The organism is Pseudomonas sp. PDM02 (assembly GCF_014852285.1).
Classification (GTDB): domain Bacteria; phylum Pseudomonadota; class Gammaproteobacteria; order Pseudomonadales; family Pseudomonadaceae; genus Aquipseudomonas; species Aquipseudomonas migulae.
Map to the genome: position 1 here is coordinate 746,658 of NZ_JACVBL010000001.1, position 52,840 is coordinate 799,497.

The 52,840-nt window shown below is 60.6% G+C and carries 47 protein-coding genes (1 of these 47 running past the window's edge); 32 read left to right on the plus strand and 15 right to left on the minus strand.

Going from position 1 to position 52,840, the window contains the following annotated elements; genetic code table 11:
* Positions 1-1,352: the 3' portion of a fatty acid--CoA ligase gene (locus tag IB245_RS03340; protein WP_192226505.1), read on the plus strand. It extends 292 nt beyond the left edge of the window; the window shows 1,352 of its 1,644 coding nt (coding positions 293-1,644); its start codon lies beyond the left edge, outside the window; it ends in the stop codon at positions 1,350-1,352.
* 157 nt (positions 1,353-1,509) lie between these two features.
* Here the strand turns inward: IB245_RS03340 and IB245_RS03345 are convergent, their stop codons facing one another.
* Positions 1,510-1,719 carry a hypothetical protein gene (locus tag IB245_RS03345; protein ID WP_008032820.1) on the minus strand — a complete coding sequence of 70 codons (210 nt, stop codon included), beginning with the start codon at positions 1,717-1,719 and terminating at the stop codon, positions 1,510-1,512.
* 233 nt (positions 1,720-1,952) lie between these two features.
* Between IB245_RS03345 and IB245_RS03350 the strand changes: the two genes are divergently transcribed.
* Both IB245_RS03350 and IB245_RS03355 read left to right on the plus strand, forming a co-directional pair.
* Positions 1,953-2,147: a hypothetical protein gene (locus tag IB245_RS03350; protein ID WP_008032821.1), complete on the plus strand. Its 195-nt coding sequence runs from the start codon at positions 1,953-1,955 to the stop codon at positions 2,145-2,147.
* 971 nt (positions 2,148-3,118) lie between these two features.
* Positions 3,119-3,334, plus strand: a complete 216-nt coding sequence (locus tag IB245_RS03355) for a TOBE domain-containing protein (protein ID WP_008032823.1) — start codon at positions 3,119-3,121, stop codon at positions 3,332-3,334.
* 8 nt (positions 3,335-3,342) lie between these two features.
* Here IB245_RS03355 and IB245_RS03360 read toward each other — a convergent pair whose 3' ends face one another.
* Entirely contained in the window at positions 3,343-4,212 is an 870-nt protein-coding gene (locus IB245_RS03360) for a LysR substrate-binding domain-containing protein (RefSeq protein ID WP_008032824.1), read from the minus strand.
* A gap of 254 nt (positions 4,213-4,466) precedes the next feature.
* On the opposite strand from IB245_RS03360, the gene IB245_RS03365 reads away from it, so the two are divergent.
* The 10 genes from IB245_RS03365 (at position 4,467) to metC (ending at position 15,223) form a co-directional block, all read left to right on the plus strand.
* On the plus strand, positions 4,467-5,309 hold the full coding sequence (locus IB245_RS03365; protein ID WP_192226507.1) for a transporter substrate-binding domain-containing protein: 843 nt from the start codon (positions 4,467-4,469) through the stop codon (positions 5,307-5,309).
* Between the two features lie 61 nt (positions 5,310-5,370).
* The gene (locus IB245_RS03370; protein ID WP_192226508.1) at positions 5,371-6,222 is read left to right on the plus strand and encodes a transporter substrate-binding domain-containing protein; all 852 of its coding nucleotides are present in this window, start codon (positions 5,371-5,373) and stop codon (positions 6,220-6,222) included.
* Positions 6,219-7,637: an FAD-binding oxidoreductase gene (locus IB245_RS03375; protein WP_192226509.1), complete on the plus strand. Its 1,419-nt coding sequence runs from the start codon at positions 6,219-6,221 to the stop codon at positions 7,635-7,637. The genes IB245_RS03370 and IB245_RS03375 overlap by 4 nt, the downstream gene beginning before the upstream one ends.
* Positions 7,634-8,845, plus strand: a complete 1,212-nt coding sequence (locus IB245_RS03380) for an aminotransferase class I/II-fold pyridoxal phosphate-dependent enzyme (RefSeq protein ID WP_192226511.1) — start codon at positions 7,634-7,636, stop codon at positions 8,843-8,845. Before IB245_RS03375 ends, IB245_RS03380 begins: the two co-directional genes overlap by 4 nt.
* Positions 8,842-9,576, plus strand: a complete 735-nt coding sequence (locus IB245_RS03385) for an amino acid ABC transporter permease (RefSeq protein WP_192226513.1) — start codon at positions 8,842-8,844, stop codon at positions 9,574-9,576. Before IB245_RS03380 ends, IB245_RS03385 begins: the two co-directional genes overlap by 4 nt.
* Complete coding sequence (locus tag IB245_RS03390; protein WP_192226515.1) at positions 9,566-10,354, plus strand: amino acid ABC transporter permease; 789 nt, start codon at positions 9,566-9,568, stop codon at positions 10,352-10,354. Before IB245_RS03385 ends, IB245_RS03390 begins: the two co-directional genes overlap by 11 nt.
* Complete coding sequence (locus IB245_RS03395; protein ID WP_008041176.1) at positions 10,341-11,177, plus strand: amino acid ABC transporter ATP-binding protein; 837 nt, start codon at positions 10,341-10,343, stop codon at positions 11,175-11,177. The genes IB245_RS03390 and IB245_RS03395 overlap by 14 nt, the downstream gene beginning before the upstream one ends.
* A gap of 17 nt (positions 11,178-11,194) precedes the next feature.
* On the plus strand, positions 11,195-11,791 hold the full coding sequence (locus IB245_RS03400; RefSeq protein ID WP_008032837.1) for a hypothetical protein: 597 nt from the start codon (positions 11,195-11,197) through the stop codon (positions 11,789-11,791).
* Positions 11,788-12,444, plus strand: coding sequence for a glutathione binding-like protein (locus IB245_RS03405; protein ID WP_192226517.1), 657 nt, complete (start codon positions 11,788-11,790; stop codon positions 12,442-12,444). The genes IB245_RS03400 and IB245_RS03405 overlap by 4 nt, the downstream gene beginning before the upstream one ends.
* Positions 12,445-12,466: 22 nt before the next feature.
* The gene (metC, locus tag IB245_RS03410) at positions 12,467-15,223 is read left to right on the plus strand and encodes a cystathionine beta-lyase (RefSeq protein WP_192226519.1); all 2,757 of its coding nucleotides are present in this window, start codon (positions 12,467-12,469) and stop codon (positions 15,221-15,223) included.
* Here metC and rtcR read toward each other — a convergent pair.
* Entirely contained in the window at positions 15,215-16,813 is a 1,599-nt protein-coding gene (rtcR, locus tag IB245_RS03415) for an RNA repair transcriptional activator RtcR (protein WP_192226521.1), read from the minus strand. The genes metC and rtcR overlap by 9 nt on opposite strands.
* 203 nt (positions 16,814-17,016) lie before the next feature.
* Between rtcR and IB245_RS03420 the strand changes: the two genes are divergently transcribed.
* From IB245_RS03420 to rtcA, 4 genes are all read left to right on the plus strand, one after another.
* Positions 17,017-18,567 (plus strand): RNA-binding protein, encoded by a 1,551-nt coding sequence (locus IB245_RS03420; protein WP_192226523.1) that lies wholly within the window; start codon positions 17,017-17,019, stop codon positions 18,565-18,567.
* Positions 18,568-18,934: 367 nt separating this feature from the next.
* Entirely contained in the window at positions 18,935-20,161 is a 1,227-nt protein-coding gene (locus tag IB245_RS03425; RefSeq protein ID WP_192226525.1) for an RtcB family protein, read from the plus strand.
* 5 nt (positions 20,162-20,166) lie between these two features.
* Positions 20,167-20,955 (plus strand): nucleotidyltransferase domain-containing protein, encoded by a 789-nt coding sequence (locus tag IB245_RS03430; RefSeq protein ID WP_192226527.1) that lies wholly within the window; start codon positions 20,167-20,169, stop codon positions 20,953-20,955.
* Between the two features lie 8 nt (positions 20,956-20,963).
* Positions 20,964-21,983 (plus strand): RNA 3'-terminal phosphate cyclase, encoded by a 1,020-nt coding sequence (rtcA, locus tag IB245_RS03435; protein WP_192226529.1) that lies wholly within the window; start codon positions 20,964-20,966, stop codon positions 21,981-21,983.
* 13 nt (positions 21,984-21,996) lie between these two features.
* On the opposite strand, the gene IB245_RS03440 is transcribed toward rtcA, so the two are convergent.
* The 5 genes from IB245_RS03440 to IB245_RS03460 form a co-directional block, all read right to left on the minus strand.
* On the minus strand, positions 21,997-22,425 hold the full coding sequence (locus tag IB245_RS03440) for a hypothetical protein (RefSeq protein WP_192226531.1): 429 nt from the start codon (positions 22,423-22,425) through the stop codon (positions 21,997-21,999).
* Positions 22,426-22,544: 119 nt separating this feature from the next.
* Positions 22,545-22,958 (minus strand): VOC family protein, encoded by a 414-nt coding sequence (locus IB245_RS03445; protein WP_192226533.1) that lies wholly within the window; start codon positions 22,956-22,958, stop codon positions 22,545-22,547.
* A gap of 188 nt (positions 22,959-23,146) precedes the next feature.
* The gene (locus tag IB245_RS03450; protein ID WP_192226535.1) at positions 23,147-23,818 is read right to left on the minus strand and encodes a hypothetical protein; all 672 of its coding nucleotides are present in this window, start codon (positions 23,816-23,818) and stop codon (positions 23,147-23,149) included.
* A 38-nt stretch (positions 23,819-23,856) separates the two neighbouring features.
* The gene (locus tag IB245_RS03455; RefSeq protein WP_008032848.1) at positions 23,857-24,459 is read right to left on the minus strand and encodes a TetR/AcrR family transcriptional regulator; all 603 of its coding nucleotides are present in this window, start codon (positions 24,457-24,459) and stop codon (positions 23,857-23,859) included.
* Positions 24,446-25,297 carry a 3-hydroxybutyryl-CoA dehydrogenase gene (locus IB245_RS03460; protein ID WP_008032849.1) on the minus strand — a complete coding sequence of 284 codons (852 nt, stop codon included), beginning with the start codon at positions 25,295-25,297 and terminating at the stop codon, positions 24,446-24,448. The genes IB245_RS03455 and IB245_RS03460 overlap by 14 nt, the downstream gene beginning before the upstream one ends.
* Positions 25,298-25,463: 166 nt before the next feature.
* On the opposite strand from IB245_RS03460, the gene IB245_RS03465 reads away from it, so the two are divergent.
* From IB245_RS03465 to IB245_RS03475, 3 genes are all read left to right on the plus strand, one after another.
* Complete coding sequence (locus IB245_RS03465; protein WP_192226537.1) at positions 25,464-26,492, plus strand: AraC family transcriptional regulator; 1,029 nt, start codon at positions 25,464-25,466, stop codon at positions 26,490-26,492.
* Between the two features lie 170 nt (positions 26,493-26,662).
* On the plus strand, positions 26,663-27,253 hold the full coding sequence (locus IB245_RS03470) for a DUF6338 family protein (RefSeq protein ID WP_192226539.1): 591 nt from the start codon (positions 26,663-26,665) through the stop codon (positions 27,251-27,253).
* 167 nt (positions 27,254-27,420) lie between these two features.
* Positions 27,421-29,235, plus strand: a complete 1,815-nt coding sequence (locus IB245_RS03475) for an ABC transporter ATP-binding protein (RefSeq protein ID WP_192226541.1) — start codon at positions 27,421-27,423, stop codon at positions 29,233-29,235.
* Between the two features lie 3 nt (positions 29,236-29,238).
* Here the strand turns inward: IB245_RS03475 and IB245_RS03480 are convergent, their stop codons facing one another.
* From IB245_RS03480 to IB245_RS03490, 3 genes are all read right to left on the minus strand, one after another.
* Complete coding sequence (locus IB245_RS03480; protein ID WP_192226543.1) at positions 29,239-30,195, minus strand: alpha/beta hydrolase; 957 nt, start codon at positions 30,193-30,195, stop codon at positions 29,239-29,241.
* Positions 30,196-30,400: 205 nt separating this feature from the next.
* Entirely contained in the window at positions 30,401-31,399 is a 999-nt protein-coding gene (locus IB245_RS03485) for an NAD(P)H-quinone oxidoreductase (protein ID WP_192226545.1), read from the minus strand.
* 57 nt (positions 31,400-31,456) lie between these two features.
* Positions 31,457-32,668 (minus strand): YbfB/YjiJ family MFS transporter, encoded by a 1,212-nt coding sequence (locus IB245_RS03490; protein WP_192226547.1) that lies wholly within the window; start codon positions 32,666-32,668, stop codon positions 31,457-31,459.
* Positions 32,669-32,780: 112 nt separating this feature from the next.
* On the opposite strand from IB245_RS03490, the gene IB245_RS03495 reads away from it, so the two are divergent.
* Positions 32,781-33,656, plus strand: a complete 876-nt coding sequence (locus tag IB245_RS03495) for a LysR family transcriptional regulator (RefSeq protein WP_008041161.1) — start codon at positions 32,781-32,783, stop codon at positions 33,654-33,656.
* 117 nt (positions 33,657-33,773) lie between these two features.
* On the opposite strand, the gene IB245_RS03500 is transcribed toward IB245_RS03495, so the two are convergent.
* Positions 33,774-34,496 carry a pirin family protein gene (locus IB245_RS03500; RefSeq protein ID WP_192226549.1) on the minus strand — a complete coding sequence of 241 codons (723 nt, stop codon included), beginning with the start codon at positions 34,494-34,496 and terminating at the stop codon, positions 33,774-33,776.
* 326 nt (positions 34,497-34,822) lie between these two features.
* On the opposite strand from IB245_RS03500, the gene IB245_RS03505 reads away from it, so the two are divergent.
* Together IB245_RS03505 and IB245_RS03510 are read left to right on the plus strand one after the other, a co-directional pair.
* Positions 34,823-35,773 (plus strand): GlxA family transcriptional regulator, encoded by a 951-nt coding sequence (locus tag IB245_RS03505; RefSeq protein ID WP_192226551.1) that lies wholly within the window; start codon positions 34,823-34,825, stop codon positions 35,771-35,773.
* Positions 35,774-35,949: 176 nt separating this feature from the next.
* Entirely contained in the window at positions 35,950-37,434 is a 1,485-nt protein-coding gene (locus IB245_RS03510) for an ATP-binding protein (protein WP_192226593.1), read from the plus strand.
* On the opposite strand, the gene IB245_RS03515 is transcribed toward IB245_RS03510, so the two are convergent.
* The gene (locus IB245_RS03515) at positions 37,399-40,203 is read right to left on the minus strand and encodes an ATP-binding protein (RefSeq protein ID WP_192226553.1); all 2,805 of its coding nucleotides are present in this window, start codon (positions 40,201-40,203) and stop codon (positions 37,399-37,401) included. The two genes, IB245_RS03510 and IB245_RS03515, sit on opposite strands and share 36 nt — an antisense overlap.
* A gap of 407 nt (positions 40,204-40,610) precedes the next feature.
* Here IB245_RS03515 and IB245_RS03520 point away from each other — a divergent pair, with 407 nt between their 5' ends.
* The 3 genes from IB245_RS03520 to IB245_RS03530 all read left to right on the plus strand — a co-directional run bounded on the left by IB245_RS03520 (position 40,611) and on the right by IB245_RS03530 (position 43,557).
* Positions 40,611-41,186: a flavodoxin family protein gene (locus tag IB245_RS03520; RefSeq protein WP_008032866.1), complete on the plus strand. Its 576-nt coding sequence runs from the start codon at positions 40,611-40,613 to the stop codon at positions 41,184-41,186.
* 31 nt (positions 41,187-41,217) lie between these two features.
* Positions 41,218-42,042, plus strand: coding sequence for an alpha/beta fold hydrolase (locus tag IB245_RS03525; protein WP_008032867.1), 825 nt, complete (start codon positions 41,218-41,220; stop codon positions 42,040-42,042).
* Positions 42,043-42,114: 72 nt separating this feature from the next.
* Complete coding sequence (locus IB245_RS03530; RefSeq protein WP_192226555.1) at positions 42,115-43,557, plus strand: catalase; 1,443 nt, start codon at positions 42,115-42,117, stop codon at positions 43,555-43,557.
* Positions 43,558-43,945: 388 nt separating this feature from the next.
* Here the strand turns inward: IB245_RS03530 and IB245_RS03535 are convergent, their stop codons facing one another.
* A complete protein-coding gene (locus IB245_RS03535) occupies positions 43,946-44,362 on the minus strand; it encodes a helix-turn-helix domain-containing protein (protein WP_008041154.1) in 417 nt (138 codons plus the stop codon).
* Between the two features lie 209 nt (positions 44,363-44,571).
* Here IB245_RS03535 and IB245_RS03540 point away from each other — a divergent pair, with 209 nt between their 5' ends.
* From IB245_RS03540 to ycaC, 6 genes are all read left to right on the plus strand, one after another.
* Positions 44,572-45,555, plus strand: coding sequence for an MBL fold metallo-hydrolase (locus tag IB245_RS03540; RefSeq protein WP_008041153.1), 984 nt, complete (start codon positions 44,572-44,574; stop codon positions 45,553-45,555).
* Between the two features lie 31 nt (positions 45,556-45,586).
* Positions 45,587-46,507, plus strand: a complete 921-nt coding sequence (locus IB245_RS03545) for a LysR substrate-binding domain-containing protein (protein ID WP_192226557.1) — start codon at positions 45,587-45,589, stop codon at positions 46,505-46,507.
* Between the two features lie 909 nt (positions 46,508-47,416).
* Positions 47,417-47,833: a DoxX family protein gene (locus IB245_RS03550; RefSeq protein WP_008043253.1), complete on the plus strand. Its 417-nt coding sequence runs from the start codon at positions 47,417-47,419 to the stop codon at positions 47,831-47,833.
* Positions 47,826-48,416 carry an antibiotic biosynthesis monooxygenase gene (locus IB245_RS03555; protein ID WP_192226560.1) on the plus strand — a complete coding sequence of 197 codons (591 nt, stop codon included), beginning with the start codon at positions 47,826-47,828 and terminating at the stop codon, positions 48,414-48,416. Before IB245_RS03550 ends, IB245_RS03555 begins: the two co-directional genes overlap by 8 nt.
* Entirely contained in the window at positions 48,413-50,251 is a 1,839-nt protein-coding gene (locus tag IB245_RS03560; protein WP_008043255.1) for an amidohydrolase, read from the plus strand. The genes IB245_RS03555 and IB245_RS03560 overlap by 4 nt, the downstream gene beginning before the upstream one ends.
* A 67-nt stretch (positions 50,252-50,318) precedes the next feature.
* Entirely contained in the window at positions 50,319-50,945 is a 627-nt protein-coding gene (ycaC, locus tag IB245_RS03565) for an isochorismate family cysteine hydrolase YcaC (RefSeq protein ID WP_008032694.1), read from the plus strand.
* Positions 50,946-51,112: 167 nt separating this feature from the next.
* On the opposite strand, the gene IB245_RS03570 is transcribed toward ycaC, so the two are convergent.
* Positions 51,113-52,546, minus strand: coding sequence for a mechanosensitive ion channel family protein (locus IB245_RS03570; RefSeq protein ID WP_192226562.1), 1,434 nt, complete (start codon positions 52,544-52,546; stop codon positions 51,113-51,115).
* Positions 52,547-52,840 lie beyond the last annotated feature (294 nt).

A 52,840-nucleotide genomic window follows, 5' to 3' on the forward strand; every position in this document is an offset into this window, starting at 1 on the left:
TGAACATCCGTCTTTCGCCGGATCAGGTGCTCTTCACCATGAACCATGCCGAGGACGACCTGGTGCTTGTGCATGACGATTTCCTGCCTCTGGTTGAACAGATTCAGGGGCAGCTCAACACCGTCAAAGGTTACTTGCAGCTTACGGACGACACAGCCACTCCCACGTCGCTGCCGGTGCTGGGGGAATATGAAAACCTGTTGGCCGGGGCCGCAGACCAGTACGACTTTGCCGATTTCGATGAAAACTCGGTGGCGACCCTTTTCTACACCACGGGCACTACTGGCGACCCTAAAGGCGTGTATTTCACCCACCGCCAATTGGTCTTGCACACCTTGAATGCCGTGGGCACTTTGGGCGTCTACCAGGGGTTGCCGCTGCTGCGCTCCGATGATGTCTACATGCCGATCACACCGATGTTTCACGTGCATGCCTGGGGTGTGCCCTATGTCGCCACCCTGATGGGCATCAAGCAGGTGTACCCCGGCCGCTACGAGCCCAACAGCCTGGTCAGGCTGTATCGAGAGGAGAAGGTCACGTTCTCCCACTGTGTGCCGACCATTCTGCAAATGATCCTGAACTGCGAGGAAGCGCAACGGACTCGTTTTGATGGCTGGAAAATGCTCCTGGGCGGCAGCGCGCTGACCTTGGGCATCGCCAGTGAAGCGAGTGCCAAAGGTATTCAGGTACACAGTGGTTACGGCATGTCGGAAACCTGCCCGTTGCTGTGCCTGACTTACCTGCGTGACGAAGACCTCGCACAATCCACGCAAGCCCAACTGGTGACCCGCATCAAGACTGGAACAACGGTGCCGATGGTCGACCTGAAAATCATCGATGCCAATGGCAATGACGTTGCCCATGACGGAGAGTCCCTGGGCGAGATCGTGGTGCGCGCGCCTTGGCTGACCCAAGGCTATTTGAAGGAGCCCGAAAAGGGGGCAGAACTTTGGCACAACGGCTGGCTGCACACCGGCGACATGGCCTCCATTGACCCTTTGGGAGGGGTGGAAATCAAAGATCGAATCAAGGATGTGATCAAGACGGGTGGGGAGTGGATCAGCTCCCTGGAACTGGAAAGCCTGATCAGCGAACACCCGGCCGTCATGTCGGTCGCGGTCGTGGGCATTGTGGACGAGCAATGGGGTGAACGGCCGATGGCGCTGGTGGTGTGCGAGCCTGGGCAATACCTCGACCGCAAGATGCTGGAGGTGCACCTGCAAGGGTTTGTCGAGCGTGGCCGGATCAATAAATGGGCGATCCCCAAGCGGTTCAGGTTCGTCGCCGAGATCCCTAAAACCAGCGTCGGGAAGATTAACAAAAAGCTCATCCGGGAAAGCGAATCGAGCTGAAAGGCGCGGCGGATGCTACGTCAACCCTGACCACTGATCGCGAGGTCCGCTGTTTCATATCCGTCAAAGGGGATCATGCATCCAGATGCTTGATCCCTTTTTTCGTTTCAGGTCTGCGTAAACGTCGCGGCGATGTCGTCGGGTCTGTCGAAATAACTCAGGGCAAGTAGCCCGCAGCCTGGACGAGGTGATTGTCCTGCCCGGCAACGATGAGGTGCATTGGCACATGGGGTTGCTCATCAACAACGGAAGTGACCTCAAACCCACCCACTACCAGCGGCTGTCGCTCACACATTTCGGTCGACTCTCCCGCCAGTTTTTTCGCCATTTTCGCGTGGTTCGCTGCGATTTCGTTGAGAGTTGACACGTTACATCTCCGGGTAAAAGACCCAGCGCATGGCTGGCGTCCAAAATATTGATTTGATGGTTGTCGCGTCAGAATTACGTCGTTTCCGGGCGATTACGACCGGCGATTGCAATCCCTGCGCCAGAGGCTGTGGCAATTCTTTGTCGCGTCTACATTAGCGACGAATGGTGACATTTGGATGTGCTTGAATCGGGCGTAAACTGGCAGTGCTACTTCATCAGGAGGAGCCGGAGATGATTGCCGACCGAATGACCGCACAGACGTCCGCGGACAAAGCTGTCTGGGATCAATATTTTTGCGCTGCGCTGATTGCGGAAAGCAATCTGACGGCGCCGGTTGTAGGAGGGGCCACTCATGAGGACAGGCAGAATCTGTTGATTGAAAGAGCCAAGGCGCTCGCCGACAAAATGATGGATACGCGCCAGTGAATGGAAACACGTGCCTGTTCAATACCTCGGCCCAACCTCTTCAGGTTGGGCTTTTTCATGCCTGTCTCAACCCGACGTAAACCCAGTCCCGAACACCCCCGCGATTTTGTAGGAGCCAGGCTTGCCGGCGAAGGCGCCCGTGAAATCGCCATCGCCAGCAAGCCGGCTCCTACAGGTGTGGCGAGAACCCCCAATCCCGAATCCCCCGCGATGTTGTAGGAGCCAGGCTTGCCGGCGAAGGCGTCCGCCAGATCGCCATCGCCAGCAAGCCGGGCTCCTACAGGTTTGGCGAGAACCTCCAATCCCGAATCCCCCGCGATGTTGTAGGAGCCAGGCTTGCCGGCGAAGGCGTCCGTGAAATCGCCATCGCCAGCAAGCTGGCTCCTACAGGTTTGGCGAGAACCCCCAATCTCGAACACACCCCCGATCCGTAGGAGCCGGCTTGCTGGCGATAGCGCCCGCAAGACCGCCATCGCCGGCAAGCCGGGCTCCTACAGGTTTGGCGTGAACCCCAATCCCGAATCCTCCCGCGATTTTGTAGGAGCCAGGCTTGCTGGCGATAGCGCCCGCAAGATCGCCATCGCCAGCAAGCCGGCTCCTACAGGTTTGGCGTGAACCCCCAATCCCGAGCACACCCGAGATCCGTAGGAGCCGGCTTGCTGGCGATAGCGCCCGCCAGATCGCCATCGCCAGCAAGCCGGGCTCCTACAGGTTTGGCGTGAACCTCAGTCCCGAATCCTCCCGCGGTTTTGTAGGAGCCGTCTTGCCGGCGATGGCGTCCGTGAGATCGCCATCGCCAGCAAGCTGGCTCCTACAGGGTTGGCGTGCGCTGCAAATGCGGGCGAGGTCTTATATTTCTAAAAGATATAAATAGATAATTATATATTCCTTTTAATGTTGTTCCGCGAAGTGCACTTTGGGCGCCTGCACATCCGTTCGGATGCGTTCGACATCACACAGGAAGCCGCATCATGACCATCAAAGCGATCAACGTTCGCAACCAGTTCAAGGGCGTCATCAAGGAAATCGTCGAAGGCGAAGTGGTCTCGGAAATCGATGTGCAAACCGCATCCGGGATCGTCACCTCGGTGATTACCACCCGCTCGGTGCGCGATCTCGAATTGAGGGTGGGTAGCGAAGTCATCGCGTTCGTCAAATCCACCGAGGTCTCGATTGCCAAGCTCTGAATCGACGTTCAAGAAAACGACAGGCCCTGGCTCGCGCGGATCAGGTCATAGGCCTTGCGCGCGATCAGGTTGGCGGTGTTAGGCCGGATCCACAGGTAGTAAGTGACGTCCGGCAGTCGCGGCAATCCATCATTTTCACCCAGCACACGCATGTCCGGGCCGAGCATTTCCATGCTTCGGGGGGTGACCCCCAGCCCCGCGCGCGTCGCCGCTTTAATGCCGATCAGGTTCGACGCCAGGTACGCCTGCCGCCAGGGAATGTTCGCGCGTTCCAGCGCTTCCAGCGCATAGCGTCGATAGATGCTTGGCTCATCCACGAGAATCAGCGGCAAGGGTTCGCCGGGGTTGTGCAGGTATTGCGCCGAGCAAATCCACCACACCGGCGAGGTGCGCAAGGCAAAGCCTTCGAGGTTCGGGTCTTCGCGAGTGGAAATCACCATGTCGACCTTGCCCCGGTGCAGGTCTTCCATCAGGAACGGGCTGCGACCGACGTCGATTTCCAGACGCAAGCGCGGCGCCGAGCGAGCGATGTGGCTGAGGATCGGCGGCAGGATCGTGTCAGCGATGTCATGGGGCGAGCCGATGCGCAACACGCCGCTCAAGCTGCTTTCACGCAGGGAACTCAAGGCTTCGTCGTTGAGCGAGAGCATTTGCCGTGCGTGGCGCAGCAACTGCAGCCCGGCTTCTGTCAGTTGTTTTTGCCGTCCGCGTTTCTCGAACAGATTCACCCCGACCTGTTGCTCCAGGCGTTGCATGTGTTGGGTGACCGACGATTGCGTGCGGTCCAGTTGCGCGCCGGCCTCGGCAAAACTGTGGTGATCCACCACCGCGATGAAAGTGCGCAGCAATTCGAGATCAAGCGTGGGCAGGGTCGACATGGGCGTTTCCAGGGCTGTTTTTACATCACGAGTTTAAACATAAGCATTAAGACTCGTTATGTGTTTTTTCTGGGTTGTTCAGTGTTAAAGGGGTTTTAAGCAACAAATACAGGGGTTGTGGCCGTTCTGTCTTTCAGCGCTAAACGCCAAGTTATAACGATATTAGATATTTGAATTTCCGTTACACCAACGCTCTACCTAGGATCCCCCACATCAGGTCGGGGGACGCCGATCATCCATGAGGGGGAAAAACCATGTTGTTCGAGCGCACACCTGTAAAACGAATATTGCCTGTGATGTTGGGCGCCCTGGTCTCACTGGCCGCCAGCACGGCTGCCCAGGCTGACGCGACGCTGGACAAGATCGAGCTGCGTCATGCGCTGGCGGTCGGCGTGCTGTTGTCGGGCGGCCCGTTTGGCGGGATTGATCCGGCCACCCAGAAGCCGCGCGGCTTGAACGTCGAGCTCGCTCAGGAACTGGGTCGCCAGTTGGACGCTGAAGTGGAGCTGGTCCCAGTCTTGCCGGCCAACCGCGTGCAGTTTTTGCAGCAGGGCAAAGTCGATTTGCTGATCGCCAACATGGAATGGACGGCGGAGCGCGGTGAGATTCTCGGTTTTGTGCCGACGCCGTTTTACCGGGTCGGCGGCACCGCTGCGGTGCTCAAGGACAGCAAGATCAGCCGTTGGGAAGACCTCAAGGGGCAGCCGGTCTGCACTTCGCAAGGCAGCAGCTACGTCAAGCCGCTCACCGAGTTGGGCGTCGAGATCAAAGCCTTCAAGAGCTCGTCGGAATCCTTGCTGGCGTTGCGTGGCAACAACTGCGTCGCCGCCGTGCACGACGCCACGCTGGTCAATCCGTTGATCGCCGACAGTGCTGAATGGAAAGACTACCGAGCGATCTCCCCGGAACTGAACCCGGCGCCCTCGGTGATCTGGACCCGTCGTGGTGAAAGCGACACCCAGGCCAGGATCGACCCGATCGTCAAGGAACTGCACCGCAGCGGCTGGCTGATCGAGGCGCAGACCCGCAACCACATCACGCCCGCGTCACCGGCGCTGGTCGAGTTGCAAAAGAAGTTTCAGGCCAACGGCGCCTGATTCAACTCATCGTCTTCACTACGCCGGCGCATTGCGCGACGGCTGTTCAAGGTAGTCGCGCATGAATCGCTATTTTTCCGTAAAAAACCTGTCCTCGCTGTGCCTGGCCGGCGCTGTCGTGTTGGGCACGAGCCTGGCTCAAGCCGATGCCACGCTGGACAAGATCGAGCAGCGCCACGCCATCAGTGTCGGGGTGATTCTCAGCGGGCCGCCGTTCGGCACCATCGACCCGAAGACGGGCGAGCACCTGGGCTACAACGTCGAACTGGCCAAAGGCGTTGCCAAGGCCTTGGGTGTCGAAGCCAACACCGTCTCGGTCCTTGCGCCGAACCGCGTGCAGTTTTTGCAGCAGGGCAAGGTCGACATCCTGATCGCCAACATGCAGTTCACCGACGAGCGCGCCGAGATCCTCGATTACGTGCCCACGCCTTATGAAGAGGTGGGCGGCGCGGCGTTGATTCGCAAAGGCTCGGGCATTACCCAATGGGCCGACCTCAAGGGCAAGCCGGTGTGCGTGTCCCAGGGCAGCAACTTCATCAAGCCGTTGCAGGAAACCTACGGCGCCGAGATCAAGGCGTTCCGCAGCCAGTCCGAGTCGTTGTTGTCGCTGCGCGGCAATGGCTGCGTGGCGGCGGTGCATGTCAGCCCGACCATGCATGCGTTGTTGAGCGATGCCGAGTGGGCCGGTTATGAAATCCCGCTGCCGGGTGATTTGATCCCCTCCAACTCGGTGATCTGGTTGCGCAAAGGCGAGCACGATACCCAGGCGAAACTCGATGCCATCGTGCGCGACTGGCACCGCAGTGGCTGGCTGATCGAACTGGGCGAACGCACCGGCATGGCGCCGTCTCAGGCCCTGCGCGACTTGCACGAAAAATATCGCAATGCCGCGCCGCTGGCGGTGCTTCCGTGAGTCTGTTCGCAGACTTGCAGCAACTGCTCGGCGCCAGCCATGTGCAGAGCAAAGAAGAGGCCGCGCCGTACCTGACCGATAAACAGGGCCGTTACGTCGGCCAGGTCATTGCCGCCGTGCACCCGGCCAATACCGAAGAGGTCGCGGCAGTGGTCCGCGCCTGCGTGGCCGCCGATACACCCGTGGTGGTGCAGGGCGGCAACACTGGCCTGATGGGCGGCGCCACCCCGGACGCCAGCGGCCGTGCGGTGTTGCTGTTGCTGGATCGCCTGAACCGGGTGCGCGTCGTGGACACCGACAACGACACGCTGACCGTCGAAGCCGGCTGCATTCTGCAAAACGTCCAGGACGTCGCCCGTGAGGCCGGTCGCCTGTTTCCCTTGAGCCTGGGCGCCGAAGGCAGTTGCACGATTGGCGGTAACCTCGGCACCAACGCCGGCGGCACCGCCGTGTTGCGCTATGGCAATACCCGCGAACTGACGCTGGGACTGGAAGTGGTGACCGCCGAGGGTGAAATCTGGAATGGCTTGCGCGGTCTGCGCAAGGACAACACCGGTTATGACCTGCGCGATCTGTACATCGGCAGTGAAGGCACCCTCGGCATTATCACCGCCGCCACGCTGAAACTGTTCCCGCTGCCCAAGGCACAAGCCACGGCGTTGCTGGCCTTCGACTCGCTGGCGCAGGCGGTGCAATTCCTGTCCCATGCCCGCGCCGGGTTTGGCGCCAGCCTCACCGCTTTCGAACTGCTCAGTGCCGATTGCCTGGCGCTGCTGCGCGAGCAATTTCCCGAGGGGCCGCAACCTTTTCTCGGTGTCAGCCAACCCTGGTTCGCGTTGCTGGAACTCTCGGATAACCACAGCGAAACTCACGCCCGCGAAGCCTTTGAAGTGGTGCTCGGCGATGCGTTCGAAAAAGACTTGCTGGCCAATGCGCTGATCGCCGAAAGCCTCGCGCAAAGTGAAGCGCTTTGGCTGTTGCGCGAGAATATGAGCGAGGCGCAGAAACGTGCCGGCCGCAACATGAAGCACGACATCTCGGTGCCGATTTCCCAGGTCGTGGCGTTCGTCAGCCACACCGATGCGCTGTTGCAGGCGCACTTTCCCGGTGTCCGGCATTTCACCTTCGGCCATCTGGGCGACGGCAACCTGCATTACAACGTCGCTCATCCGCTGGATTCGACGGTGGATGCCCACATGGCGAACTACGCGGCGCTCAGCCTGCTGGTTCACGACAGCGCCCATGCCCACGGCGGCTCGATCAGCGCCGAGCACGGCATCGGCCAACGCAAGCTGGGCCTGCTGGATCGCTACAAAAGCCCGGTGGAGCTGGATCTGATGCGGCGCATCAAGCAAGCGCTGGACCCGAAAAACCTGCTCAATCCGGGCAAGGTCGTGGAGGTTGCCCAGCCATGACGCTAAGACTTTCCAGGCGTGTGCAGCGTGTGTCCTTGTCGGCCAACGCCGCCGCCAAGTCCCGTGCTACCGAATTGCGCGAAGCCGGTCGTGACATTCTCGACCTGACCACCGGCGAGCCGGATTTCGACACGCCTGAACACATCAAGCAGGCGGCGTATGTCGCCATCGCCGCCGGTGCCACCAAGTACACGCCGACGCCGGGCGTGAAGGCTTTGCGACTTGCCGTGCAACGCAAGCTCCAGCGCGAAAACGCCCTGGAGTATTCACTGCCCTCCATCGTGATTGCCAACGGTGCCAAGCAAATCATCTTCAACGCCTTTGCCGCGACCCTCGACGAGGGCGATGAAGTGCTGGTGCCCACGCCGTACTGGCCGTCGTTTCCGGACAGCGTGCGTTTCAACGGTGGCGAGCCGGTGTTTATCGAGTGCGGGCTGGAGCAGGGCTGCAAGCTGACAGCCGCGCAACTGGAGCAACACATCGGCGAGTGCACGCGCTGGTTGATCCTCAACGGCCCCGGCAATCCCAGCGGCGCGGTTTACAGCGCAGCCGAGTTGCAAGCGCTCGCCGAGGTGCTGCGCCGTCATCCGCAGGTGTTGATCCTGCTGGATGAACTCTATGAGCACATTCGTTTCGACGGTCAGCCGCCGCAGAGCCTGCTCAATGTCGCGCCGGATCTGCAAGCGCGCTGCCTGTTGGTCGGCGGTGTGTCCAAGACCTACGCGATGACGGGTTGGCGCATCGGTTTCGGTGCCGGGCCACAGCTGCTGACCAGCGCAATGGCGGTCGTGCAGTCGCAATCGACTTCCGGGGCTTCCTCGGTGGGGCAAGCGGCTGCATTGGCGGCCTTTGACGGAGGGCTGGATTTCCTGCCCGAGCACGTTGCGGCTTATCAACTGAGAAGGGATGTGTTGGTGAGCACGTTGCGCGACGTAGACGGTCTCGAAGTGCTTGAGCCTCAGGGCGGTTTCTTCGTGTTTGTGCGCTGCGCCGGTTTGCTGGGGCGTTATCGTCCTGACGGCGTGCGCCTGAACAGCGACGCCGACGTCGTCGCCTATTTGCTGGAGGAAGGGGTGGCTGGCGTAGCGGGCAGTGCCTATGGCCTGTCGCCGTGGTTCCGCCTGTCCATCGCCACCGCGACCGACAGCGTGGCTGAAGCCGGACGCCGCATTGCCCGGGCCTGCGCGCAACTGCGGGGTACGGCATGAGTCACTGGCTGGAGCTTTTCGTCCACTGGAGCGCCGGGGTCGGTCTGAACTACAGCTTTCTGCTGGACGCCTACCAGCGCGGCACCCTGGTGCAGGGCGCGCTGACCACGGTGTTGTTGTGCCTGTTCACCATCGTCGGCAGTTTGCTCGCCGGCGTGGGATTGGCGGCGATGCTGACGTCGGGCAAGCCGTGGCTGGCGAAACCGGCGCGGGTGTTCGTCGAAGTCACCCGCAACACGCCGACGCTGGTGCAGCTGTATTGCGCCTTCCTGGTGCTGAACATGTTGCTGACCCAGGCGGTCGGCGCGGCGAACCCGCTGACGCCGTTCGCCTGGGTGGTGATCGTGATCTCGCTGCACAAGGGCGCATTCCATGCCGAAGCCTTGCGTGCCGGCATCGAGGCGGTGCCGGGCGTGACGCTGGAAGCGGCCAGTTCCCTGGCGTTCAACGCTCGGCAGTTGTTGTGGAACGTGCAACTGCCGCTGGCCTTGCGCTTCGCCTTGCCATCGCTGATCAACAACCTGATCGACCTGGTGAAAATGACCGCCGTCGCCTCGGCGATTGCCGTGGGCGATATCACCTACGCGTCGATCATGATCTGGACCCAGAGCGATAACGTGCTGGAGCTGATGATCCTGATTCTGAGCTTTTTCGGTCTGCTGAGTTTTATCGTCAATTGTGTGGGGCGCTACCTCGAAGCGCGCCTGAGGATGCCCGGCTATGGCCATTGAATCGTCCGTCACCGCGCCGGTGGCCTGGCCACGGCGGCACGTCGGCAAATTGTTGCTGCTGATCTGCGTTGTGCTCGGGTTGCTGTGGTTGGCCCCGCAAAGCCCGGTGCTGAAGGCGCTGCTGCAATGGTCGCCAGCCCTGGCCGTGGGTTTCGGGCAAAACATTCTGATCAGTCTGGTCGCCATCGCGCTGGGGTCGGTGCTGGGGTTGCTGGTGGGCGCACTGGCGTTGTCGCCGCTGCGTCTGCTGCGTTTCCCGGCACGGATCTGGGTGCAGATTTTCCGCAACGCGCCGTGGCTGGTGCTGATCTATTTCACCACCTATGTGTTCCCGTTTGAGATCAAGATCGGCAGCGCCTACATCTCGTTCCCCGACTGGGTCAAGGTGACCATTGGCCTGGCCTTGCCGGCAAGTGCCAACGTCGCGGAAATCTTCCGTGGCGCCATTGCTTCGATTCCGAGCACGCAGTGGGAAGCGGCCCGTTCGCTGGCGTTCACGCGTGGGCAGATTTTTCGCTCGATCATCCTGCCGCAGTGCTTCAAACGCATGTTGCCGCCGTGGATGAACCTGTATGCGGTGATCACCATGGGCACGGCGCTGGCCTCGCTGGTGGGTGTACATGACGTGATCGACACCGCGCAGATCGCCAGCAACACCGTAAACATGACCGGCTTCACCGTGGTGATTTACCTGAGCCTGCTGGTGCTGTTCTTCGCTTATTGCTACCCGATATCCCGTCTCACCCAACGCCTGGAGCGACGTTATGCCTTCTACTGAAACCGTCGCCGAGCCTCTGGTCAGCCTGCGCGATTTGCACCTGTCGTTCGCCAGCAACCCGGTGCTCAAAGGCATCGACCTCGACGTTCATCGTGGGCAGGCGGTGTCGATCATCGGCCCCTCCGGTTCCGGCAAATCGACCATCCTGCGCTGCATCACCGGGTTGTTGCAGCCCCAACGCGGCAGCATCCGCGTCGGCACCACCGAGGTGCACACGCTGGCGCAGGAAGCCCAGCGCATCGAGTTGCGCAAGCGCGTGGGGTTTGTCTTTCAGCAGTACAACCTGTTCCCGCATTTGTCGGTGCTGGAGAACCTGGTGATTGCGCCGCGCAAGGTGTTGGGGCGCAGCCGCATAGAGGCCGAAAAAGAAGCGCGTGCCTTGCTGGCGAAAGTGCGCATGGAGCACAAGGCCGATGCCTATCCGGGGCAACTGTCCGGCGGCCAGCAACAACGTGTGGCGATAGCCCGGGCGCTGGCGATGCGCCCGGAATTGATCCTGTTCGATGAAGTGACCTCGGCCCTTGACCCGGAAACCGTCGGCGAAGTGCTGACGGTGATTCGCGAGCTGACCGAAGAGGGTATGACCTGCGTGCTGGTCACCCATGAAATGCGCTTCGCTGAAGAGATCAGCGACATCGTCTACTTCACCGAAAACGGCGTGATCGTCGAGCACGGCAGCGCCGCACAGATTTTCCAGCACCCGAGCAGCGAGCGCACCCAGGAATTCCTGCGCCATGCCTTGGGTGATCCGGGACGCCGTCCCGCCGTTGCCAACGATCCGTATCTGCTGACCAACCTGGGTCGCTACAGCCTGTCCGTCTAATACCGAGGAGCCTGTCCATGAGTACCGAAAACCGTGCCGCCGTCATTGAGGATTTCCTGAAGAAAATCCGCGTCATTAACCAACGCGGCGTCGACCGCGCCGCGCTGGTGGAGATCGTCTCCCTGCTGGAAGCCTTGGCCGAGCGCCGCGATCTGTTCAATTTCGACGCGTTTCCCGCGCCAGTGCCGGGGCAGGGCAGCACCGCGTTTCGCTATCGTCTGAATGACGACGGCGACACGCCGACGCTGTACCTGAACTCGTTGTTGCCGGGCAAAAGCACGCTCCCGCACAACCACGAAACCTGGGCGATCATCAGCGCCGTCGAAGGCCAGGAGATCAACTACGTTTATGGTCGTGATGACGAAGGCCGCGAGCCGGGTTTCACCACCCTGCACCTGCAAAAAGAAGTGATCGTACAGCCCGGCACGTCGATTTCGTTTCTCGGTGAAGACCTGCACGGCATTCGCGTTGAAGGCGAGAGTGCGACCTTGCATTTCCATCTCTACGGCTTGCCGCTGGAGTCGCTCAACGGCCGTTATGGCGTCGAAGCGGACGGGCGCATTCTCAATTACAACGCCTCGCAAATGGCGCCGTCGATCAAGGCCTACGCATGATCGATTTGTACTACTGGCCGACCGGCAACGGCTTGAAGATCGGCATCCTGCTTGAAGAACTCGGACTGGATTACCGAGTGGTGCCGATCAACATCCGCGAGGGCGAGCAGAGGCAGGCGGCGTTCCAGCGGATCAGCGCCAATGGGCGGATCCCGGCGATTGTCGACCATGCACCCGAGGGTTTGAGCGAGCCGCTGAACCTGTTCGAATCCGGCGCCATTCTCAATTACCTGGCCGACAAGGCCGGGCGTTTTCTGCCCGCTGCCGGCAGCGTCGAGCGGCAGAAAGTCCAGGAATGGCTGTTCTGGCAGGTGGGGCATATCACGCCGTACCTGAGTCAGTTGCAGGTGTTCAAGGAGAAGGCGCCGCAACCGATTCCGTTCGCTCTCGACCTGCTCAATGCCGAAGCGACGCGGCTGTATCGGGTGCTGGAAACGCGTCTGGCTGACGTGCCGTATGTGGCGGGCGAGTACTCCATTGCCGACATGGCGATTTTCCCGTGGATCCAGCCGCAACGTCAGGGCCAGGACCTGGCGGACTTCCCGCACATCCACGCCTGGCGCGAACGGCTCAAGGCACGGCCGGCGATTCAACGTGCGTATGCGAAGGGCTGCGACGTGGCGGCCAATGAGCGCTCTCTGGCGCTTCAATAATTACTTTTCAAGCGGGACTTCCATGAGCCAGACCGTAACCCCAGGGCAATTGCAGCAGTGGCTGTTCGACGGGCAGGAAATTGCCCTGTTTGATGTGCGCGAACACGGCCAGTATGGCGAGGCCCATCTGTTTTTCGGGGTCAATCTGCCCTACAGCCGACTGGAACTGGAGGCTCGGCGGCTGGCGCCGAACCTTCAGGTGCGGCTGGTGATCTATGACCAGAGTGGCGGCGATGTCGCTACGCGTTCTGCCCAGCGTCTTCAAGCGTTGGGGTATGAGCGCGTGCACGTTCTCGAGGGTGGTGCCGATGGCTGGCAGGCTGCCGGTTATCAGCTGTTTGCCGGCGTGCATGTGCCGTCCAAGGCGTTCGGCGAATTGGTGGAGGAGGCCAGCCACACGCCGCATGTCACCGCGCAGCAACTGGCCGAATGGCAAGCCCGTGGCGAGCCGCTGGTGGTACTGGACGGCCGGCCGTTCGATGAATACCGCAAGATGACCATTCCCGGTTCCGTGTGCTGCCCGAACGGTGAGCTGGGTTATCGCATCCATGATCTGGTGCCGGATGACACCACGCCAATCGTGGTCAATTGCGCCGGCCGGACCCGCAGCATTATCGGCGCGCAAACGCTGATCAACCTGGGCTTGAAGAATCCGGTCTACGCGTTGGAGAACGGTACTCAGGGCTGGTATCTGGAAGATTTTCAGCTGGAGCACGGCAGCAGTCGTCGTTATGCCGATGCGGTATCCGTTGCACCTTTGGCCGCACAGCGTGTGGCCGCTGCCGGACTGGCGGAGCGGTCTGGGGTGAAAACCGTTGTGGCCCAGCAAGTCGCGCAGTGGGCCGAAGAGGTCGGGCGCAGTCTGTTTCTGTGCGACGTGCGCACTGCCGAGGAGTTTGCCGCTGGCAGTCTGCCCGGTTCACAGCACACGCCGGGCGGGCAGTTGATTCAATCCACCGACCTGTATGTCGGCGTGCGTCAGGCGCGGTTGGTGCTGATCGACAGCGATGGTGTGCGTGCGCCGATTGTCGCGAGCTGGCTGCGCCAGTTGGGGCATGAGGCGTATGTGCTGGAAGGTGGCGTGAGCAGCGGTCTGGCGTTGCCCAAGACTGAAGTTGCCGCCCATGAGGCGTTGCCATCGATCTCGGTGCAGGCACTGTCCGACGCGTTGAAGGACGACGCCGTCGCGCTGATCGATTTGCGCCCGAGCATGACCTTTCGCAAGGGCCATATTGCCGGCTCTCGCTGGTCGATTCGTTCGCTGCTCGCGACGCACGTAGCCGGTGAGCACCGGCCATTGGTCTTGGTGGCCGATGATCCATTGCTGGCCGCATTCGCGGCGCAGGAATTGCCGGAAACCCAGCGCGCACAACTGCGACTGCTGGACGGCGGACTCGCTGCCTGGCGTGCGGCCGGTTTCACCGTGCAGGAAAGTCCGGACACACCGGCCAATGAACAGTGCATCGATTTCCTGTTCTTCACCCATGATCGGCACTCCGGCAACAAGGACGCGGCGCGGCAGTACCTGGCCTGGGAAATCGGCTTGCTGGCGCAAATGAGCGACGACGAGATCGCCAGTCTCAAACCGCTGCAACCTCAAGCTACCGAGGACGCGCGGGTACGCACGCGCCTGGTCCATTCGGCACGCACTGAGCAGGGCAGTGGCGGTCGTTCGGTCAACGTGCCGGTCACCCGTCTGAGCACGGTACTGTTCGACAATCTCGCGCAAATGCGTGACGCCCGTGCCCGCCGTGACACCGAGCGGGTGTTGAGTTACGGCGCGCGCGGCAATCCAACCGCGTTCGCCCTCGAAGACCTGGTCACCGAACTGGAAGGCGGTTATCGCACCCGTCTGTTCGGCACCGGGCTAGCGGCGGTCGCGCAGACGTTTCTGGCGTACCTGCGCCCCGGCGATCATGTGCTGATCACCGATGCGGTGTACGCACCGGTGCGGCGTCTGGCCCGGGAATTTCTTGAGCCGTTCGGCATCCAGGTCAGCTACTTCGTCCCCGACGGCAGCGACTTGCAGGCGCAACTGCAAGCCAACACCAAAATGGTCTACACCGAAGTCCCGGGCTCCTTGCTGTACGAACTCTGCGACTTGCCGGCCATTGCCGCCCTGTGCAAACCGCGAGGCATTCTGCTGGCCGTCGACAATACCTGGGGCTCGGGTTACCTGTACCGACCGCTGACCCTCGGCGCGGACATCTCGATCATGGCGCTGACCAAATACCTGTGCGGCCACAGCGATGTGGTCATGGGCAGCGTCTGCGTCCGCGAAGATGCCTGGCAACCGCTGGCCTCCATGAGCGACACCTTTGGCGTCACCGTCAGCCCGGATGACGCTTATCTGGTATTGCGCGGCGCACGAACCCTGGCACCGAGACTGGAGGTGCATGAGCGCCAGGCGCTGGAAATCGCCCATTGGCTGCAAGCGCAACCGCAGGTGAAACGGGTGTTCCATCCGGCCTTGCCCGACCACCCTGGCCACACCTTGTGGCAACGGGACTTCAAGGGAAGCAACGGCTTGTTGTCCTTTGAACTGAACGAGGCGGACGCCGCTTATGTCGAGCGCTTCATCGATGCGTTGCAGTTGTTCGGATTGGGCGCGTCCTGGGGCGGTTTCGAAAGTCTGATCACCGTGGCCGACACCCAGGATCGCCAGAGTGCGGCGGACCGTTCATTGAATCCGGTGCTGCGCTTGCACATCGGGCTGGAGGATGTCGAGGCGTTGATTGAGGATCTGCAACGTGGTTTCGCTGCGGCTGCGTCAGCCTGACACCTGCTTCCAGTCGAGGGCAAAACGCGCCAGGTATTTGCGCAGTCGGTCAGCATCATTCGGCTGCGCCTTTGCTTGACGGGACACTCCAAATAACCGTCGCCCCGCATCAGACAGGCTGTCTGACTGACGACAGATGTCGAGCACCGCTTTGAGTTGCAGTCGATCAAACAGGTCGATATCAAGGTTTTCACCGAGCAGTTGGTCGAGCCCGTCATCCGGTTGCGCCAGGCCCCAGGCATAACGCAGGCGATCGATTTCTTCCTGAACCTGGGTTTCATCGATTCGCCCGCTGTCGGCTAATGTCGCCATGCGGGTGATGGAGGCTGAAAGCTCTCGGAAGTTGCCCAGCCACGCGGCTTCACTTGAGCTGGCAAAGGCCAGGTAGCGGCGTCGTGCTTCGAGGTTGAAGCGCGCCATGTGACCTTGTTCGCGGGCGTGGCGTGCGAGCTCGAAATCGATGTTCGGCTCGATGTCTTCGCGGCGCCCGGCCAGACCGGGAAGGTCGAATGTCCACAGGTTGATTCGCGCATACAAGTCTTCGCGAAACAGGCCTTCGGCCACCCGGCTGCGCAAGTCGCGGTGAGTGCCGGCGATGATCAGGAAATCGCTCTCCACTTCCTTGTCCGATCCTAGAGGGAAGAAGCGTTTCTCCTCGATGGCCTTGAGCAGCATGGCTTGTTCGTCTGCGCCCAACTCGCCAATTTCATCCAGAAACAGCATGCCACCATCGGCGGCTCGCAATAGGCCGTCGCGAGCGTTTTGCGCGCCGGTGAACGCGCCTTTGATATGGCCGAAGAGGGTCGACATGGCGCCGTCACCGCGCAGTGTGGCGCAGTTCACTTCGACGAAACGGCCCTGCACCTGGTGGCGACTGTGCTTGAGTTCATAGATACGTCGGGCCAGAAAGGATTTGCCTGCGCCGGTCGGGCCGATCAGCAGCATCGGCGCTCGCGAGCGCACCGCGACGCGCTCGATTTGCTCGATGGCGCGGTTGAACGCGGCGTTTCGGGTGGCGATCCCTGATTTGAGAAAGGCCAGGCCTTCCAGGCGTTTATGGGCGAAGCGCGTGGCAATGCGGTCGTAGCGCGACAGATCGAGATCGATCAGGGCGTGGGTGCCGATGGCGCGCTCTTGCTCGTTAAGCCGGCGAGCGGGAGAGGTCTGTATCAGCCTTGCCGGCAGGTAGCGCGCTTCGGTGAGCAAAAACCAGCAAATCTGCGCCACGTGGGTCCCGGTGGTGATGTGCACCAGGTAGTCCTCGTGTTCAGTGTCGAAACGATAGGCGGTGGTGAAGTCGTGAAGTGCGCCGTACACCTCTTCGAAATCCCACGGGTTGCGCAGCGACATCGGGTGCAGGTGCACTTCGGTCTCTGGCGAGACCTGGCGAATGTCTTCGCGAACACGCTCGGCCAGGCTGACGTCTCGGGCATCGGTGCCATGGATCAGCTCGAGCCGATGAATCACCACATCTTGTTGCTGGCACAACCCCACGCTCGGTCGCCAGTGACTCCAGCGATTGGCACCCTTGCCAACGCGGTCGAGTGTAGATCCGATAAATCCGATGGCGACCGTGCGCTTCTTTGACATGCTTATACCAAAAGATAAACAGCGATAACTGAGGATAGATAATAGACGGCAGATTTTTCTAAAACTTGAGATGTGTTTTTCGCAGAACTTAAAAAATACTTAAAAATCAATAAGATAAAAATAAAGTTCGTCGTAGGAATAAAACTGGCACGTCGACTGCAATACCTCTGGCAACGAACAAGACAACAGAGCGAGACGCCACGATGGCCAACTTCAAGCTGTTCAACACCCAACAGGCAACAGTGCCAGCTTGCGACATGCTGAACGCGGCTCAAGCTCCGGCTTATGCCTACACAGCCAAACACAAACTTGCCCAACTGGCCGCGACCGGTTGCCTGAACCAGACCTTTTACGCTTCGGCCGAAAGCCAGCTGGAGAATGTGTTGCAACTGGTGACCGAACTGGACAGCCGATATGTGGCTAAGGCCGCGCTTTACGCTCGCAAAAAAGGCCATATGAAAGACATGCCGGCCTTGATGCTGGCAGCCCTGACGGCACAGCGTTCAATGCTGGTGCCGGAGCTGTTTGAGCAAGTGGTAGACAGTGGAAAGATGCTGCGTAACTTCGTGCAGATCCTGCGCAGCGGCGTGACAGGGCGAAAGTCGCTCGGGTCGCAGCCAAAGCGTCTGGTGCAAAACTGGTTGAACAACGCCAGTGAATATCAGCTGCTGCAGGCGTCGATTGGTAACCAGCCATCGTTGGCAGACGTGGTGAAAATGGTTCACCCGAAACCCCATGAGGCATGGCGTGCAGCCTTCTTTGCCTGGCTGATCGGTAAGCCGGTGGATGTTCAGACGCTGCCAGCACTGACACGCTCGTTGCTGGCGTTTCGCAGCGGGGCGAGCGATGAGGTGCCGCAGGTACCCTTTCAGTTGCTCGGCAATGAAACGTTGAGCAAAGAACAATGGGCGTCTCAAGCACGGAACATGGGGTGGCAGGGGCTGCGCATGAACCTGAATACATTGGCACGCCACGGTGCGTTTCAGGTGCCGGGATTCGCCAAATATGCAGCGGAACGCCTGGCTGATGCCGAAGCGGTAGCCAAGGCGCGGGTTTATCCATACCAGTTGCTTGCGGCCTATCGCATGACCGGCAATGACGTTCCGCACGTGGTGCGTGAAGCATTGCAGGAAGCGCTGGAACTGTCGTTGGCCAACGTTCCGACGCTGCAAGGTTCGGTGATCGTTTGCCCGGATGTCTCGGGTTCGATGCACAGTCCCGTGACCGGTTATCGTCAAGGCGCGACCACGGCAGTACGCTGTATTGATGTGGCTGCGCTGGTGGCTGCGGCGGTATTACGCAAACAGCCGGCAGCTCAGGTGATGCCGTTTGAAATGCAGGTGGTGGATATTCAGCTCAACCCTCGCGACAGCGTGATGAGCAATGCCGCAAAACTGGCTGCAATAGGTGGTGGCGGGACGAACTGCTCGGCGCCGCTGGCAAAACTGGCGAACGCCAAAGCCAGGGTCGATACGCTGATTCTTGTCTCGGATAACGAGTCCTGGATCGATGCTCGTCACCACGGCGGCACTGAGACGATGCGGCAATGGGAGCGGATCAAGCAAATCAACCCGCAGGCACGGTTGGTGTGCATCGATATGCAACCCGGCGCCACAACGCAGGCGGCGGACCGCGAGGACATATTGAATGTCGGTGGTTTTAGCGACGCGGTGTTCGATGTGATCGAACAGTTCACCCGTGGCAACTATGGTGCGCAACATTGGGTGAAAGCGATCGAAGCCATGGAGCTTTGATCGTCAACACGCAGAATTGAGTTTTTTACAGGCGCTGAATGCCGATGGGACTACATCAAACGACGTCTCATCAAACCCTTGTCAGCGTGTGTGAAAGGCACGAATGCCGATTGGCTGTACATCCAGGACCGGTTAACCCCGGTGTGCGGTAACGCGCAACAGTCACTCATTTTTTGTCGTGCCACCTTTTAAGATTTGCCCGGCGAATGCCGGTGGAACTACAGGACAACGTGGTCGCGGGTTCGAATCCCGCCAGCCGAAAGGCTGTAGCTCAGCGGTAGAGCGCGATGCATGTTTCACCAAACCTTGTCGCCCCAGGCTCCAGAGCAACGCCGAGACAATCGGCCAATAGAAAAGAATCGAAATCATGAAAGAACATACCTACCAACTGCTGGAAGTGGCCAACGGCAAACCGATCAAACTGTGGACCGAGGGCGTCCCGGTAGAAAACGAAGCCAGACAGCAGTTGATGAACACCGCAAAGATGCCGTTCATCTTCAAGCACCTGGCAGTGATGCCGGATGTGCATTTGGGCAAGGGCTCGACTATAGGCAGCGTGATTCCTACCGTTGGGGCGATCATTCCGGCTGCTGTCGGGGTGGATATCGGTTGCGGCATGATTGCCGCGCGCACGTCACTGACGGCCAGTGATTTGCCGGACAACCTGCATGGCCTGCGTTGCGCGATCGAGAAAGCGGTGCCGCACGGGCGCACATCCACACGTTCACGTCGGGACAAGGGCGCCTGGGACGATGTACCTCAACAAGCCGATAAGGCCTGGTCGGCGCTGGATCCGCGGTTCAAGGCGATCACTGACAAGTATCCGAAGCTGGCCAACACCAACAACCGTGGGCATTTGGGCACGTTGGGTAGCGGCAACCATTTCATCGAGGTGTGCCTGGATGAAGCCAATCGGGTCTGGTTCATGCTGCACAGTGGATCCCGTGGGGTCGGTAACGCCATTGGCAACCTGTTCATTCAGTTGGCGCAGGCGGATATGCGTCAGCACATCGCCAACCTGCCTGATCGCGACCTGGCCTACTTCGAGGAAGGCAGCCAACACTTCGATGATTACGTCGAGGCGGTCGGTTGGGCCCAGGATTTTGCCAAACAGAACCGCGCACTGATGATGCAAGCGGTGATTCAAGCGACGCGGCAGGTGATCAGCAAGCCTTTTGAGGTTGCCCTGGAAGCGGTGAACTGCCACCACAACTATGTGCAAAAAGAACGGCATTTTGGTGAGGATATTTTGGTCACCCGAAAAGGCGCAGTGTCGGCGAATAAGGGCGAACTGGGGATTATTCCGGGATCGATGGGGGCAAAAAGCTTCATCGTCCGCGGGCTCGGTAACGAGGAATCATTCTGCTCTTGCAGCCACGGTGCCGGCCGCACCATGAGTCGCACCAAAGCGAAAAACATGTTCACCGTCGAAGATCAGATCCGTGCCACCGCCCACGTGGAGTGCCGCAAGGATGCTGCTGTCATCGATGAAATACCGATGGCCTACAAGGACATCGACCAAGTCATGCACGCCCAGCGCGAGTTGGTGGAAGTGCTGCACACCCTGCGTCAGGTAGTGTGCGTAAAAGGATAGGGGAAATGGAATATCACGATCATCACCCTCTGGCGCCCGAGATGCGCGCCAGAGTCCTGGAAGAGCTGGAACGCATCGAACGCGAGCGTAACGTCACCGTGCTTTATGCCTGCGAATCCGGTAGCCGAGCCTGGGGTTTTGCTTCGACTGACAGCGATTACGATGTGCGTTTTGTGTATGTGGAGAAACCCGACTGGTTCGTCCAGGTTGATACCGCGCGGGATGTAATCGAGCGACCGCTGGACGATGAGCTTGATGTCAGCGGCTGGGAGTTGCGCAAGACCTTGGGTTTGTTGCGCAAGTCCAACCCGACCTTGCTCGAGTGGCTGGATTCGCCTTTGGTGTATCGCAGCGAACCTGCCGCGACCGGGCGTCTGCGTGAGCTGGCCGAAACCTTCTACAGCCCACCGGCAGCACGAAACCATTATCTGTCGATGGCCAAGAAGAACTTTCGCGGTTATCTGCAAGGCGATAGCGTGAGGTTCAAGAAGTACTTCTACGTTCTACGGCCGTTGCTCGCCGTGCGCTGGATCGATCAAGGGCTGGGTCGCCCGCCGATGACGTTCGCCGACTTGCTGAGCACAGTCGATGATCAGTCGTTGCTGGATGAAGTCGCCGAGTTATTGGTGCTCAAACGCAACGCCGATGAAAGTGCATACGGCCCAAGACGCAACGCCCTGCACGCGTTCATCGCCGCAGAGTTGGAGCGTGCCGTACCTAAACTGCCGCGTACTCAGGAAGACTCGCGATTGCTCGACGATTACTTGAGAGAGACTGTCGGGCACTACGCATAAGGATGAAGATGAAACAGGAAGTGATTGAACTGGATGGCGCCATTGGCGGTGGCCAGGTGTTGCGCAGCGCTTTAAGCCTGTCGATGGTGACCGGTCGCGCACTGCAAATTAAAAACATCAGAGCCAAACGCAGCCGGCCCGGATTGTTGCGTCAGCACCTGACTGCCGTACTGGCTGCGGCTCAGGTTTGCGATGCAAAAGTGCAAGGTGCGGAATTGGGTTCGCAGTGCCTGTCCTTCGAGCCGGGTCCGATTCGCGGCGGGGATTTCAGTTTTGCGATCGGCACGGCGGGTAGCTGCACGTTGGTATTGCAGACGCTGTTGCCGGCGTTGCTGCTGGCGCCTGAAGCCAGTCGGGTGCGTATATCGGGTGGTACTCATAACCCGATGGCGCCTCCGACTGATTTTCTACAGCTAGCCTGGTTGCCGCAGCTGCGGCGCATGGGCGCCAAGGTTGAATTACAGTTGTTGCGTCACGGTTTTGTGCCTGCCGGTGGTGGTGAGATCGAGGTGTTTGTCCAGCCGTCGAAACTGCTGCCGTTGCATCTGTTGGAACGCGGCGCCTTGCTCACGAAACATGCCAGCGCGCTGATCGCCGGGCTTGCGCCGCATGTGGCGGAGCGCGAACTTGATCGGGTCGCCAAGCGGCTGAACATGGCGCAGGAGGAACTACTGATGGTCACGATCAACCAGGACCAGGGACCGGGCAATGTTTTGCTGTTGGAGCACAGGTTTGAGCACGTAACCGAAGTATTCAGCGCATTCGGCCAAACGGCCCTTCGCGCGGAAAAGGTTGCTGACGGCGCGATTAATCAGGCCATGGACTGGCTGAACAGCGGAGCAGCAGTGGCCGAACACCTGGCCGATCAATTGCTGTTGCCAATGGCGTTGGCAGGCGGTGGAAGTTTCACTACGCCACGTATGACTGAACATCTGCAAAGCAACATCGCGGTCATCGAGCGATTTCTGCCGATCACAATTGATTGCAGGGAAGAAGGGGCTGCCCGGCTCAGAGTTGAGTGCAACTGACCCGTCTCCGCCATCACTTGAACTTGATCACGATCCCTTTGAGCTTGCGTCCCTCAATGGTTCTTACATCGCGAGCCCACAGCGGCCCGTTGACATAAGCGCCCATCGGCTGGATATGGTCGTAGACCACCACCACGGCATCGCCACCGAGCTTGGCTGACTCGTCCCGAAGTTTTCCTTCAACCTGGGTGATGGGAGGGGCGGGATCAACGCTGGCATCGATCAGCACTTCACCCAATCGAATGTGCGGGCGAAGGGGTTCGGTACGCAACACCACGACTTCACTGGCCAGCGTCGGCGCGGGATGCTCGACACCCACATAGGCAGTGGTCTGGGCATCGACCGTGGCGCAACCACTCAACACCAGCAAGGTTCCGGCGAGCGCTGTCGCCAGCAGCGATATTTTCAAACGGGTGGACCAGGGCGCGTCATGGGCAGGCATGGTGGGTTTCCTCCGAAGGTTCTGCTGCGAGGCGGGGTGGCCTGTTGACGGTAGCAGACGGTCCGGGAGTGTCCAGAACGCCCAGCCTTTTCAGGTTGGGCGTTTGCTTGCCGGTAAAGTCACTGATCCTTTTCGCAATTGACCATCCACGACACACCAAACCGGTCGACCAGCATCCCGAAACGTGCGGCCCAGAAGGTCGCTTCCAGCGGCATTTGCACGTTGCCGTCTTCCGCCAATGCGTTGAAGACCCGTTCCGCCTCGGCAATGCTGTCGACGTTCAGCGAGACCGAACAACCGGCCATGTCATCTGTGGGGCGATCAGGTGTGGTGTCCGACCCCATGATCGCCTGATCACCCACCGACAGGCGGGTATGAATGATCAGGTTGTGCAGGTCCGCCGCAAAGTGCTCGCGCGCCGGGCTTTCACCGAAGGTCATCATGACGTCGAGCTGGCCTTGAAGGGCCTGGGCATAGAAAGTGAACGCGGCTTTACAGTCGCCGTTGAAGATGAGGTAGGGATTGATTTTCATTGTTTGCTCCCGTTGCCAACAGACGGAGGTGGGTTTTCCTGTAGGAGCGAGCTGGCTCGCGATGGTCTCCAGAACGCCGCGTTTATCCAGACCGCACGCTCCTACAACGGCATTAGCAAAGCCTTAGAGGTGGTGATTGGCAAAAATCGTTTAGATGTTTTTTCTATTGAAACGATGCGGGTTATCGCTCAATCCACGACCACCGGAACATCGTCTTCGCCCAGGCAGACCGTCAATTGTTGACCGGCTTCGTTGAAGGCGCAGTGCGGTAACGACTGTTGCTTGAAAATGGCCATGGGCACGCCGACAAACAAGATGAGCAGCGTGGTCGCCACGGCCATTCGCCCCGACATTGCAGAGCGTGACGGCGATGTTTTTGAGGCGCTGCTTTTGATCCTCGATCGGGCATACAGGCCGCTGCACAGCAACACTGCACCGATCAGCATGGCCACGCCGATCTCCTGTCGGCTGGTACTCAAAATCATTTGGTCGGCGTTGGCCGGATAGTTGAGTTGCCACCAGGCGCCAATGCCCACGGGCAAAAGTCCGGCGCTGATCCAGCCGTAGATTGATCCGGGCAAACGACACACAACGGCAAGCAACAGGCCGACGCTGGCAGCGCCCCAGCCCATCAGATAAAGCTGGGTTGCCATGCCTCCCCCCATAAAAGTGCCGCCGACATCGATGGGCGTTATCAGCAACCAGTCAAAGGCGGCGATGTGCAGCGTCAGTACGAAGACGGCGATACAGCTCAGGGGGTAATAGAGCCATGACCAGAGGGTGCGGGGGCGGGATAACACACGAAGTCCTTTTTGTGTTTGAGGGCGCGCCATTATGCGGCGTGGGTTTACGCTTTGCATCGGTGGCTCGCTCGATCCACTGAAACCAGTCCGGTTTCTCAGGCCGCTGCGCGTGGCACCGAGGGCCGTAGCAAACGCTCAATGGCCCCAGCCACGAGGTTTTCCAGCAGTTCATTACGCTCAGGCTCATCCAGCAGATGGTGCGCCAGCCAGCAGGGCGCGCTGTTCAGCAGATTGGCGATGGCATGCCCGGCGGCCTGTTGCGCCTGTTCACTGAGACGGGGTTTGGTCCCGAGCATCAGCAGCAATGTGCGTTCGTACTGTTCGCGCAACTGCCGAACGCGCGCCTGCTGTTCGTCATTCAGGCAGCCGCTGTCGCGTTCCACCAGACGAAAATGCCAAGGCATTTCCTGATGCAGATTCAAATGCGCGCGGATCAGGCTGTTGAGCCTGTCGCGCTTGGCCGGAGACTTTTGCTCGATGCGCCCCAGGGTTGCCAACAGCTCTTCGTAGAACTCCTCGATCAAGTCGAGCAGCAAGTGCTGTTTGCTGGGGTAATGGTGATACAACGAACCCGGGGAAAGCCCCAGGCACGTCGCGAGCTCACGCATGCCGACCTGACCGAAACCCTTGCTGGCAAACAGCTCCAGCACCTTGTCGCGGTACTCGGCGAAACGTGAGCAACGCTCAGGCATAGGCATGGAAGCCACGCCCCGTCTTGCGTCCCAGATAACCGGCGGCAACCATTTCCTTGAGCAGTGGCGCGGGGCGGTATTTGCTGTCGTTGAAACCGTCGTAGAAGGCTTCAAGAATCGCCAGTACGGTGTCCAGACCGATCAGGTCGGCCAGTGCCAGCGGGCCGATGGGCTGGTTGCAGCCCAGGCGCATCCCGGCGTCGATGTCTTCGGCGCTGGCCAGGCCTTCCTGAAACACCAGGATCGCTTCGTTGATCATCGGCACCAGAATCCGGTTGACCACAAAGCCCGGCCGGTTACCGGCGGTGATCGCGGTTTTGCCCAGGGTGGTTGCCATGTCCAGCGCCAGGGCGTGGGTTGCGTCGCTGGTTTGCAGGCCGCGAATCACTTCGATCAGGCCCATCACCGGCACCGGATTGAAGAAGTGCAGGCCGATGAAGCGTTCAGGCTGGCTGACGCTGGCGGCAAGCTGGGTGATCGACAGCGACGACGTATTGGAGGCGATCACACACTCGGCGCTGACCTGCGCGGCGATTTGTTGCAGCACGCGCAGTTTCAGGTCGAGGTTTTCGGTGGCGGCTTCAATTACCAGTTGCACGTTGTGCAAGCTGCTGTAGTCGGTGCTGGTGCGGATCTTGTCGAGGGCGGCGAGCTTTTGAGCTTCTGTCAGCGTGTCCTTGGCAACTTGCCGATCGAGGTTTTTGCCGACGGTCGCAACAGCTTTTTGCAGGGCGCTCTCGGAGATATCGATCAAGGTCACGTTGAACCCTGCCTGGGCGCAGACTTGTGCAATGCCGTTGCCCATGGTGCCTGCGCCGATCACGCCAATGTTTTGCAGATTCATGTACACGTCCTTCCGGTCAAACCCCGCGATACCTTGGCCGCCACAGCGGCCGAAGGCGTACTATTGGCCGCGAGTCTAGAACCGGCGGGGCGGTTGTCCTATGCCGGAACTGTTCAACGGTGCTGGTGTTTTTTGCCATTCGGGTGATGGGGAGCGAAGCGTTCAGATGCGGGAAAAGGATTCGGTGGCCGCCTACTTTGTGCAGGCGATGATCCATGGGCTGGGGGACAATCCTCAGCGGCGGCGGGCTGCGCTGGAACAGGCAGGTATCGACCCGGTGTTGATCGAACAGCCCGTGTCGCGGGTGCCGGCCAGTGCGTTTGCTGCACTCTGGTTGATCCAGATCCGCGAGCTCGATGACGAGTTCTTCCGGCTCGACTCCCACGGCATGCCGCCGGGCAGCTTCGCCCTGATTTGCCGGGCCCTGATTCAGGAACCCGACCTGCACAAAGCCATGCGCCAGTGCCTGAACAACTTTGCCCTGTTCCTTCGCGATTTTCGCGGCACGCTGACGGTGCGCGGCAAACGTGCAGTCATCAGCCTGGATAGCTGCGCGAAAAACGATGATGTTGCGCGTTTTGGCGAAGAGACTTTTCTGGTGCTGATGATCAGCCTGATGTGCTGGCTGGGTGGTCGGCGTATTCCCATCGACCGCGCGGACTTTCGCCACAAGCGCGTGTCCCTCAGCGATGACCGTTTGCTCTGGGGGCCGAACCTGACCTTCGGCGCCGAGCGCACCGAAATCGAATTCGCCAGCCACTACCTGCGCTTGCCGGTGGTCCAGGACCTGGCTTCGCTGAAAGTGTTTCTGCGTACCGCGCCGCAATGGCTGGTGATTCGCTTCCGCAACCAGCATGGGCTGGCGTCGCAAGTCCACCAGCGTTTGCGCAACAGCCACTACAGCCAATGGCCGACCTTGCAGGCCTTTGCTTTGGAACAACATCTGAGCCCCAGCACCTTTCGCCGCAAGCTGGAGCGGGAAGGGTGTTCGTATCAGGAAATCAAGGACGAGGTGCGGCGCGGGGTTGCGTTTGAGCAATTGCGGCAGAGCAAGGCCAGCATCGGTGACATTGCCGAGCAATTGGGTTTTCAAGAACCAAGTGCATTTCACCGGGCGTTCAAGAAGTGGACGGGGGAGAGTCCGGGGCGTTATCGAGCACGGTTTTTGGAGCATGTGACGTCGGATCTGGATTGAGTTTTTGTCCAGTTTTTCCTTGTTGAATGTAGGAGGATTTTTCGCTTGTAGTCCCGCCTGTAGTCCCGAAATCTCTTGTGACGACAGCGCTTCAGCAGTGGATGACACAGGCTGTAGAGGTGCTGTATTTATTTGCTCCGGGACGAATTTTCAATGGATTGGAAAGGGCAATGGACAGCTTGATCAAGGACGTGATCCCGCTACTGCAGTATCTGCTTCCGGGGTTTTTAGCAGCGTGGATTTTTTACTCGCTCACGGCGTTCAAGCGCCCGGACACTTTTGGACAGATTGTCCAGGCACTGATTTTTACGTTTGTGATTCAGTCGCTGGTGGTCGGTTTGGAAGGACTGTTGCTACTGGCGGGAGAACGATTTTTTTCGATCGGCGTGTGGGACAGGAAATCGGAGGCGTTATGGTCGGCAGTGATTGCGCTGGTGATGGGGGTTCTTTCCTGTCATATCGCTCATGGCGACAGGCTTCATGCGTTACTCAGGAAACTGAAAATAACGGCTAAAAAATCGTTCCCTTGCGAGTGGTACAGTGCTTTTTCATCGAGACCGGGTTTCGTGATATTGCATTTGATCGGAGGGAAACGTCTGTTTGGCTGGCCAAGCGAATGGCCATCGGAGCCTGCTAACGGACAATTCGTTCTGGAGTTCCCTCGCTGGATCGATAGCGACGGCAATCTGTTACCTGGTAGGGCAAAGGCCCTGGTTATTGATGTATCAAAAGTGAGTTGTGTCGAATTCGCAAAACAATAGGGTGATCAAATGTCATGCAAAGCGCCGACTGAAATGCCGCCTGAGCTGAGGCGGATGATGGAAGAGTGGGAAAATGGTGGTCCTCTTCCCCCCGGGCTGGTGTTCCCCATCGGGCCTTCACCTTTACGAAAAGAAATGACGAAACCGCGCAAGCGCAACCGATAAACATGCCAGCGGCCCTTTCCCGCGTCACCTCATTGCTCGATCAGGCCAGACGCGCCTTGCTCCTTGTCTGGGCTACTTCTCGCGGGTTGTTTCTGGGCCTGGTGCTGGCGACCCTGATCGCAGGCGTACTCCCGGCATTGGCTGCCTGGCTGGGCCAACGCATCGTCGACGCGGTGGTTTTCGCCATGCAACTGCACGCGCAGCAGGGCAGTGCGCCGTTGTGGCCGGTGGTGCGTTACGTGCTGTTTGAAGCCGGCGTGCTCGCGTTGCTGTCCGGGACCCAGCGGGCGCTGTCGGTTCAGCAATCGCTGTTGCGAGTGCAGTTGGGGCAGAAGGTCAACACGATGATTCTGGAGAAAGCCCAGACGTTGTCGCTGGTCCAGTTCGAGAATTCCGAGTTCTACGACAAGCTGGTGCGGGTCCGGCGCGAAGCGTCGACCCGGCCGTTGGCGCTGGTGATGAAGTCGCTGGGGCTGATCCAGAACCTAATCGTGCTGATCAGTTTCGGCGTGTTGCTGGTGCATTTTTCGCCGTGGGCGCTGGTGTTGTTGGTGGTGGGTGCGTTGCCGGTATTTTTTGCCGAAGCACATTTTTCCGGGGACGCCTTCAGGCTGTTTACCCGTCGTGCGCCGGAGAGCCGGCAACAGAACTACATCGAGACACTGCTCTCCCACGAGGGCTACATCAAAGAGGTCAAGCTGTTCGGCTTCGCGCCACTGCTGTTGAAGCGTTATCGCGATACGTTCGCGCGTCTTTACGCTGAAGACCGTCGGCTGACCCTGCGCCGCGATGGCTGGGGTTTTGTCCTGGGATTACTGGGCACGGGGGCGTTTTATCTCGCGTACGCGTGGGTGGTGGTCGACACCGTCCACGGCAGCATCACCCTCGGCCAGATGACCATGTACCTGGTGCTGTTCAAGCAGGGGCAGACTGCAGTGAGCAGCAGCTTGAGCGCCATCAGTGGTCTTTACGAAGACGGGCTGTATCTGTCCAGCCTCTATGAATACCTGGCTGAGCCCGTGGTGGCCGACTCCGGCAGCCTGACCGTAGGCGCGCTGCCCGGCGATGGTCTGCGGTTCGAAAACGTCGGGTTCAGCTATCCGGGCGCGAGCCGCGCGGCGCTGGAGGGCATCGATCTGCACCTCGTGCCGGGGCACAGTGTGGCGCTGGTGGGGGAGAACGGTTCGGGCAAGACCACGCTGATCAAGCTGCTGACCCGTCTGTACCGTCCCGACCAGGGGCGCATCCTGCTGGACGGCAGTGACTTGCAGGCATGGGACGAAGATGCGCTGCGCCGGCGTATTGGTGTGATTTTCCAGGACTATATTCGCTACCAGTTCTCCGTGGGCGAGAACATCGGTGTCGGTGACACCCTGGCGTTCAACGATGAGCAGCGCTGGCAAGCCGCTGCCGCCGAGGGCATGGCCGCGCCTTTCATTGAGCGTCTGGATCGCGGCTATGCCACCCAATTGGGCCGCTGGTTCGCCGGCGGCCAGGAACTGTCCGGCGGGCAATGGCAGAAGATTGCCTTGTCCCGTGCCTACATGCGCCGTGACGCCGATATCCTGATTCTGGATGAGCCGACCTCAGCCCTCGACCCGGCGGCGGAAGCGGCGGTGTTCGAGCATTTCAGTCAGCACACCGAAGGCCGCATGACGCTGTTGATTTCCCACCGTTTTTCCAGCGTGCGTAATGCCGACCACATCATCGTGCTGGATCAGGGTGCGATCCTTGAACGCGGCGATCACGCCAGTCTGGTGGCCGCCGGAGGGCGTTACGCGCAATTGTTCAACTTGCAGGCGCGAGGTTATCGCTAAACGTCAGGAGTCCTGAGAGCCGCGTGAGATTGCAGGACCGGCCATCTGCGGCGGTTTTGCTTTCATCAGGCCTTCAAGTGCCTGGCGATACTGGGTGCCGCCCAAACTCATGCTGTTGTTGTGCGTGCCGCCCGGCACCAACAACAGGCGCTTGGGCTCGCTGGCCGCGTTGAACAACTGCTGGCTGAAGCGCGAAGGCATGAATGTATCGGCCAGGCCATGCACGACCAGCAGCGGCATGTCGATGTCGACGATCTTGTCGATGGAATCGAATTTCTGCGACAGCAGCCAGCGCACCGGCAGCCATTTCACCGGCAAGTTGCTTTCGGCCACTTGGGCCACGGCATCGCCCAGTGACGTGAACGTGGACTCGATCACCAGACCGCGCACCGGGACGGCGGCATGGTTCTTTTTCGCCTGTGCGGCCAGGTCTGACGCGAGGTCGATGGCTACCGCACCTCCGAGGGAATGGCCGTAGATCAGGCGCTTGCTGGCGTCCGGTTGCATCGTTGTGAAGCGTTCCCAGGCTGCTCGCGCGTCTTCATACACACTGGCTTCCGACGGCAGATCGCCTTTGCTCTGACCAAACCCGCGGTAGTCGATCGCCAGGACGGAATAGCCCATGGCGCGCAATTGTTCGATGCGAAACGCCTGGCCGGTGAGGTTCCAGCGCACACCGTGCAAATAGAGGATCGAAGGCGCATCACGACGAGCCGCCGGCCACCACCAGGCATGCAGGTTTTGCCCATCCTTGAAACTGGCGGGCTGGATGTCGAATTCTTGAACGTCCTTCGGCAAACCGCGATACCAGCCCGCCGTGCCTGGCTCGATACGGAACAGCAGCTCGCGCTCGGTGTGCTCAAGCACGCCGCAACTCACCGGCAGGCCGACAATCAGCGCGGCCATGCACAGCAAGGGCAGCCAGCGTCGGCGCAGGCGTGTGAGCGGGGAGGAGGGCATCGGATGGTCCGTCGGTAAAAAACTGAAGTCCGGTTTTTAACAGAAGCGTGTCGGCGGGGGGAACATTTTCGACAGCCGTTCACCAACCCTCCTTGTAGGAGCAAGCTTGCTCGCGATGACGGGGGCACATTAAGCAATGCTGTCGACTGACACACCGCTATCGCGAGCAAGCTTGCTCCTACAGAGGGGGCGCGACAATTGCGGATCAATCCACCCGTAACACAATCTTGCCAATGTGCTCGCCACCTTCCATCCGCGCATGCGCCTGTGCCGCCTCGGCCAACGGATAAACCTTGTCGATCATCGGCAGGCAACGCCCGGCAGCGAGCACCGGCCACACGTATTCGCGCAACTGCTCGGCAATCGAGGCTTTTTCTTCCACGGTGCGTGGGCGCAGCAACGAGCCCGTCACGATGGCGCGTTTACTCATGATCGCCAACAGGTCGACGTCCTTGGCGTGGGCGCCGCCGAGAAAGCCCAGCATCACCAGTCGACCTTCCATGCCCAGCGCCGCGATGTTCGAATTCAGGTACGAGCCGCCCATGATATCGAGGATGACATTGACGCCTTTGCCAGCGGTTTTTTCCTGGATGACCTGGGCGAAATCCTGATCGCGATAGTTGATCGCTTCGGCGCCCAACGTACGGATCGCCGCGCACTTTTCCTCACTGCCCGCCGTGGCGAAGGCCTTGACGCCGAATTCGCGACACAGCATCAACGCGGTCGTGCCGATGCCGCTGGTGCCGCCATGGATCAATGCGCGATGACCTTTGGCAGCGCCGCCCATGTCAAACAGGTTGGCCCACACGGTGAAGAAGGTTTCCGGGACCGCCGCCGCGTGCATCCAGTCCATGCCTTGAGGAATCGGCAGCGTCTGGCCGGCCGGCGCGACGCAGTATTGTGCGTAACCGCCGCCGTTGGTCAGCGCGCAGACATTGTCGCCGACGATAAATTCGCTGACACCTTTACCGACCGCCACCACTTCACCGGCCACTTCCAGGCCCGGAATCGGGCTCATGCCGGGTTTCATCGGGTACTTGCCGGCACGTTGAATCACGTCGGGGCGATTGACCCCGGCAGCGTGCACGCGAATCAGCACTTCGCCCGGCCCCGGGGTTGGTACTGACGCCTGGCGTGGCTTTAATACCTCAGGGCCGCCGGGTTCGGTGATTTCAATCAGGGTCATGGTGTGGGGCAGATTCATGTGAGTGTCCTGTCTGGAAATGTTCAGTAAGTGGGACCACATCAAGCCGTCGGTGACTCAGCTCAATACAGGTTGCAGCCGGCCGCGACGATTCAGCAAGCGCATGCCCTGTTCCAGCAGCAGGGCTATGACAATGGCGCCCGCTGCGAGGATGAACAACAGCGCGTGATGCCCGCCGCTGGCGTTGAACAACGCCGAATACGCAAACCCGGCAATCGCCTGGAACGTGGCGAACGACACGGTGGCGCGACTCCAGGCAATCTGTTGCTGATGATGGTTCGGGATCAGTTCGTGAACCCGGGCCAGCGCCAGTGGCACAATGCCAGGAGGGAACGAGCCGAGGATCACCGCCAGCAAGGCCAGCGCAGTGAAAGTACTTGAAATCGACAGTAAACCGACTGCAACTGCCTGCACCACCAGCACCAGGCGAATGCTCAGCCGTGCGCCCAGTTTGTCAGCCAGAAAACCGTAACTCACCGGCCCGATAATCGCGCCGAGGCCGTACATCACCCAGATAAGAGCGCCAATGTGCGCGCCAGCCCCGAGCCCGCGGGCAACGTAATCCACCAGGAACACCATGGCGGGCACGAGCCCGGCAGCCATGAACGCGTATTGGGCGAACAGCAGGTAAACGTTCGGGTCAGTCGGCATCGTCGAGGGTTCGGCGGACGGTGCTGCGGTGGCCGCGTGCGTGGCTGACGGCCAACCGAACCAACTGGCGACGGTCAGCGCCAATGCCAGCGCGCCGAGACCGAACCAGGTGTTCTGCAAACCCAGGCTCAACAGCGGCGGCACAATCGTCCCGGAGCCGGCGATACCCAAACCGATGCCCAGGAAAATCGCACCACTGGCCAGCCCTCGGCGGGACGCCGGCACATGTGGCAGCACGGTTGCGGCCACCAACACCATGATCGCGCCGCCAGCGACGCCCGACAGCAAGCGCCAGCCGAAGAACCAGCTCACCGACAACGGAAAGCCACACGCAAAAAACGACAGCGTCACCGCCAGCATCATCAGGCGCAGGGCGCTTTTGTTGGAGGTCCGACGGGCCAGCGGATGGCCGATCAGAGCGCCAATCAGGTAACCCACCAGATTGGCGGCGCCTAGGTACACCACGTCGCTGGCAGAAAACCAGTGCGCCTGGATCAATGAGGGAATCAACGGCGTGTAGGCGAACCGCGCCAGGCCGATACTGACAAGGCTGGCGCAGAGGCCGGCGAAAATCGGCAGCCAGATGGCGCTGCGCGGGGTGGTTGATGTGCTGGGCATGGGAGCCGTCCTCCAGGTTTATCTATGGTGCCCAGCTTATCCAGATTCATTGATGCAATAACGCAGCGATTTTGCGTTATGGTGATGCGTATATGCAGCGGTGGAGAAACCTATGAATTGGGATGACGCCAGGGTGTTTTTGGCCGTATGCCGGGAATCGACGTTACGTGGCGCGGCGAGGGTGCTGGGGGTCGATCAGGCCACCGTCGGGAGGCGGATCACGGCACTGGAGAAGTCCTTGAGTGCGACGCTGTTTCTGCGCACTTCGGAGGGATACGCGCTGACAGCCGTCGGTGAAGCAGCGTTGAAAGCCGTGGAGAAAATGGAGCACTCCGCGCTGGAGATGCAGCGCCAGATTCAAGGGCTCGACGACCGGCTGACCGGTATCGTTCGGGTCAGCACCACGGACTCCATGGCCATCGACTTCCTGATCCCGGCGATTGCCCGCTTGCACGCACAGCACCCCGACGTGCGCGTGCAACTGGACGCTTCGACGCAGATTCTGAGCCTGTCGAAACGCGAAGCCGACATCGCCGTGCGCAACACCCGGCCAGACAACCCGGACCTGATCGCCCGACGCATCGCGCGTTGGCCGGTGGGCCTGTTTGCCTCCCGGGAGTATGTGGACACCCACGGTGTGCCGGCACCGGGTTCGGCGTTCGAGGGGCATGACCTGGTGGTGTATCAGCCGTATTTGCAGAACAACAAAGACATCACGCTGGTCTCGGAACCGTTGGGGCGCGGGCGCATCGTTTCGAGCCTGAGTTCCAGTCTGCTGGTGCGCCGGGCGATTGCCGCGGGGATCGGGCTGGGGGAAATTCCGGTGTACATGGGGGAGCGCGACGGGCTGGTCAGGCTATGGCCGGAACGCACACGGCCGGTGCCGTATGACATATGGCTGGTGACGCACGCGGACTTGCGGCATACCGCGAGGGTGCGGGTGGTGATCGATGAGATTGTGGCGGGGTTTGCGGGGACGGGTGAGTAACGCACGCCCCTGTGGGAGCGGGCTTGCTCGAGAATACGGTCTGTCATTCAACATTGAAGCTGACTGGCAATCCGCGTTCGCGAGCAAGCCCGCTCCCACAAGGGTCGTGTTTCAACGTTATGGCATTTCAGGCATTTCCTGAGGACGCAGGTCAAACACCAACACTTCGGCATCCACGCCGTTGCTCAGGGTCAGCAACTGTTCATCGCGAACCCGCACGCCATCGCCTTCCTGCAATTGCAGGCCGTTGAGTTCGACGCTGCCGCGCGCCACATGCACGTAGGCATAACGATTGGCGGCCAGTTCCAGCGTGGCGCTTTCCTTGCCATCGATCAGGCCGGCATACACCCGCGCATCCTGGCGCACCTTCAACGAACCGTTTTTCCCCTCGGGGGAGATGATCAGTTGCAGACGCCCGCGTTTCTTCTGTGTATTGAAATGCTCTTGCTGATAGCGCGGTTTGGCGCCGCTGACGTCCGGCACGATCCAGATTTGCAGGAAGTGCACGCCACGGGTCGCCGAGTGGTTGTACTCGCTGTGTGCCACGCCGCTGCCGGCACTCATCAGTTGCACGTCACCGGGGCGGATCACCGAACCGGTGCCCAGGGTGTCCTTGTGTTCCAGGGCACCTTCAAGCACGTAGGAGAAAATCTCCATGTCACGGTGCGGGTGCTGGCCAAAGCCTTTGCCTGCCGCGACGCGGTCATCGTTGATCACCAGCAGGTCGGAAAAACCCTGCTCTTTCGGGTTGCGGTAGTTGGCGAAGGAAAAGGTATGGAACGACTTCAACCAACCATGATTGGCCAAGCCGCGATCGGAAGCTTTGCGAAGGGTCAGCATGATGAAATCTCCTGTGGGGACGTTGATTCGTCCGAGTGAGGAGAAGGTTAATGTTTATCCTGTGGTGCAATAAGTAGATGGAAATTGAAATACTGTCCCGTATTGGTTGACAATAATAAGCAGACTGATCCCCCCGCACTTGGCCATAATGCACAGCACAGTCTTCATGCCATGCACGTAACCTTGTAGGAGCCGGCTTGCTGGCGATGGCGGTGTGTCAGTCGCCAACCTTATTGGCTGACCCACCGCTATCGCCTGCAAGCCGGCTCCTACAGGGGGCGATGTACGGCCAGTATTCTTTTTTTGATTTCAGTGATTTTGAACCCATGAAAACCGTGGCAATGGTGCTGTTCCCTGATTTTCTCCTGCTCGACATGGCCGGGCCCATGGAGGTGTTTTCCATCGCCAATCGTTATCTGGAACCGGCCGAGCGTTACGTGTTGTCGACCATCGGCACCGAGCACGGCGCGTTGCGTGCCTCCAACGGTGTCAACGTGCAGGCCGATGTGCATATCGATCAGGCGGATCAGGCGTATGACCTGTTGCTGGTGCCGGGCGGCCCCGGGGCCTACAACGAAAAACACCCGCCGTTGCTCGGCTGGCTCAAAGGTGCGGTTAAGCGGGCCGGACGTTATGGCTCGATCTGCACCGGCGCATTCGTGCTTGGGCATGCCGGTCTGATTGACGGCTACCGTGTCACCACCCACTGGCATTACACCGAACGGCTGATCAAGGGGTTCCCGAAGGCGACGGTGGAGACCGATCAGATCTTTGTTCAGGACCGCAACCTGATCACCTCCGGTGGCGTCACTGCCGGCATTGACCTGGCACTCGCCGTGGTTGCCGAAGACCATGGCAAGAAAGTCGCTCAGGACGTGGCCAAGGTGTTGCTGGTGGTGATGAAACGTCAGGGCGGACAGGCGCAATTCAGTCCGTTGATGGCGACGGTGGCCCCTCACGAAACACCGGTGACGCGCGTGCAGAATTATGTGCTCGACCACCTCGACGAAGCCTTCAGCATCGAGCGCATGGCCGGCCTGGCCACCATGAGTCCGCGTCATTTCGCCAGGGTGTTCGCCCGGGAAGTGAACATGACGCCGATGGAATTTCTCCAGAGCGCACGTATCGACTGCGCGAGAAATCTGTTGGAAACCAGTGACTTGCCGCTCAAGACCGTGGCTTTCAAAAGTGGTTTCGGCAGTGTGCGGCACATGCGGTTTCTGTTCAGTGAAAAACTCGGGTTGACCCCGTCCCAGTACCGCGAACAGTTCAGCTAGTGCCTTTTTGTCCGTTCTGCGCACCGTGATGGCCGTGACGCTCCCACCGTGACCGTTGTTCCGTCACCGAGGCCTGCGAAGATACCCGTGAACTCTTTGTAATGGAGGCGCGAGCCTGGCGCGCAATGGAAATGACAATCCGTTTAGCCGCTCAGGGTTTGCGCACGTGGACCTGCATGAACAGCGTCAGTGATTTGAACAACGAAGCGGTGCTGCGATTCGGCCCTTATGCGTTTCACCTGCGGCAACGGCTGATCCTCGACGGGGACCGGCCGCTGCGCATGGGCGGGCGGGCCCTGGATATCTTGCAGGTGCTGGTCCAGCGTGCGGGCAACGTGGTCAGCAAGGACGAACTCATCGCACTCGTCTGGCCGACTTCGGTGGTCGAGGAGATCAACCTGCGCGTGCACATCGCCGCGCTGCGTCGCGCATTGGGCGACGGGCAGGACGGGCAGCGCTACATCGTCAACATTCCCCAGCGCGGTTATAGCTTTATCGCAGCCGTGCAGCGGGTGCCGGCGAGTACGCTGGCCTCGATCGAAACCGTTCAGAAACCTCAACACAACCTGCCCGCGCGACTGTCGCCGGTGATCGGGCGCGATTCGCTGGTCGGCAGTCTGGTCCGCCAGTTACCGGTTCGGCGCCTCATGACCCTGACCGGTCCCGGCGGCATCGGCAAGACCACCGTGGCGTTGCGCGTGGCCGAACTGCTCTTGCAGCATTACCAGGATGGGGTCTGGCTGGTGGATCTGGCGGTGATCGATGACCCTGCGCAGGTGGTCGATCATTTGACCCGTGCGCTTGAACTGGACGTCGGAACCACCCTGGAAACATGGGCGCAACGTCATGCGTTACTGGTGCTCGATAATTGCGAGCACCTGCTCGAACGCTGCCGGACACTGGTCGAGGACCTGCTGATGGCGGCGCCACGCCTGTCGATCCTGGTGACCAGTCGCGAGCCGCTCCAGGCGCAGGGGGAAACGGTCCAGCGTTTGCCGCCACTGGCGGTGCCTCCGGCTTCGGCGTTGCACAGTGTGGCCGAAGCGATGGGCTATTCGGCGGTGCAACTGTTCGTCAGCCGTGCCCGTGCTCGTCAGCAAGGCTTTGTGCTGCGCGAACAAGACCTCAAGGTCGTGCGCGAAATCTGTCGCCGGCTCGATGGTCTGCCCCTGGCCATCGAACTGGCGGCGGCGCAGATTGATGCGTTGGCGCTGGTGGGCCTGCAAGCTCAACTGGACAATTGTTTTCAGCTGCTGACCCAGGGCCGGCGCACCGCCGTGCCCCGGCATCAAACCTTGAAAGCGGCGCTGGACTGGAGCTATGAGCAACTGAGCCCGCTGGAGCAAACCGTGTTGCAGCGCCTGTCGGTGTTCAAGATGGCCTTTACGCTGGATGCCGCCATTGGCGTGATCAGTTGCGCGGCATTGCTGCCTGCCCGCTTGATTGAAGGGGTGGAAAGTCTGGCGCTCAAATCGTTGCTATCGCTGGAGCAGGGCGGCGGACTGGCCCGCTACCGTTTCCTCAACACCACCCGCACCTACGCCCTGGAGAAACTCGAGGGCAGCGGTGAATTGCGCACCGTTGAAATGCGTTACGCCCGCTACATCAGCCGAGCGCGGTGGGTATCAAGCGGGCACGTGGCGCTGCAACTCGTCGAGTAAACGGCGGACTTTCGTCAGGTCCGGTGTGGCAAAACCTTCGGTGAACCGGTTGTAGATCGGTGCCAGCAGCGTATGGGCTTGCCGGTGCCGGCCCTGACGCTGCCAAAGCTGTGCCAGCGAGGTAGCGCTGCGCAGTTCCCAGGCCAGGGCGCCCTGATGGTTGGCGACGTTCAAGGCCCTGATCAGCAAGGCCTCGGCCGCGTCGGTGTTCAACGGGCACTCTTGCGCCAGAAGCGCCTCAGCCCTGGCTCGCAGGATCTCCGCCGTGTTCCAGCCCGCCATGCCGGTATCCGCCCGTTGTGACAAGTCGTCATCGACGAAACCGGTGTCCAGCGTCACCATGATGTCCTTGATCAACCCCTCGCCCGGCAGAAGGGAGGAGCGCAGCTCGGTGTGGTCGATCACCTGTGCGTAGTGCATGGCCCAGGTGTAGAACAGCAGCACCGAGTGTTTTTGCGCCTGTTCCAGCAGCAGTCGCAAGAGTTCGCGCGCGGTGCGGGCGTCGCCGTTGTAGTGGGCGATCAGGCAACCGGCCAGCGCCAGGGTGTAGCAGATGGACGTGCCGTGGTTGATCTGCATCGCGATGTCCAGCGCTTGCCGGGCGGTGCGCCACGCCTGTTCCGGCCTGCCTTGCAGCCAGAGGATGCGCGCCAGAATGGTCAGGGCCGCGACGCTCTGGTCGTACTGCACGCCAAAACCGTGGGTGAAGCGGTTGAGGTGGCCGCTCTGGGCCATGCGCTGAAGCACCTCTTCGGCATTCACCCGCGCCTGCTCCTGATTCCCGGCAAAGTGCAGCGCCAGCACCCGCAAACGGTGGGTGCTGAGGGACAACACTTCGTCGCCGTGCAGCCCCAACCGGTCGAACTGCTGGCTCTGCTCCAGAGCCATTTGATAGTTGGCACAGCAGAGGTTGACCGCCATGTGCCCGGACACCGCACGTAACTGACCGGCCACGTCGTTGCAGTGCCTGGCCAGCGTTCTGGCGCTGACGAAGGCCTCGACGGTTTCCGCCGTGCCGCCATGGGTGTGGTAGCAGGCGCTGCCGAGGGCCAGTTTGAGGGCCATTTTCAGCCGGGGGCAGGGCTCGGGCGCGGCATCCAGCAGGGCCAGCGCCTTGCGCACATACACGCCGTGCTCCTTGAGCAGCGACATTTCCTGCCAGAGCGGCGTCGATGTCGCGGTCAGGCGGATCGCCAACGTCTGCGGCCCTTGTGCGTCCAAGCCCCAATCGAGGGCTGCGCGAATATCTTCCAGACTGCGTGCATAACGCTCGATCCACGTCGCCGTCGCGATCAGCTCCCAGTCCTGCTGGGCCTGATGCATCAAGGCCAGGCAACGCTCGGCGTGGCGTTCGCGGGTGCCCGGCAGGTCGGCGGCCTGGTCGAGTTTTTCCAGGGCGTAGCTGCGCGTAGTGTCGAGCAGGCGGTAGAACACTTCTTCGTCGCCGACCTCGACGTTCAGCAGCGACTTGGCCACCAGTTGTGTGATCGAGCCAAACACCTCACAGGGTTCGATATGTTCGCCGACGATCACTGCTGCTGCCGACTCCAGGGTGAAGCCGCCTCTGAACACGCTCAGTCGGCGCAGGCAGGTTTGCTCACAGGCACTCAGCAGTTCGAAGCTCCAGTCCAGCGTGGCGCGCAAGGTTTGATGGCGACCCAAGGTGGTCTGGCAGCCTTGGGTGAGCAGGCGAAAACTGCCTTGCAGTTGCGTGAGCAAGCCGCCCACGCCGAGGCCGCCGACTTGCGCCGCCGCCAGTTCAATCGCCAGGGGAATACCGTCCAGGCGCCGGCAGATTTCAATCGCCAGCGGCAGCTCGTCATCGCGCAGTTCGAAACTGTCGTGGCTGGCCATCGCCCGTTCGACAAACAACTGCAAGGCCGAAAAGCTCAGGGCCTGCGCGCGGTCGAGCACGGCAATGGGCGGTGGGCAGTCCAGTGACTCAAGACGCTGAACGAACTCGCCTTCGGCCCGCAGGCTCTCGCGGCTGGTGGTCAGGATGTGCACGTCGGGCGCGGCGCGCAGGATGCTTTCGCTCAACACTGCGATGGCGTCGAGCAGGTGTTCGCAGTTGTCGATCACCAGCAGCATCTGCCGGTCGCGCAAAAATGCGGGGAGGCCGCTCATCGGGTCGGTGTCATGCAACGACAGTTCGAGCAGCGTCGCCAGATGCGCGCTGATCATCGATGGATCGTTGATCGGTGCCAGGTCCAGCAGACGAATGCCATCGCGGTAGCGCCCGATCAATTGCTCGGCAACGCGCAGGGCCACGGTGGTTTTGCCGATGCCGCCGGGGCCGACCAACGTAATGAAGCGCTGGCGTGACAACTGGACCACCAGGCTGTCGACGAGGGACTGGCGACCGATCATGCGCGTGCGCCGCACGGGCAGGTTGTGGCCGTTCGGTGCGGGGGCTTCATTCGCCGGATGTTGCTCGATGTGCTCCAAAGAGAACGGCGCGACAAAGCTGTAGCCGCGCTGGGCCACGGTGACGATGTAACGCTGGCCGTTCTGGCCGTCGCCGAGGGCTTTGCGCAACGCCGCCATGTGCACCCGCAGGTTGATGTCTTCGACAACGCTTTTGGGCCAGACCCCGGCGATCAGTTCCTGTTTGCTGACCACATTTCCGGCGTGTTCCAGAAGGATCAACAGAATGTCCATGGCACGCCGACCCAGGCGCAGGGGCTGGTCGGCCTCCATCACCAGGCGTTGTCCGGGATAGATCCGGTAAGGGCCGAAATGGATGGCCTGTTCGGGGGAAAGGGTCAACGGGTCACTCCTGCTTGCAGCCGTCTGGTACGCGGTTACCGAGCATATTCGTCAGGTTTGTTCATTCGCGCAATGCTCTGGCCAACTGACTGCCGGGTGTTCACTTGGACTGCCGGTTTACGATCCTCCCTGTTCTTTGCGTTTTTACTGGGCGCGGCGCTTGTGTAGAAGGCGCCGGGGCTTTTGGCGCGCCAGGGAAAATTAACAACGTTTAACTCGTCCTGCGTCCGGTCTACGCCCAAAACTCCAGCACCGCAACTGCTCAAACTGTAGGAGCCGGCTTGCTGGCGATTGCGGTATTTCAGCCGAAGTTGTCGGCGATGGGGACATCGCAATCGCCAGCAAGCCGGCTCCTACAGGGGGGGCCGTGTTGTGAAAAGGGATTTATTTGTCATGAGGACGCCGGAATGAGCAACGTGGTGGTGGTCTATCACAGTGGCTACGGGCACACACGGGTCATGGCCGAAGCCGTGGCCCAAGGTGTAGAGCGGCACCTGGGCAGTACCTGCCAGCTGATTTCGGTCGAGGACGTGGACCAGCACTGGGACCGTTTGCACAACGCCGACGCGATCATCTTCGGTGCGCCGACCTACATGGGCAGCGCCTCGGCACGCTTCAAGGGGTTCATGGAAGCCACGGCGGCGTTCTACCTGACCCAACCCTGGCGCGACAAACTCGCGGCGGGCTTCACCAATTCCGGCTGCCTGTGTGGCGACAAACTCAACACCTTGCTGCAGATGGCGGTGTTCGCCGCGCAGCATTCGATGATCTGGGTTGGCCTCGACCTGCTGCCGGCACGCTCCGGCACCGGCGTGTTCGACGGGCAGCTCAATCGCCTCGGCAGTTCGCTGGGCGCCATGGCGCAGTCGAATGTCGAACAGTCCCCCGAATTCGCACCGCCCCCGGAAGATCGCTGCACCGCCGCGCACCTGGGCGAACGCGTGGCGCGGCTGGCGGAACGCCTGAGCCACTCACCGGTTTGAATCACCCCCAACCCTCCTGAGGAAACATCGCATGAGCACGTTCACCACCCGAGACGGCACCGAGATTTATTACAAGGATTGGGGCACCGGCCAGCCCATCGTCTTCAGCCACGGTTGGCCGCTGAACGCCGACAGCTGGGAATCGCAGATGATCTTCCTCGCCTCCAAAGGCTACCGGGTGATCGCCCACGACCGTCGCGGCCATGGCCGTTCCAGTCAGCCGTGGACCGGCAACGACATGGACACCTACGCCGATGACCTGGCGCAGTTGATCGAACGACTCGACCTGAAAGACGCCGTGCTGTTCGGTTTCTCCACCGGCGGTGGTGAAGTGGCGCGCTACATCGGTCGCCACGGCACTGGCCGCGTGGCCAAGGCCGGGCTGATTTCAGCGGTGCCGCCCCTGATGCTCAAGACCGAAGCCAACCCCGGTGGCCTGCCGATCGAGGTGTTTGACGGTATTCGTCAGGCGTCCCTGGTCGACCGTTCGCAGCTGTACATCGACCTCGCCAGCGGTCCGTTCTTCGGCTTCAACAAACCGGACGCCAAACCGTCGCAAGGCATGATCGACTGGTTCTGGATGCAAGGCATGACCTCCGGCCACAAGAACGCTTATGACTGCATCAAGGCGTTTTCCGAAACCGACTTCACCGAAGACCTGAAGAAATTCGACATCCCCACGCTGGTGGTGCATGGCGACGCGGACCAGGTGGTGCCGATCGAGGCCGCCGGCATTGCTTCGGCAAAACTGGTCAAGGGGTCTACGCTGAAGGTCTACCCCGGCGCGCCCCATGGCCTGACTGATACCCACAAGGATCAGCTCAACGCTGATCTGCTGGCGTTCCTCAAGGGGTGATGTGCCCACGGCGCGGGCGTAGATCCGCGCCGTTCTCGCTCCTGATGAGCCGAATCCTTCGAGAACCTGACCATGAAAAAGCTGACCAACGCCACCGGGGCACCGGTGGCCGACAACTTCAATATCCAGACCGCCGGCCCCCGTGGACCGGCGCTCTTGCAAGACATCTGGTTGCTGGAAAAACTCGCCCACTTCGACCGCGAACTGATCCCGGAACGGCGCATGCACGCCAAGGGTGCGGGCGCCTACGGCACCTTCACCGTCACCCATGACATCACCCGTTATACAAAAGCCAGCATCTTCAGCTCGGTGGGCAAGGAAACGCCGCTGTTCGTGCGTTTTTCCTCGGTGGCCGGTGAACGCGGCGCGGCGGATGCCGAGCGTGATATCCGTGGCTTCGCGGTGAAGTTCTACACCGACGAAGGCAATTGGGACATTGTCGGCAACAACACGCCGGTGTTTTTCTTCCGCGACCCGCTGCGTTTCTCCGACCTCAACCACGTGGTCAAACGCGACCCGCGCACCGGCCTGCGCAACGCCACCAGCAACTGGGACTTCTGGACCCTGCTGCCCGAGGCGCTGCACCAGGTGACCATCGTGATGAGCGATCGCGGGATTCCCACCAGCTTCCGTCACATGCACGGCTTCGGCAGTCACACCTTCAGCCTGATCGACCGCGACAACAAACGGGTGTGGGTGAAGTTTCATTTTGTCTGCCAGCAAGGCATCGAAAACCTCTCGGACTCCGAGGCCGAAGCGGTGGTCGGCAAGGACCGCGAAAGCAATCTGCGCGACCTTTACGAAGTCATCGAGCAGGGCAACTTCCCGCGCTGGAAATTGTGCATTCAGGTGATGGAGGAAGAACAGGCGCTGAACTATCGGCACAACCCGTTCGACTTGACCAAGGTCTGGCCACACGCTGAATTCCCGCTGATTGAAGTGGGCGTCATGGAGCTCAATCGCAACGCCGAAAACCACTTTGCCGAAATCGAACAGGCAGCGTTTTCGCCGGCCAACGTGGTGCCGGGGGTGAGCTTTTCGCCGGACCGCATGCTCCAGGCGCGGCTGTTTTCCTATGGTGATGCCCAGCGTTATCGCCTCGGCGTGAACTTCAACCACATCCCGGTCAACGCGCCGCGCTGCCCGGCGCACAGCTACCACCGCGACGGCGCCATGCGCACCGACGGCAACCTCGGCGGTACCGCCAGTTACTTCCCGAACAGTGTCGGTGAATGGCAGGACTCGCCGGAACTGGCCGAGCCGCCGCTGCCGCTGGAAGGCTTTGCGCAGCATTATGATCATCGGTTGGAAGAGGATCATTACGAACAGCCGGGTAACCTGTTTCGACTGCTCGATCCGGCGCGCAAGCAGTTGCTGTTCGACAACACCGCACGTGCGATGAACGGCGTGCCGCAGGCAATCCGCCAGCGTCATATCGACAACTGCACCAAGGCCGATCCGGCGTACGGATTTGGCGTGGCCGAGGCGTTGGAGCGGTTGGTGCCGTTAGGGTAAAAGGCGGCAGGCTTGCTGGCGATGGCGCCTATGAAATCGCCATCGCCAGCAAGCCGGGCTCCTACAGGTTTTGCGCCATTCCTCAATCCCCGAACACCCCACAATCCCTGTAGGAGCCGGCTTGCTGGCGATGGCGTCCGTAAAATCGCCATCGCCGGCAAGCCGGGCTCCTACAGGTTTTGCGTCGATCCTCAATCCCCGAACACCCCCACAATCCCTGTAGGAGCCGGCTTGCTGGCGATGGCGTCCGTAAAGTCGCCATCGCCGGCAAGCCGGGCTCCTACAGGTTTTGTGTCGATCCTCAATCCCCGAACACCCCCATCCCTTGTAGGAGCCGGCTTGCTGGCGATGGCGCCCATGAAATCGCCATCGCCAGCAAGCCAAGCTCCTACAGGTTGACGCGTGGAAGCGCGCGCACGGCTCGGCAGCGCCAGGCGAATGGGTTGATGCCTTCGCTGCGGGTGAAGATGTGGCAGAAGTGCGCTTGATCGCAGAAACCGCATTCGAGGCTGATTTGCGTGAGGCTCAGGTCGGTGTTCTGGATCAGTTGCTTGGCACGGGCGATGCGTTGGTGGCGAATCCAGTCTTGCGGCGAGAGGCCGGTGCTGCATTTGAATGCGCGGGAGAAATGACTGCGAGAGAGGGCGCAGGCGCGTGCCAGTTCGGTCACTTCGACGGTTTCACCGAGGCGTTCGAGGATCAGTTGCTTGACCAGGCTTTCGCGCCACGGGGTCAGGCCGCCGGTGGTTTTCTTTCGCGTTTCAGTGGCAGTCGCGCGAGCGACGTTTTGCTGAGAATGAGCCATGACAAATGTCCGTTTCGGTGAGCTTCATTCTTGGTCGCGGGGCTCTGGCAGGCGAGTTAAACGTTGTTAATTTCGCCGATGCGCAGTGGTGAACAACAGCGCTGACTCAGCACATGGCTGCAATTTTTGCGGTGCCGGGCGAGGCATGATCGACGTCTTGTGGCGGGCCTGTGCATGGCCGCTCTTCTGACTTGATCAAGGGTGACGGCATGAAACATTCTCTGGTTGGCGCGTTGGGCCTCGCGGTGGCGTTGGCGTCAGGAATCTCCTCGGCTCAGGCACCGGCACAGGTCGGCACCCAGGTGCCGGGCTACTTCCGCCTGGCGGTGGGCGACTTTGAGGTGACGGCGCTGTTCGACGGCTACAACGACCTGTCGCCCAAACTGCTCCAGGGCCTGACCCAAAGCCAGATCCGCGCACTGCTGGCCCGCCGCTCGATTGAAACGCCGGGGGTGCAGACTGCGTTCAACGCCTTCCTGATCAACACCGGCAAGCAATTGATCCTGGTGGATACCGGCGCCGGTCAATGCATCGGTGCGACGGCGGGCATGCTCTCGGACAACATGAAAGCCGCCGGCTACGAGCCTTCGCAGGTCGACACGATTCTGTTGACTCACTTGCACCTGGACCATGTGTGTGGATTGGTCGATGGCCAGCAGAAACCGGTTTTTGCCAACGCCACGGTCTACGCCGCGAAGGCCGAAGCCGATTACTGGCTTGATCCTCAGGCGCTGGCCAAAGCTCCCGAGGGCGCCAAGCCGTATTTCAAAATAGCTCAGGACTCCACCGCACCGTACGTCGCGGCGGGACGTTTCAAGACGTTCGACGCCGGCCAGTCGCCTGTGCCGGGAGTTGAGGCCACGCTGGAAGCCGGGCACACGCCGGGCAGCACGACGTACCGCTTCACCTCTCAAGGGCAGAGCATTTTGTTCATGGGGGATCTGGTGCATAACCTCGCGGTGCAGTTCTTGCACCCGGAAGTCTCGATCGGCTTTGACGTCAACAGTCAGCAAGCGATCAAAAGCCGCGCCAAGGTGTTCAGCGATGCAGCCGCCGGTAAAACCTGGGTGACGGCAGCGCATTTGCCGTTTCCAGGCATTGGCCATATCGCCGCAGAGGGCAAGCATTTCCAATGGGTACCGGTCGAATACGGTCCTTATAAACGTGCGGCGAAAGTGCCGCTGATCGAGTAAAGTCCGACGCATTCACAAGGGAGCCGTGCCAATGAACCGTAACGATCTGCGCCGCGTCGACATGAACCTGTTGGTGATTTTCGAGGCCTTGATGTTCGAGAGGAACCTGACCCGGGTGGCTGAGAAATTGTTCATGGGCCAACCGGCGGTGAGTGCGGCGCTGGGGCGGTTACGGGATCTGTTTGACGATCCGTTGCTGTTGCGTAATGGCCGCGGCATGGAGCCGACAACGCGGGCGCTGGCGATTCTCAAGGAGTTGCAGCCGGCGATGGATGTGATTTCCGGGGCGGTCAGTCGGGCGAAGGAATTTGATCCGGCGAGCAGCTGCGATGTGTTCCGCATTGGTTTGTCGGACGACGCCGAATTCGGTTTGTTTCCGCCGTTGTTGCGGCAACTGCAAGAAGAGGCACTGGGGATTGTTGTGGTGGTGCGGCGTGCGAACTATTTGCTGATGCCGGCATTGCTGGCTTCGGGAGAGATCTCTGTGGGGGTGAGTTACACCACGGATTTGCCCGCGAATGCGAAGTGCAAGAAATTGCGCGACATCCCCTGCAAGGTGCTGCGTGGGGACAAGCGACCTGGGCTGCTGACGCTCGACGAATACTGCGAGCGACCCCATGCGATGGTGTCGTTCTCTGGCGACCTGAGCGGCAATATCGATCTGGATCTGGCCAAGGTTGGCCGCAGTCGTCGGGTGGTGTTGGGTGTTCCGCAGTTCAGTGGGTTGCGTGCGTTGCTGGCCGGCACGGAGATGATTGCGACGGTGCCGGATTATGCGGCGTGTGCGCTGGTTGAGGGGTGTGCGTTGCGGGCTGAGGATCCACCGTTTCCCATTGATGCTGCGCAGCTTTCGATGGCTTGGAGTGGGGTGCATGACAATGATCCGGCGGAGCGGTGGTTGCGGTCGCGGATCAGTGAGTTTATGTCCAGGCCTTTGCCTGTATCGGGTTGAACGTGGCGGCCTTTGGGCCGACCATTTTGTTTCGGGTGTACATATCCATTTTTGTGGTAACGGCTGCTGGTGGTTTCGCCCTTACGGCGAGTCCCTTTTGTCAAACGCCACAAAAGGAACCAAAAAGTCTTGCCCCGGCGTCCGGCCCCTCGCTAAGGCTCGGTGTTCCCTCGCTCCGGTCCTGCTCCGTGGGCCCGCCGCCATCGGCCATCCCTGGCCGGGGGCGGCTAGCCCGGCATCCATGCCGGGCTGCCCACTGCGCAGAACCTCCACTCGGCCTCCCGAAGGGGCGGGCAGATCAAAATCAAAAGCTGAAGGCGAGCTAACGCTCGGCCTGATGAGTGGTGAAAAGCGGGTGCGTTGCTTGGCTCTTCGTAGGAGCGATGCTTGCTCGCGAAGGCGGCCTGACAGCCGACCCTTCACTCACGAATGTACCCAACCCCCTGTAGGAGCCGGCTTGCTGGCGATGGCGTGCTTCCACCGACCCTTCACCCACGAATGTCCCCAGCCCCCTGTAGGAGCCGGCTTGCTGGCGATGATGACCTGACAGTCGACCCTTCACCCACGAATGTACCCAACCCTCTGTAGGAGCCGGCTTGCTGCGGGCGGCGTTCCGACAATGACGGCCTCAAGAACACCGTACCTTCCAAAATCTTTCGCCAGCAAGCCGGCTCCTACAGTTGATCGGCGTACGACAGGGACCTTGTAGGAGTGAGCCTGCTCGCGATGGCGGCCTCAAGAACACCGCACTATCCGAAATCTTTCGCCGGCAAACCGGCTCCTACAGGGGCTGTGCGATGTCTGTGAAAAAGAGCACGTACATTCAATTTTCCCCGCCCCCACACCGGCACTATCGAATGAGGTCCCGGCGCTTTGACGCCGATGGTTTTTCATTTGTGCAGGTAGTCCATGAACGCTTCGCAATGGGATGAACGGGCCCAGGATATCGGGCTGTTTTTTTTGCGGGTCAGCGGTGGTTTGTTTCTGCTGTGGGTGCACGGTTTGCCCAAGCTGCTTAACTACAACGCTCAACTGCAAGTCATCGAAGACCCTTTCCATCTGGGCGCGAATGTCACGCTGATGCTGGCGATTTTTGCCGAGGTGCTGTGCCCGCTACTGATCATTGCCGGGGTGTTGGTGCGCCTGGCGTGCCTGCCGGTTTTGTCTGTGTTGTGGATCGCGCTGCTGGTTGTGCACCCGCAATGGAGCCTCGAGGAAGGGCAGTTCGGCTGGCTGCTGTTGATTCTGTTCACCAGCCTTTTTATCGCCGGGCCGGGACGGCTGGCGCTCAATGTCCGATTCGCCGGAGCTTTGCGTTATGCCTGAATCCAATCGTTTCGAGGAAGTCGTGACCCTGGTCATCAAGCACCGGGTCAAAGCCGGTTTTGAAGTGCCCTACGAAGCCTGGTTGCGCAACATCGTCAGCATCGCCGGGCAGCAGGAAGGGCACTTGGGGGTGGATGTGATGCGCGGCAAGAGCGCCGGCCTCGACATGTACACCTGCGTGCTGCGCTTTTGCTCCACCGACGCGATGCGGCACTGGCTCGATTCGCCGCAACGGCTGGAACTGGTCAACGAAGCCACGCCGATGCTCGCCGATGGCGACCAGACCGAGGTCAACCCGGTCAAAGAATTCTGGTTCGCGCCACAGGCTGAAACCGGTTCGCCGCCGCCGCGCTGGAAGCAGGCCGTGGTGACGTTGTTGGTGATTCTGCCGCACACCTTGCTGGTGCCGCTGATCTGGGGCCCGCTGTTGCGGCTTAACGCGTTCCTGTCCAATTACGTGGTCGCCACGTTCCTGATCACGCTGACCATCGTCGTTTCGGTGGTGTACCTGTTCATGCCGATGGCGACGCGTTTGTTCGCGCCTTGGCTGTCCCCCTCCACTCAGCCCAAGGAAACGCGATGAACGCCGACCTGATTTTGTTCAATGGCCAATTTCATACCGTTGACCGTGAAAACCCACGCGCCAGTGCCGTCGCCATCAGCGATGGCCGCTTCGTCGCGGTCGGCACTGACGCCGAAGCCATGGCCCTGCGCGGCTCCGGCACCCAGGTCATCGACCTCAAGGGCCGCTGCGTAATCCCCGGCCTCAACGACTCGCACTTGCACCTGATCCGTGGCGGTTTGAACTACAACCTCGAACTGCGCTGGGAAGGTGTGCCGTCGCTGGCCGACGCCCTGCGCATGCTCAAGGATCAGGCCGACCGCACGCCAACGCCGCAGTGGGTGCGCGTGGTCGGTGGCTGGAACGAATTCCAGTTCGCTGAAAAGCGCATGCCGACCCTCGAGGAACTCAACCAGGCGGCACCGGATACGCCGGTATTTGTCCTGCATCTATATGACCGCGCTCTGCTAAACCGCGCCGCGTTGCGCGTAGCCGGTTACACCCGCAACACGCCGAACCCGCCGGGTGGCGAAATCGTGCGCGATGCCAACGGTGAGCCGACCGGCATGCTGGTGGCGCGCCCGAACGCGATGATTTTGTACTCGACCCTGGCCAAGGGGCCGAAGTTGCCGCTGGAGTATCAGGTCAACTCGACCCGCCAATTCATGCGCGAACTCAACCGTCTCGGCCTGACCAGCGCCATCGATGCCGGTGGCGGTTTCCAGAATTATCCGGACGATTACCAGGTGATCGAGCAGTTGGCCAAGGACCAGCAACTGACCATCCGCATCGCCTACAACCTGTTCACCCAGAAGCCGAAAGAAGAGCTGGCCGACTTCAAGAACTGGACCAGCAGCGTGACCCTGCATCAGGGCGATGACTTCCTGCGACACAACGGCGCCGGGGAAATGCTGGTGTTCTCGGCGGCGGATTTCGAGGACTTCCTCGAACCGCGTCCGGACCTGCCGCAAACCATGGAAGACGAGCTGGAACCGGTGGTCCGCCACTTGGTCGAGCAGCGCTGGCCGTTCCGTTTGCACGCCACGTACAACGAATCCATCAGCCGCATGCTCGACGTGTTCGAGAAGGTTAACCGCGACATTCCGTTCAATGGTTTGCCATGGTTTTTCGACCACGCCGAAACCATCACGCCGCAAAACATCGAGCGGGTGAGGGCGCTGGGCGGTGGTATCGCGATTCAGGATCGCATGGCGTTTCAGGGCGAGTATTTCGTCGAGCGTTACGGCGCCAAGGCTGCCGAAGCGACGCCGCCGATCAAGCGCATGCTGGCCGAAGGTGTGCCGGTTGGCGCGGGTACCGATGCGACGCGGGTGTCCAGCTACAACCCATGGACTTCGCTGTACTGGATGGTCAGCGGTCGCACCGTCGGTGGCCTGGAGCTGCACGCCGAGGGGCTGTCCCGGCAGACCGCGCTGGAGCTGTTCACCCACGGCAGCGCCTGGTTCTCTTCCGAGCAGGGCAAGAAAGGCATGATCAAGGTCGGCCAACTGGCTGACGTCGCAGCCCTGAGCGCGGACTTTTTCAGCGTCGACGAAGAAGCGATCAAGTGGATCGAGTCGGTGTTGACTGTGGTCGGCGGCAAGGTGGTGTACGCCGCCGGTGATTTCGAAAAACTCGGCCCGGCCAGTGTGCCGGTGCTGCCGGACTGGTCGCCGGTGGTCAAGGTGCCGGGTCACTGGCGCCCGACGTCGCCGATGCAGGCGCAGGTTCACCATTGCAGCGGGCCGTGCGGCGTGCATTCCCACAGTCATGAAAAGGCGCGGTTGTCGAACGCGCCGGTCAGCGATTTTGCCGGTTTCTGGGGCGCCTTCGGCTGCTCGTGCTTCGCGTTCTGACGATCAAAAAAAGCGCCGACCCGCGTGTCGGCGCCTGACGTAATACCCATCCATCGAGGAGTTTCACATGAGCAACGTTCCGTACAAACGCCTGAACAAAGACGATGCCGTTGTCCTGTTGGTCGATCACCAGACCGGTCTGATTTCGCTGGTTCAGGATTTCTCGCCGAACGAATTCAAGAACAACGTGCTGGCCCTGGGCGACGTGGCCAAGTTCTTCAAACTGCCGACCATCCTCACCACCAGCTTCGAAAACGGCCCGAACGGCCCAATGGTGCCGGAATTGAAAGAGCAGTTCCCGGACGCGCCGTACATCCCGCGTCCAGGCCAGATCAACGCCTGGGACAACGAAGATTTCGTCAAGGCCGTCAAAGCCACCGGCCGCAAGCAACTGATCATCGCCGGTGTGGTGACTGACGTTTGCGTGACCTTCCCGACGCTGTCGGCGCTGGCCGAAGGGTTTGAAGTGTTTGTGGTGACCGACGCTTCGGGTACGTTCAACGAAACCGTGCAACAAGCTGCGTGGGCGCGTATGGCCGCCGCCGGTGCACAATTGGTGAACTGGTTCTCCGTAGCGTGCGAGCTGCAGGGCGACTGGCGCAACGACATGGAAGGCCTGGCGAACCTGCTGTCGCCGCGTATTCCCAACTACCGCAACCTGATGAACAGCTACTCGGTGTTGACTTCAAAATAAGCTCCGCTGTAAAAAAATACCTGCCTCCGTGCGGGTATTTTTTTGCCGGTTCCTGTAGGAGCGAGGCTTGCCCGCGAACCAGGCGACTCGGTGTATCTGGTCGACCGCGTGATCGTTCTTCGCGGGCAAGTCGGATCGCCGCACCGCTCGCTCCTACAGGTTTTGGTTTATGCCTGGCGTTTTTGCAGCCAACTCAGGAATCCACCTTTCTTGATCGGCACCGGTTTGGCCAGCAACGCCAACCGACTGTTCTGCTGCCGTACCGCCTGCAACTTGTTCAACGCCCGACCCACCTCAACCCGCTGTTCCATGCAACTGCGGGTCAGGGATTTGTCGATCCGGTAGATGATGCACGAGGTCAACGCGGTGAACGTGGCCTGCGACGGTGTATCGGTGAGGATGCTCTGTTCACCCATCACCTCGCTCGGCCCCATGCGCCCGGCTTCGGTTTGCCCGACGCCGTCCGGTACTGTCGCGCTGACCACGCCCGTGGCGATGACCATCAGGCTGTCCGGCACTTCACCCAGTTCCAGCACCACCTGACCTGCCGCGTACTGCTGCGCGACCATCGAATGGGCCATCCGATCGCGTTCGTCTTCGCTCAGGGAGCGGAAGACTTTCACCTCGTCCAGCAAGGACCGCGCGCGGGATGTCGGTTCGATCACGCCGTCGAGCTGTCGGGAAATACCCGCCGCTTCGAGGTGCCGATGGGCGAGGTCGAACAGTTGATTGCGCACTTCGCTTTTCTTGCCGAGTTCGGCGATAAACCCGCTGGCCACGTATTCGGACATGGTTTCGCCGGCCTCTTTCAGTACGGCTTTCGGCGCCGGGTTGAGCAGCAGACTGCTGCTGCCTTGCAGCGTGCGGTCCAGTGCATCCAGCACCCGACGCGGACGGATGTGGTTGGGCACTTGAATGCTGATCGACACACCATGCATGTTGCCGGGGCGGCTCAGGTTGACGATCTTCGCTTTGGCCGCCACCGAGTTCGGCACCACCGCCGTACTGCCGGCGCTGGTCAGCAGGTGAGTGGCGCGCCAATCGATGTCGAGCACCTTGCCCTCGACGCCGTCGATCACGATCCAGTCATCCACCTGATACGGCTTGGTGGTGTTGAGCACGATCCCGGAAAACACATCGCTCAGGGTGCTTTGCAACGCCAGGCCGACGACGATTGCCACCACCCCGGACGTCGCCAGCAAACCTTTCACCGGCAACTCCAGCACGTACCCGGCTGCGGCGACGATGGCGATCAGAAACACCAGCGCACCGATGACGTCCTGCAGCAACCGCCCGCTGTGCCCGATGCGCCGCATCAGCAGCAGGCCGATAACTTCGGTGAGCACACGGGCGGCGTACAGCCACCAGAGAATCCCCAGCGCCGTCGCACCCAGTTGCGCCACGCGGTCGTCTGCCAACAGCGGCGCCTGCAACGGGCTGACGCCGGCGTTGATGATGAGCGCGCTGAACATCACAAACAACGCGAGGCGCACACCGACCCGCGTGACGCGATGCTTGAACGGCGCTACGTGCCAGAGCACGGCGTCGATGACCAGCAACAGCGCACTCCAGGACAGCAGATGACCGTAGATGAGGGACATGGAAGAACTCCGGAAGTCTGATTTTTTTGTAGGAGCCGGCTTGCCGGCGATGGCGTACTTGAGGGCGCCTTCGCGAGCAAGCTTCGCTCCTACAGTTGAACTGTGCGAACCCGATCCCCTGTAGGAGCCAGGCTTGCCGGCGATGGCGTACTTGAGGGCGCCTTCGTGAGCAAGCTTCGCTCCTACAGTTGAACTGTGCGAACCCGATCCCCTGTAGGAGCCAGGCTTGCCGGCGATGGCGTACTTGAGGGCGCCTTCGCGAGCAAGCTTCGCTCCTACAGTTGAACTGTGCGA

What these genes read in the sequence shown, in the direction of transcription:
- IB245_RS03420 (WP_192226523.1), top strand. Translation starts at nt 17,017, where the DNA reads ATGGCCAACTTCAAGCTGTTCAACACCCAACAGGCAACAGTGCCAGCT.
- IB245_RS03530 (WP_192226555.1), top strand. Translation starts at nt 42,115, where the DNA reads ATGAAAAAGCTGACCAACGCCACCGGGGCACCGGTGGCCGACAACTTC.
- IB245_RS03535 (WP_008041154.1), bottom strand. Translation starts at nt 44,362, where the DNA reads ATGGCTCATTCTCAGCAAAACGTCGCTCGCGCGACTGCCACTGAAACG.
- metC (WP_192226519.1), top strand. Translation starts at nt 12,467, where the DNA reads ATGAGCCAGACCGTAACCCCAGGGCAATTGCAGCAGTGGCTGTTCGAC.
- IB245_RS03505 (WP_192226551.1), top strand. Translation starts at nt 34,823, where the DNA reads ATGAAAACCGTGGCAATGGTGCTGTTCCCTGATTTTCTCCTGCTCGAC.
- IB245_RS03425 (WP_192226525.1), top strand. Translation starts at nt 18,935, where the DNA reads ATGAAAGAACATACCTACCAACTGCTGGAAGTGGCCAACGGCAAACCG.
- IB245_RS03350 (WP_008032821.1), top strand. Translation starts at nt 1,953, where the DNA reads ATGATTGCCGACCGAATGACCGCACAGACGTCCGCGGACAAAGCTGTC.
- IB245_RS03570 (WP_192226562.1), bottom strand. Translation starts at nt 52,546, where the DNA reads ATGTCCCTCATCTACGGTCATCTGCTGTCCTGGAGTGCGCTGTTGCTG.
- IB245_RS03430 (WP_192226527.1), top strand. Translation starts at nt 20,167, where the DNA reads ATGGAATATCACGATCATCACCCTCTGGCGCCCGAGATGCGCGCCAGA.
- ycaC (WP_008032694.1), top strand. Translation starts at nt 50,319, where the DNA reads ATGAGCAACGTTCCGTACAAACGCCTGAACAAAGACGATGCCGTTGTC.
- IB245_RS03525 (WP_008032867.1), top strand. Translation starts at nt 41,218, where the DNA reads ATGAGCACGTTCACCACCCGAGACGGCACCGAGATTTATTACAAGGAT.
- IB245_RS03460 (WP_008032849.1), bottom strand. Translation starts at nt 25,297, where the DNA reads ATGAATCTGCAAAACATTGGCGTGATCGGCGCAGGCACCATGGGCAAC.
- IB245_RS03445 (WP_192226533.1), bottom strand. Translation starts at nt 22,958, where the DNA reads ATGAAAATCAATCCCTACCTCATCTTCAACGGCGACTGTAAAGCCGCG.
- IB245_RS03465 (WP_192226537.1), top strand. Translation starts at nt 25,464, where the DNA reads ATGCGGGAAAAGGATTCGGTGGCCGCCTACTTTGTGCAGGCGATGATC.
- IB245_RS03480 (WP_192226543.1), bottom strand. Translation starts at nt 30,195, where the DNA reads ATGCCCTCCTCCCCGCTCACACGCCTGCGCCGACGCTGGCTGCCCTTG.
- rtcA (WP_192226529.1), top strand. Translation starts at nt 20,964, where the DNA reads ATGAAACAGGAAGTGATTGAACTGGATGGCGCCATTGGCGGTGGCCAG.
- IB245_RS03360 (WP_008032824.1), bottom strand. Translation starts at nt 4,212, where the DNA reads ATGTCGACCCTGCCCACGCTTGATCTCGAATTGCTGCGCACTTTCATC.
- IB245_RS03470 (WP_192226539.1), top strand. Translation starts at nt 26,663, where the DNA reads ATGGACAGCTTGATCAAGGACGTGATCCCGCTACTGCAGTATCTGCTT.
- IB245_RS03405 (WP_192226517.1), top strand. Translation starts at nt 11,788, where the DNA reads ATGATCGATTTGTACTACTGGCCGACCGGCAACGGCTTGAAGATCGGC.
- IB245_RS03485 (WP_192226545.1), bottom strand. Translation starts at nt 31,399, where the DNA reads ATGAATCTGCCCCACACCATGACCCTGATTGAAATCACCGAACCCGGC.
- IB245_RS03540 (WP_008041153.1), top strand. Translation starts at nt 44,572, where the DNA reads ATGAAACATTCTCTGGTTGGCGCGTTGGGCCTCGCGGTGGCGTTGGCG.
- IB245_RS03390 (WP_192226515.1), top strand. Translation starts at nt 9,566, where the DNA reads ATGGCCATTGAATCGTCCGTCACCGCGCCGGTGGCCTGGCCACGGCGG.
- IB245_RS03475 (WP_192226541.1), top strand. Translation starts at nt 27,421, where the DNA reads ATGCCAGCGGCCCTTTCCCGCGTCACCTCATTGCTCGATCAGGCCAGA.
- IB245_RS03380 (WP_192226511.1), top strand. Translation starts at nt 7,634, where the DNA reads ATGACGCTAAGACTTTCCAGGCGTGTGCAGCGTGTGTCCTTGTCGGCC.
- IB245_RS03440 (WP_192226531.1), bottom strand. Translation starts at nt 22,425, where the DNA reads ATGCCTGCCCATGACGCGCCCTGGTCCACCCGTTTGAAAATATCGCTG.
- rtcR (WP_192226521.1), bottom strand. Translation starts at nt 16,813, where the DNA reads ATGTCAAAGAAGCGCACGGTCGCCATCGGATTTATCGGATCTACACTC.
- IB245_RS03385 (WP_192226513.1), top strand. Translation starts at nt 8,842, where the DNA reads ATGAGTCACTGGCTGGAGCTTTTCGTCCACTGGAGCGCCGGGGTCGGT.
- IB245_RS03555 (WP_192226560.1), top strand. Translation starts at nt 47,826, where the DNA reads ATGCCTGAATCCAATCGTTTCGAGGAAGTCGTGACCCTGGTCATCAAG.
- IB245_RS03545 (WP_192226557.1), top strand. Translation starts at nt 45,587, where the DNA reads ATGAACCGTAACGATCTGCGCCGCGTCGACATGAACCTGTTGGTGATT.
- IB245_RS03370 (WP_192226508.1), top strand. Translation starts at nt 5,371, where the DNA reads ATGAATCGCTATTTTTCCGTAAAAAACCTGTCCTCGCTGTGCCTGGCC.
- IB245_RS03365 (WP_192226507.1), top strand. Translation starts at nt 4,467, where the DNA reads ATGTTGTTCGAGCGCACACCTGTAAAACGAATATTGCCTGTGATGTTG.
- IB245_RS03520 (WP_008032866.1), top strand. Translation starts at nt 40,611, where the DNA reads ATGAGCAACGTGGTGGTGGTCTATCACAGTGGCTACGGGCACACACGG.
- IB245_RS03510 (WP_192226593.1), top strand. Translation starts at nt 35,950, where the DNA reads ATGAACAGCGTCAGTGATTTGAACAACGAAGCGGTGCTGCGATTCGGC.
- IB245_RS03560 (WP_008043255.1), top strand. Translation starts at nt 48,413, where the DNA reads ATGAACGCCGACCTGATTTTGTTCAATGGCCAATTTCATACCGTTGAC.
- IB245_RS03455 (WP_008032848.1), bottom strand. Translation starts at nt 24,459, where the DNA reads ATGCCTATGCCTGAGCGTTGCTCACGTTTCGCCGAGTACCGCGACAAG.
- IB245_RS03395 (WP_008041176.1), top strand. Translation starts at nt 10,341, where the DNA reads ATGCCTTCTACTGAAACCGTCGCCGAGCCTCTGGTCAGCCTGCGCGAT.
- IB245_RS03450 (WP_192226535.1), bottom strand. Translation starts at nt 23,818, where the DNA reads ATGCAAAGCGTAAACCCACGCCGCATAATGGCGCGCCCTCAAACACAA.
- IB245_RS03550 (WP_008043253.1), top strand. Translation starts at nt 47,417, where the DNA reads ATGAACGCTTCGCAATGGGATGAACGGGCCCAGGATATCGGGCTGTTT.
- IB245_RS03495 (WP_008041161.1), top strand. Translation starts at nt 32,781, where the DNA reads ATGAATTGGGATGACGCCAGGGTGTTTTTGGCCGTATGCCGGGAATCG.
- IB245_RS03400 (WP_008032837.1), top strand. Translation starts at nt 11,195, where the DNA reads ATGAGTACCGAAAACCGTGCCGCCGTCATTGAGGATTTCCTGAAGAAA.
- IB245_RS03355 (WP_008032823.1), top strand. Translation starts at nt 3,119, where the DNA reads ATGACCATCAAAGCGATCAACGTTCGCAACCAGTTCAAGGGCGTCATC.
- IB245_RS03490 (WP_192226547.1), bottom strand. Translation starts at nt 32,668, where the DNA reads ATGCCCAGCACATCAACCACCCCGCGCAGCGCCATCTGGCTGCCGATT.
- IB245_RS03500 (WP_192226549.1), bottom strand. Translation starts at nt 34,496, where the DNA reads ATGCTGACCCTTCGCAAAGCTTCCGATCGCGGCTTGGCCAATCATGGT.